The following is a 41,526-nucleotide window of genomic DNA, read 5'->3' as shown; positions in this document are numbered from 1 at the left end:
TGCTCTTTGATGGCTTCTATGGCTACCTTAGCCTTAAAGCTTGCACTGAATTTCCTGCGTTCTTTTTTCATTCTCAACTGCTAATTTAAACATTTATGCAGTTGTCCAGTAGTTGGGTAGTATGATACTGCTTCTAAAAACTTTTTCATTAAAGGAGCAAAAGCTCCGTTCTTGCCATAAAGTGATTCACCACTACGTAACTGTTCTAGGGCCAGGTCCTTCATGGACTCAAAATCAAAATCGCTTTCCTTAATACTCATAATTACTATGTCAAAAATAATACTTCTGTTTATTATCCTTGACGACAGTTTATTTTACAGTCTCGTAATCACCTTTTATTTTTTTGTTCATATTTTAACAAAATCTACACCAACTCTTACAGGATGAGAAAACGCGTGATTTGCGATTCTTTGAGCATAATCAGACCTTAAAGTAGTTAAGTAAGTAATATTATTAAACAAAATAGTACTATTTTCACTTTGATTTACACCATTAATTTTACCATCCTCTAATTTTACTGATTCCACCCTTCTGATTTCGAGTTTATCATCGATAATTCTAGGATTTTTTACGTTATAAATGTGTGGTTTTATATAGACTGGTAAATGTTTAAATTTGGCAAAATACTTAGTCTTAAATCTTAATGTTTCTAATTCAATTTGCTCTTCAGTTTTACCCTCGTTTTCAATTTCTATATTTTGATCAGGTTCTAACGCTACCCAAGTTATTGCTTCGTCTTCTCCAACATAACTGATAAAGGCAGAATCACCTAGAGTATTTGCAATTTTTACATCTAATTTTTTCCCTTTTACAAAATAATAATTTTGTTGAATTTTTTCAGGTCTTAAACAATCACACAATGCCGTAATGCAAAGATAATAGTCATTTTGTTCATCTTTAAAAACATCTCCAAAATTTAACATTGGTGAACTATCTGTATGAAGGCTTTTTATACTAACAGAGTTATAGAATGTATTTATTAAGGCTACCTGCTCATCAGTTAAGCTTAAAGTTTCACTAACTTGATTTTGCAAAAAGTCATCATTTAATAATGATAGTCTTGCTGTTCTTAATTTTAAATATGCATGTTCAAGTAAAACTTTTTTAATAAGAGTTTTAAATGGTATGTCGTTATTATTATTTTCTAAAACAAATTTTCTATGAGCAAACAATGCTTCTTTTGATATTTTTAATAAATTACTGTCTATAAATGACCCATCTCTATTAAAAACATTTTGCATTTCTAAGCCTAATAATTGACTAAAACTATTTTGAGAATTTTCAATTTTTTCAGATAATTTCGATATGATCTCAATCGGCTCTTCTTTTAATGCATTCTCCTTGTTTAAAATACATAAAATAGTATTATTAATAACTAAAGACTTATTTTCAATAGAAATTAATGTTGGTTTATGATTCGATTTAGTACTTTTATGATAATCCTCAAAAGCTAACATCAACAAAAAAAGAGCTTCTTTCCAATCTATCCCCCCCCCACATAAATTAATTAAATCATTAAAATTAAAATCATTCTCTACTAATTTGGCAATAAGTCTACCATTACTTTTGTGATTATAATCTAAAAAATTATATTCTCTTTTTACTTCTTCTATTCTTTCTCCATGATTATCAATAAATTTATCTTTTATACTTAGAAACATTTGAGAATCAATTCCAGAAAAATAGGAAAGTATATTTAAAAAGATGTTATCTATACTTGGTTCTGTAGTATAAATGCAACAAAAGTTAATGTGATTTAAATCAACAACTTTTGATAGTAATTCTAAAGAGTATTCTTCACCTCCCTCTCCTTCAAGTTTCCAATCTAACAATACTAAATCTCTACCATTAAAAAGGTAATTTAACAGAGGAACATTATCTAAGTCATCCTTCTGAAATTTATGAACTGCTAATGATATACCATTTTTTTTAAAATTTTCATAAACAGATACAGATAATTTTTGCTCAAGAGAAGTATCATCAATACCTTCGTAATCATAAACATTTCTAGCCTTTTCATCAATAAAAACAGCTGACTTTATTGATTCTTTTACTATTTCTAAAGTCTTTTCACTAAAAGTCATAATTAAAACTCTTTATTACGAAGCAAGCTCCATTTAATGAATTATATTTTTTGTCGTTAGTTGCGTAAATATCAAGCCCTGCTTCATTTAAACTTTGCTTAGATAAATAAAGACCTATACCTCTACCATTAGGTCGTTGTGTATAGAATAAATCAAAGATCTTCTCTAATTTATAATCTGGTATTTTCTCTCCAGAGTTTGCTATGATAATTTCATCTGAATCACTCAAATAATCTAATTTAATGATACGACGCTCTTTATTACGCATCCAATAAATAGCATTATTGATTATATTAATAAATATTGTGTGAATTGCAGGTTCCTTTATTGATATCGTATGTTTTTTAAATGATTCAGAAACTTCAAATTGAATATTGTAATCTTTAATTTGATTTTCAAAAAACTCTACTAAATATTTGAAAACAATATTACAAGAGATATCTTTCACTACAGCACCTGAAATTCTATACAATGGAGATAATAAAGCATATTTATCTTCTAATTGTTTAAAGTTTTTTTCTAAAAAATTAAACTCTTTTATTGAACTTACTATTTCATTATTATTTAAGACAATAAGCTGATTATTTATCTTAGCATATAATTGGTTAAACTCATGGTCTATAATTTCAACAGCTATACCTAATTGAGCGGTATCCCGGGTTTGTTCCCATTGATATTTCATTTGATCGTATTGAGCCTTATAGGCACCTTGTACTTGTTCTTCATCAATATCAAAGGATAAACGATTAATATGCTCAACTAAAGGGAACAAGGTTCCTTGTGCTTGATTCAATAATGATGTATATATATCTTGTACCTTCTCTGAGTATAAGGAAACTTGTTCTTTTGAAACAATATTATTAATAGTTTCCTCTTTATTTTCTGTTAACGCTTTTATAAGATTACGTGAACGTTCCTTATACTCCTTATGTAAACTATCTGTTTTTGATTCTAAAACTTGTCTATTTGAGTTTAATTCTTTTTCTAAAGATGATATGTAAGAATTATATTTTTTGGTAAAATTAATTTTTAAATCCTTGATTTCTAATTTATCTTGAGCTTTTTTATCAAGTACCTCTCTTCTAGGAGTGACCAGCTCAAAATAATTATTTAAACGATCTTCAAATTTATATAATCTCTCTTTTTGAGTTTCTGTAGGCTTATACCTTTTGGGCACTTTAGGTAATAAAGATTTAAATTCAATATCTAATCGTTGAAGTTCATCTAAAATTGATTCAACTTCTGAATACGTAACATTAATATTATCTAATTTTACTTCGAGCTCATTTAGTAAACCTTCATATTTCGATTGATGCTCTTCTAATTTTTTTGGATATTCATTCAATGATTTCGAGAAGGCTATTTTATCAGCTTTTTCTCTTGCTTTGTCAGCTTTCATAGAATCATTTTGATCTCTCAGATCTTTTTTCTTATCTAAAAAGATAGACTGTTTTGCATTTGTCCCAAAAAACTCATTTGCTAATGAAATGAAGAAAAATTCCAAATCTTTTCTAAATGCATTATATTGTGAATTTGAAGTAAGTCCTTCTCTACTTGATTTGTCAATTAAATAAGGATTTAATTCTTTCGATATTTCAATATATCCAAACATACGTCTGTGAGAGAAATAAGAAGTACCTGCATGCTTAGCTCTTCTTTTTTCAAATCCTAAAAAATCAAAATCAGTTCGTCCATATGGTAAAACTCTGAAGTTATCTCTATATAGATACAAACCTCCGTGTTTAATAACTTTATCATTTATTTTTTTCCAAGAAAACTCATCTAACTTAGATTCTGATTGAAAGCCTTGAGAATAACCTAATTCTATTTTACAAGGACCATAATTATTCTTTTTACTTTTATTACGAATATTAGAAAATGAATAATCAATAGTTTTATCATAAATAGTTAATTCACCGTCGAAGTTACCATTACCATCAAATTCACCTTTAATTATAACATCAGCTAAACTATAATCATTAAAATCAAAGAAATTACCTGCACTATCTAATAATTCATACGCTTCATCATCATCGTCAAAAATTTTAAATGAAACATTGAAAATTTTCTTTTGATCTTTAAAATCGTTTGTAAAACCAAACAAACTTGATAAAATAAATTCTTTATCATCTAACCTTTCCTCATCTTTCTCTGCTAAATCAAGTACCTGGTCAATAGGATTAAATGTTAAGAAAATTGTTCCATGAGAATTATCAGCACTGAAAAAGCTATTTATAGATTCATAAATAACGTTTTCTAACCTAGCATCATTAGTATTATTGATAATATCTTCTTTTAATTCGATTTGTTTACCTTCCCAAATTGGTTTTCTATCTAAATCTAGCTCTTTTTCAAAGTTTTTTAGAAATAAATATTTTAATTCCTTAAAGATCTGTTCTAATGAATTATTTTGTTCTACTGGCTTTATAGGTATAATAATATCATCTAAAAAAAGGTTGTAATTCTCCAACAGCCTCCAATCAAAGTAAAGAGCTTGTAGAGGATGTCCTAATTTCTTTGTGAGCATTAGCATAGGATTACCTAAATATGCTATGGAAAGACGTCCGATCCCCTTTTCACCAGCTTTAATACGTGGTCTCTTCCAAAGCGTTTCTTCAGATTCTAGATCTAATGTTGCTCTAGACTTTGAATCAGTACCTAAAACCAACCATTTGTCTAAGATATCAGAATTGGACATACCTTTCCCATCATCAGAAATAATGAAGTAATCATTTTCTAATCCTTGATATCCTTTTTTGAATAACTCAGCTTTTAGATTATCAGCATAAGCATCATAACCGTTCTTCCATAACTCCGTTATGGCTGTAGGTAAATCTGCAATTTGCCCCTTACCCAATAAATCTACTGCTCGTGCTTTAGTTCTAAACTGCATTGTGGTTCTTAATAATTGATTCTCCTATTGCTTTAGCATACAATGGAGGTACAGCATTACCGATCATCCTTGCGGTGTTAGCAATGCTATTTGTCTTAAAGATATAATTTTTCGGGAAAGATTGCAATACTGCGCCTTCTCTTAGAGAAATAGCCCGGTCTTCTTCTGGATGAGCAAAACGCCCATTTGAGATACTAAAGAACTTTGTCGTGATTGTTGGTGAGGGTCTTCCCCACCACATACGACCATATATATCTTTAAAACCATCTATCTTGCCATAATGACAAGGTACTGCTAATTTTTTGTCAAATACATAAGCCATCCTAGTTCCTCCATCTTTAGGAGTAACAGCTAATCTATCTAAATTGATTGGTTTTAATCCTGCAACAGTGTGCATGAAGTCTGTAGTATCTCTATGCCCATGTGATATTTTAGCAAAGCCGTTATGTACTCCTAACACATCTCTTACTGTTATTTTTTCACCTTTTATTTTTTCAGGTATAATAACATCTTCTGTAATACGATTTGCGATCAACGTAAATCTCTTACGATGCTGCGGTACCCCATAGTCACTCACCTCATGAACTTCTGCATGAACAGTATACCCATGATCTCTAAGCCATACGACAAATTCATCTAATCCTGACTCTCCTTTTCTACGAAGTACACCTGGTACATTTTCAACAACAACATAACCTGGATTAAAATATTCTACAAAGCGTCGGAATTCTATGAGTAAGTCTTTTGATTTTAGTGACTTTGTTTTATCTGTAGGTATCATACTCCAAAATTGGCATGGACTACACCCAATTAGTAGTAAATTATCATCATTTCGCTTTAGGTTGAGCTTTATTTCAAGCTCTCCCTCCTTTAACTCAAAAACGTCAGCATGTATAAACTGGGCTCCTTTTATATTTTGTTCATAAGTTTCTTTACATGTAATATCAAAATCAATACCCGCTAAAATATCTATCCCTGCCTTTTGCATCCCACAACTCATGCCCCCACCAGAACAGAAGAAATCAACCGCTTTAATTTTCTTTTTATTTGTAATCACTATAGAAATCGAATTAAAAAAAATATTATGCTAATATCTGTATTTTTTTGGACATCATAAATTATATAAAATGACTAATGAATAAAGTTTAAAGAATAAGTTCGCATTAATCATTCTAAAATTAGTGTAATTAGATATAATTTTGAAAAAATCACGCTAAATATCCTAGTACCTACATTCAAAAGCAATTACCTAGGTTATAATTCACACTACGCTAATGAGCATATTTTCAGTATCATTAAGAACTAATAAAGTATGTCTGTAGTAAAGCCTCATTAACCTTCATATTTATCGCTCCAAATCCCAATACAAAAACATTTATCCAAGTTAATTCCACTCCCTAACAACTTCCTGTCCTACCAACCATTTCAAGCCGAACTTTACAAAATATCGACCTTGTACCTTTTTAGCACCAGCCAATCAAAGCCAGCTTCTGTCAAGTACTACAGCTATAATCTAACTCTTAAAGGCATCCTATATCTTCCCTTATTCTAATTAAAAAATTAAAATATATGGAAGATTTAAACAAAGAAAAAACAGCATCCTCAGAACAGCTATCTGATATTTTATTGGTATTGGATAAGGAAAAAATGAAGATCATGGCTGTTAAAGATATTGATGAAAAGGGCAATATGAAAACCATCAACCCGAGTAAGGAAAATCAAAACAAATTTTTAAGAGTTGACAAATACGGAGATCTATTTTCCAACTTCTTCAGTAATTTCTTCAGCCAGCTTAGAAACCCGACAAACTTTACCTTTTTCAAGGTACCATCACCTATATCTTTTGACGTCGCTAAGCACTTACAAGAACATGTAGACAAACCTAATGACGAAGGGAGAGAACTTTTTAAAAAACATGTACTTGCTGAAACACTGAAACAAAACACAGAAGTATTAACCCCACAAAACAATATGACTATGGAAAGTAAAAATGAAAACAAGGAATATCGTTATCAGACTGATCAAATCGATTGGGAGACGATGAACAATTTAGGAATAAGTAAAGAGAAGCTTGAAAAGATGAATTTACTGGAACCATTATTAAAGGGCTACAAGACCAATGAATTAGTTCCAATCAATCTAAACCTAGGTTCTGCTATTACCCGCTTACATGCTAAGCTGTCCTTACAAACTAACGAGCAAGGTCAAGTTATTGTCGCTATCCACGGTATCCGCAAGGAGCCCAACCTAAACTTTGAATTCTTCGGACACAAGTTTAGTAAAGAAGACAAGGAAAACCTATTGACTACAGGAAACATGGGTAGAAAGGTAGATTTAATAAACCCTAAGACTGGAGAGACTATTCCTTCCTTAGTCAGCATCGATAGGCAAACTAATGAACTCGTTGCTTTACGTACTGACGTGATCAGTATACCAGATGATATTAAAGGAGTTAAGCTAAATGAGCAGCATAAAGAACAACTTTCTAATGGCATGGCAGTACACCTGGAGGGCATGCAATCCAAAAGCGGAGCTAGCTTTGATGCACATGTTCAGTTTAATGCAGAAAAAAGATATATAGAGTTCCAATTTGACCGTGCGCCAAACCTTAGCCCTAAAGATCCTGATACAATAAAAGAAGTTCCTCGCTCCTTCCGTGGAAAAGAATTAGATCACGAGCAATATGAAAAATTCAAAGATGGCCATACGGTATACATTAGCGGGTTAGTTGACAAAAAGGGGAAAGTGTATAACGGATACATCAATTTTAATAAAGATACCCAAAAGATAGACTTTTCTTTTCATGATGCTAGTAAGTTGAAAAACTTACTCCAGCCTACGCAGCCTCATAAAACGCAAGTTGCTGTAAACTCAGAGGGAAAAACAAATGAATCCACTAAAAACAGTAAGGAAGCATTGAACTCAGGTCAGAGCGGTCCCGATGAAAGGAATATGCAAAAGGAAACCAGTAGGCAACAGAAAAAACCGAAGGGGCCTAAACTTTAAAGGTAATCCTATTATTAGATGAAAAATGATATCCTATGAAATTAATACTAGCAGAGAAACCGAGTGTAGGCAGAGAAATTGCCTACCTCGTTGGGGCCCAAGAAAAAAAAGATGGTTACTTTGAAGGTAATAATTATTGCGTCAGTTGGGCCTTTGGTCATTTAGTCAGTTTAGCCATGCCAGAAGATTACGGAATTGTGGGCTTCCAAAAATCCACACTTCCTATAATCCCCAATCCATTTACATTAACTGTAAAAAAAATAAAACAAGGTACAACATACATCTCCGATCCAGGTGCTACTAAGCAACTTCAAGTCATCAAGAAACTAATGCACGCATGTGAAAGCATCATTGTTGCTACAGATGCTGGTCGAGAGGGAGAATTAATATTTCGCTATATCTACGCATACTTAAACTGCCAAAAACCGTTCGAACGCTTATGGATTAGCTCACTTACGGAAAAGGCTATCCGTCATGGATTAGATAATTTACGTGCAGGGCAGGAATTTGACGGCCTATTTGAGGCTGCTCAAAGCCGAAGCCGTGCAGATTGGCTAATAGGAATAAATGCTTCGCAAGCCTTATCTATAGCGGCTGGTACAGGCAATTATTCGTTAGGCAGGGTCCAGACACCTACCCTAGCGTTAATATGTGAACGATATATTGCACATCAAGCTTTTATCACGCAAAAATATTATGAAATTGAACTATTACATAATAAGGAGTTTTTGCATTTTAAGAGTTTATCACAAAAAAGATGGGAAGATAAAATTACAGCTGAAGACTGTTTAAAAGCGATTCTGAGAAACGGTAGTGATGCGCTCATCACGGCTGTTGAAATCAAGGAACAAAACGAACATGCACCGTTACTTTTTGATCTTACAGGTCTACAAAAAGAAGCGAACAAAAAGCTAAGTTTCACTGCAGAAGAAACCCTTCAAATTGCACAAGATCTTTATGAAAAAAAGTTCATTAGTTATCCACGCACGGGTAGTAAATACATCCCAGAGGATATGTGGAGTGAGATCCCTAATCTTGTTCAGGCCCTTCAAGTTAAAACAAGTTGCAAGGAAGCTGCCTTAAAAATAAAATGGGAACGATTCAACAAACGTATAGTCAATGATCTACGCGTTACAGATCACCATGGTATTTTGATTACCGAAATAATACCTACGGCACTTAGCGTTAAAGAAAATGCTATTTACGACATGATTGCTTTTCGACTTTTAGAAGCACTCTCCTCTCCTTGTATAAAGGAAATCAGTGAAATTACATTACAAGCGTCACATTATGAATTTAAACTTAGGGGATCTAAGATACTATCGGGAGGCTGGCGAAGTATACAGGGTAATTTTGACAATAAGGAAGACGAAATAATTCAAGAAACACCCCTATTAAGCATAGGTTCCACTTTAAAAATAAAGGAAGCAAAAGTACTTGAAAAGAAGACAAAGGCCCCTATCCTATACAGTGAAGCTAGTCTATTGTCTGCTATGGAGAATGCAGGAAAGGTTATTAATAATGAAGAGGCTAGAAAAGCCTTACAACAAATTGGCATTGGTACAGCTGCTACACGTGCTGCCATCATTGAAACATTATTGCAGCGCGCCTACATACGCCGAGAAAAGAAATCCTTGATACCAACTGAAAAAGGATTAAAGGTATATGAGCTGGTGAAAACACATCAAATCGCTGATGTAGGAATGACCGCATCCTGGGAATTAGCGTTACAAAAAATTGAAAACAGAGAAATGAATGCTACAGAATTTCAACAAGAAATGGAATTATTTACAATTGCTATCACCAAGGAATTATTACAAAGTAACATACAAATTGAAAAGACGCCTATTTGGTTATGTCCAAAATGTCAAACTAGCACACTACTATTCCGTGATAAATTCATTAAATGTCCTACAGAATCTTGTGCTTGGATACAATTTAGAAATGTATGTGGTCAGCAGATTGGTATTCCGGATCTTGAAAAACTGATCACACAAGGAAGATCAGGTTTAATTAAGAGTATGAAGAGTAAGTCCGGAAAAAGCTTTTCTGCCTACATTGTATTAAATAATCGAGCTGAAAGCAGCTTTGAATTCGAAGAACGGAAAGCAAAAAAGAAAGGTTAATGCATTATTCTCATAAAATTTTAGCGTGAGGGATAGAAGCGACATCCGTTTGTATCCTTCATTCCTCTTACAGCACCTACAAACGATACAGTAAATAACCCGACACGGCTGTATTTCATGTAGAGCCAAATACAGCGTCGTGACACGCCCCAACTATCCATCAGGTACAATACAACGAAAGATTGACAAATATAAACAAGCCTTATATTAATTATAAAATCAGTTAATGTAAACAAATCCCAAGAGCATATAGTCAAGTATACTTACTTATCATCTTTATCTTGCGTCAAATGTTTCAGATTAGGATCATTCTTTATACGATCTATTTCCCTTTCTATAATTTGTATAATATCCCGTTTGATCTGTTTGTAATTGGCTTCAATTTGCTGTTTCATAGTATCTTCACCGTTATCATCTACAAAAGATAGAATTTGAGGTATCTTTTGGTAAGCTTTAGTTTCTTGAGCTACCCTTACATTATCTACCACGATTTCAGCATGAAATATTTTCTGTTCGATGCGTTCATCAAAATTATCAGAGATCGCCCCCACAAACATACCTTGCGTGAGTGTCGAAATTTTAGACGCTGGTATCAAGCTGTCTAATTGGGTAGAAATTGATGTAGATTTATCGTTTCGATTGATCGTCATGCTTTGTCTTTTTTGTAACACTTTTCCAAAGCGTTCAGAAAGATTTTTAGCGGTCTCCCCTACCACTTGACCAGCGAAAATATTACCGACAGTATTCTGAATTACTTTGGCTTCTTTATCTCCATAATCCCGAATAAGTTGAGAGTAATCCTGAAAGCCTAGACAGACAGCTACCTTATTACTTCGTGCTGTTGCAATCAAATTGTCTAATCCTCTGAAATAAATTGTGGGTAATTCATCGATTATCACCGAACTTTTTAATTGTCCTTTCTTATTGATAAGCTTAACAATTCGAGAATTATATAAACCCAATGCTGCCGAATAGATATTTTGACGATCTGGATTATTCCCTACACAAAGAATCTTTGGTTCTAGAGGATTATTGATATCCAGCGAAAAATCATCACCAGTCATTACCCAATACAAGCTTGGCGAAATCATTCTTGACAAAGGTATTTTTGCAGAGGCTATTTGTCCTTGTAATTGATCTTGTGCACCTCCTTGCCAGGCATCCATAAAGGGTGATAAATAGTTTTCAAGTTCATCGTAAGAGGTTAATATCGTAAACAAGTCTGCATAGCTTTTATTAAGTAATTCTATAGCATGTGGAAATGTACAATACATACCGTTTTCATATATTTTAAGATACCAGATGATTGCTGCAAGTAAGATGATTGGAGATTCGACAAAGAAATCCCCTTGCTTCTGTATCCAACTGCGATTCAGGTTAAGCATAATAGTATAAGCTGCCTCATAAGCATCCGATATATCCGTCATAAAATCAGGATTTAGCGGATTACAACGATGGCTTTTACGGGGATCATCAAAATTTATCACATAGAACTTAGGTGCAACCTTATACTTACCTACATGCTTCAGTAAATGATTGTAAGCGATAGTTGAAAGATCATCAAACTTAAAATCATAGATATACATTGAAAAACCTTTTTCTATGTGTTGCTTAATATAATTATTGACAATAGCATAGGACTTTCCAGAACCTGGGGTTCCTAATACAATAGTTGCTCTAAAGGGATTAACAACATTGATCCAGCCAGCGTTCCATTTATTCTTATAATAAAACTTGGTTGGTAGGTTAACTGAATATTCATTTTCCATCAAATAGTTTTCTTGTTGGAAGCTTTCATTCTCATAATTAAAAACATCGTCCATTAGATTAGTACGAAGCAATCGGCTCATCCATAGCCCTGCCATCATTAAGGCAACATAACCCAATGTAAGGCTAAGCATATACAGAATCATTCCAATATCAGGAGATAGTTTTAACAAAGGGCTATTTAGGAAGAACAACACAAATCCAATTCCTAAAGCTACATAAATCTTAGTCCAAGTTATCTTCTCGTTCTTTACCCCTTTAGTACCTAGGCAGCTTAAAGCCAATAGAACTATAGCAAATACTTTGCTGTAAAGCGTATGTGAAAACAGACCAGCTGTTTTATCAAAATTCCTTAATATTTTATTGATTATTTCTAATGTCCAGCCCCGTTCTAAAAAGAAACCGTAACAGAACCAATAAAGGTGCATCAGTACCAAAAGAATACTCACTGCACGCATAAAAGCCATTATCTTGGCTAAACCTCTTAAATTATCTTCACCCTGCATTATTATAAAATTTAATGTTCGGGCGTTAATTTAATACTTCAATGTACAGGCTTTAAAGATTGGGAAGTCATATGTATATTATGGAATCATTTGGCTTTACCTACTATTTCTTTGGATTGAGGCCTTCTTAAACAGCTAAGTACTCTACTCATTTTGTATATTTTACTTGGTTAAACGGTATTAATAATCCCTTAATTCCGATTAAAATAAACCAAAATGATTCAAGCATTACTCAACAGATCTAACATCTAGCAACTAACTCCTTTTTGGTCTTTTCTTCTTTTTCCTCATCCTATTAGCAAAATCCAATTCTTCGTAATCTTCGCCATGTGCTTCGGGTAATAGTCCTCCTAGAGCTTCAATCAAATCATCTTCGTGTTTAGATTCTGTATTAAGGAAATCGAATAAAGAATGAGGTTTTTCTAGCGAAAGATTCGCATCATCTGTTCCAGATACCTTCGATGGTAATTCAATAGAATCTTTGATATCTGGTTTAATATTATTGTTCCAATAATCATTAAAGGTATTGGCAGAAAGTTCCTTTGCCAATCGTGAGCCATTGCAAACCGATCTAGAATTATGGTCTATAAATGTGATCCCATAAATACGCCCTGTATCATTTCTTCGGACTACTACATTGATTCCTTGTTCACATAACTGCTTTTTAAAACTTAACTCATCATTTGTAGATTGCAGCGCCATGGTAACGGCAGCTTTTAAGGTCTGTTTGGTTGGGTGGCTTTTCAAAGTGTTTTTGCATTTTGAAAAGTGGACTTCTAAAGCAGTAAGTCCAGCATTTTTCCCAAAAAGTGAAGCTTTAAACGGATGTCCAGCTCTTTCACCTTTCTCATTTAAAGGGATGTACAATAATCCTCGTTGTGCCTTTCCGTGTAATTCCCCTTCTACCTTTTCGGTCGTAATATTGAATAATGAAAGTAAAGCATTGTATTCTCCTAAAGTCTGAAATTGGTAGTAGTTCGGTAGGTGTCGAATGACTGATGCGATTTGACTTTTCACATCACCAGCTTTGTATTTCACAGGACGAAAAATCTTATCTGCTTGTTTACGTTCTTTATCTGTGGCAGGGATTAATCTGTGTTTCCTTTCCAATTCACGACAAAGATTCAGCGATCTCATTTTCTCAAATTTATCCGAAATCTTTTGACCATTTTCATTCACACAAACTGACACAATATGGATATGACTGCGGTCAATATCCGTATGTTTGAATACCAGAAAAGGTTGTTCTCCATATCCCATTCCCTGCATATATTCCTGTGCTATTTCCCGAAATTTATCATCACTCACTTGGTCTTTTGGATCGGGATTCAGTGAAATATGCAAGGTATGTTTGTCTGTATTTCGGTTTGCAATCAAATAGGGCTCAAAAGATTGGGTTAATTGTGCGACCGTATATGCTCCATTTGTTGTTTCAATTATTTTATTTGCAAATAAAATTTGTCCCTTTTCTTTCTCTACTTTCAGATTGTTATATGCCAAAGCACCGTATAGATTTGAGCTTCTTCCAATTTTTGCTATCATTTTCAAGGTTCTTTTCTAAGATATTTCGCTTCAAATTCTTCCGTGATCTGAATGATTTTTTGACATAAAATCGCCATTTCAGCCGTCTGCTTTTCCAATTTATAAAGAAAGGAAGCTGCTTTCTTCTCCGAAAAATGGCGGTATAACAGCTTCACAATTTGATTATAATTCACTCCGATTGCTCGAAATTGACTGTGAAACGAGGTCAATCGCATATAAAAATCAACGGTTCCTTTGTCAATTTTAACGGACTTCATCTTCTTTCCAAACACTTGTGAAGTGATAAAATGTGCCTTAACCAGCATACCTGATTGTTCAAAGAGGGTTAGAAATCTGGCATGTTCTTCCTCTGTAAATGAAATCGAAAACCGAATTTTAGCTGGATCTGTTTTCGGAGGTCTCCCTCCTTGTTTTTTAAAACTCTTTTTTGTAGTCATAATCATCCATTTTAACTTTCACAAAAGCCGACTTCGGAGGATTTTTCAACCCCAGCTAGGGCAAGTTGTTTTGAGCATCGGAATACTTTTCGAGCTGCTCAAAACACAACTTGCCGTGTTCTGGTGAACACAAAAATCCGCCCTGCGGGACGGATTGAATGTAAAAGGGAAAAATGGCTCGATGCCATTCCTATTACCTCCAGATATGTCAAAGATTTTTGCATAAATCCGTTAATAAAAATCACAATACAAAGTAAAGATCTGTTCACGAAAGTGTTGCACTGTGTAACAGTGCCAAATGCTACCTCTAAATGCCAAACACTGCCATCCCTATACAATCGAATAAAATTGATTGGTTCTTTGTGCTTGAATGTCGGCAAGCAGACAGTCAGCCCGTATTTCAAGATCAGCAGAGTGCAGGTTATCCTGCCTACTGGATTGCAGGAATGCAAAAAAGCAAAATTGCAGGAATGCTGGAAAGCATGACAGCCTGCTATCAAAATTTCCTACCCGTCTGATGGATTGAATGGCAGACGGAACGAATGAAAGACCGCAATCCTGCCTAACAAGATACTGGAATGGATGCAGGGTTGCTGTACGGCAAGGAAGCAGGCAATCTATAATTCCTGCAAGCAAGTCTGATAGCTATCCTGCAAGAAAGATAGAACGAAATCGGAGTTGCCTGACTGATAGCCTGCAAGCCTGAAAACAAGAAGATGTAAACTTTAAATTTTAATAATATGGACACAAAAAAGAAACCACTGTTTATCGCCTTTTCTTCTCAAAAAGGTGGTGTTGGCAAAAGCACCTTTACAACGCTTGTCGCCAGTACAATGCACTATCGATTGGGCTACAACGTAGCTGTATTTGATGCGGATTTTCCGCAGCACAGCCTGATGAAAATGAAAACTCGTGATTTGGCAATGGTAATGGAAAATGAGGCTTTGAAAAAGCAGGCATACAAGCAATTCACCACCATCAACAAAAAAGCCTATCCCATTGTACAGCATAAAGCGGACAGCGTATTGGATGCAGCACACGAATTCGTAAACACTTCTCCAGTTCCAATTGACGTAGTATTCTTTGACCTGCCCGGAACCGTGAACACACCTGGCATCCTAAATGCATTGGCAGGAATGCATCACATTTTTACACCCATAACGGCAGATCGTTTGGTAATGGAAAGTACGCTCATCTTCACGCAACTTTTACAGGACGTGATTATGAAAAAAGGCGAAACGTCCATAGAAACTATTAATCTTTTCTGGAACCAGGTGGACGGCAGGGAAAGCACACCTCTGTATTGTGTGTACAATCAGCTTATTGAGCAATTGGGGATAAGCCTGATGCACAGCCAAGTCAAGAACAGCACCCGATTTCGTAAGGAAAGCGAAGTGGACAGCAAAACGGTTTTTCGTTCTACCGTAATGCCACCCGATGAACGTTTGATGAAAGCCTGCCAATTAAATCTGTTCATCAGCGAATTTTTAAACATCATTCAATTATAGCGCTATGGAAAAAGATAATAAAAGAAGAGTCACACCGGACATTAATGAAGAGCTGATGATGAACTTGATGGTAGACGGCGTTAAAAAGGAAGGCTTACAGGTTCCGCCCGAACCTGCTGAAGGGCAAGAAAAGGAAAAATTAAAACAGGAAGAATTACCACAAAACAAACATGTACAACGGGAAAGGAACCGCAGCAAGAAAAGCCTCGACGGAAGCTACGGCGAACACTTTTTAAAAACTCACTCGATGACTAAACGAGGGGATAAAAGTATTTACATCCGGCAGGAATACCACGAAAGGTTATCCCGAATTGTACAGGTCATTGGTAAAGATGAGATACCATTGTATGCCTATCTTGACAATATATTGGAACATCATTTTGAAATGTTTGAAAAAGCAATTACCGATGATTTCAACGAAAAGTTTAAACCCATTTTTTAAAGCATTTGATTATGGAAATAGTAATTGTGATTTGCCTGCTCATTGTCATTGTTCTGCTTTTGCAGGATAAGATTGTCATTGAGAAAAGATCCGAGCAAAAGAAACCAGTGCAGGAAAAAATCAATGCAAACCTACCTGATATTATGGGGCAACCTAAGCCAGTAAAAAGACTTTCGATGCCAAATACAGCCAATGAAAGCCAAGTAGCAGAACCAGAGATAAACCCTGATAATTTAGACATTGAATACGACGAAAATGAAAACGTAGGTATTCAAATTCCGCAGGAAGAACTGGACGAAGTTTTCAGTAATATATCTGATTTAGAAGAAGAGGAAGATGAATGGAATAGGTACGGAATATATGGTGTCGATAATGGTTTTGCCCAAGGGGTTACCTTTGACGAACTTAGCACTGTAGGGGCATTACTCCAAAAAGATAATTTGGAACAATCTCAAAAGGAAACAGCAGTTGCCCTAGTTCAAAAATTGCATGGAACCGAATTATTCAGCCTACTGGAAAATTCTATTGAGGGTGCTTCTCAAAAAATTGCCGAGCTTTTGGATAGTACACTTTTATCTGAAACGGAGGACAGTTCTTCCACCTTGCGGAAAAATGATTTGAGGGATTTTGACATTGGGGAGTTTGTGTGAGCAAACCCCTTTCTACTTTTATAAATAAGCTTAACCAATATCGATCACATTATTGTCACCAAACCACTCTTTTGCTTTAGCTATAACTTGAGCACTCGGATTATGGTAAAAGACAGCTAAATTTTCTTTAGCTCTTGTACAGCATACATAAAAAATCTTCTGTGTCCTTTCCAAAACACTTGGAGTACCGCTATTTAAAAACAAGTATTCAAAGTTGTAATCGTTCCATCGTCCATTATCAAGAATTACCAGTACATTATCGAATTCGGAGCCTTTCGTTTTGTGTTGGGTAGAAAATGGTGTTTGTCCTTCCAAATATTTATACAAATTTTGAAAATCCCTGAATTTTATCTCTTTCACACGATTATATAAATACTCATTTTTTATCTTGAATGAATTAAGGCTATCGTTATTACTTACACAAATTCCTTTGTCATTGGCATCATTAATAACATCTTCGATCGTTTTATCTCCAACATTATTGCTCAATTCTTCGATATTTTTCTTTAATATTCTTTTATCGGCTATTCTTAAAATTCTATATCGATAATCAGTAGCTCTTAAAAACTCATTGTATTTCTCGTTCTGATATAATGAAATGTTTGTCTGAATTTTAAACAAGTGCTTGATTAAATTATCTCGCTTTGATCCCTTTTTATTTTCATCATCTTCATCTTGTTTTTTGTCATCAAGCATTTGCTCTTTGTTGACATACATTTTTGAAAATTCAGCATAATTTATTGATTGAGCATAATTAAATAATTTAACATTACTATCAATAAAAGCTTGCATAGTATTTGTGGGTCTAACAGCATTTAATTCTCGCCCAGTTTTTCCCTGTTGTAGAAGATCAATAACTTCACCAAATGTATTATCTGAAAAATCATTGGTTATTCCTTGATCTTTTACATACTTTTTAATTCTATCCCGGAATTTTAGAATCTGATCAGCATCATAAACATCCATTAAAGCTCTAAAACCTGCTTTTCCTGCTATTAAGTTATGGGTCAGATTCAGTTCCTTGGTCTCTTTCGAATTGGTAAAATTCCAAGCTGAATTATCCTTAAGATATTGCTTTACCCTTTCAATATCTCCATTACTGGAATACAAAAACAGAACGCTTCCGCCTTTTACAACATGACCAACCATATTAGGTGCATTATCATCATTGGAAGGAACTTGTTCAATACCATCTGTTCGGAGTTGATTAGCTAAATCAATTATTTTTTGTGGGTTTCTTCTATTCTGTTCCTTTTTTATTTCTTTAACTAAGCCATCTTCTTCACCCTTGTAATCATCAAGGTTACTAATTCCGTCATCGTATATGGATTGCATTGCATCTCCAAAGAATCCTATGATGTTCTTCTTCTTACTTTTATTAAAATGAGTTAAGAAAATCTCCACCACATATTTACTGGTATCTTGATATTCATCAATAAAAATGAATTTATAATTATCCTTTACAATATCACTGAGCTTAGGATACTTCTCAAAAACATAATTGGCTACTATCAGTATTTCATCGTGAGAGATAATACCTTCCCGAATTCTAAGAAACTCTTTATACTGTATTCCATTCTCTAAACCATCAAAATAATCTTCCGGAACCGGATTGACTTCTTCAATGTTGATATCTGTTATACTTTCATCATTCGCTAAGGAAACTAAAACTCCTTTAAGTTCTTTCTGAAAATGCTTGATGTTATCCCATAAAAAATCGTGTATGGTCGAAACATTTAAGTTCTTATGATTTACTCTTTCTTCAATTTCCTTTACTGCTGCATTTGTATAAGTCATACAAGCAATTTTTGCAGTAGGATTTTCTGCGATTGCCTGTCGGATGACGTTGACTAAGGAATATGTTTTTCCACTACCAGCACCGCCACTTAGAAGAAAGTTTCGACCTTCATCAATACTTTTGAATATTTCCTGTACTTCCTGTTCTAATTTTTGTCTGCCTTCAACCATAATAGTCCTTTATTGATATATTCCGGAATTTGCCAATTACTGAATTTCTCATCGCTGTGGTAAAGAATGTCCAAAGCGAAATGAGTTTTCTTTTTTATGCAAGAAGCTGCTAATTCATACGGACTGGTGGTATCATCATCAAATTCATCAATATTTTTCAATCCGTGAAATGTAGCCTTATTTGTTTTAATGAAGTTTCTATTCAAATGAATAAAAGCATCCTCAAAACTTCTGGCGTGATAAGTAAGCTCTTCTTGTTGGTAGCAAATACAAACATCCGCATCACCCAATGAAATTATTCTTTGCTCTATAGTTAAGACTTTTAATTCATCCCAAGACGCTTTTGAGAAAAAATGAGTGAGTGCAACATTACTTGTTCCAATTCCTACATTAACTGCACAGGCTTCTATTACTGCTTCGCCCTTCTTATTTTTATTACCTATATCACCTTTAGAATCTATGTCCGTTATAATAAGGCTTTTTATACCTAAAAAATTGATGAATTTTTCGAATATTTTCGAATATGCTCCAACCTCAATAATAGATATGTTTTGAGATAATAATGGTTGAAATTTATCTTCAATACCTTCAACCTTTAAACGAGCCTCTTCTTCCATATCGACCTTTCTCATAAAAGTTGGTATGAGAATTCTTTCGGTATCTCCTTCAATTAGAATTGCTTTATCTGCAAAGAATACTTCAGCTCTGCTAATAGTCAGGTATTGTTTTAAAAAATCATACTGATCTGTATTAATATTGTAATCTTCTTTTAAATCTTTGAGGTTTTTTGCCTCTACATTATTCTTTCCCCGAATCTTTAGATATTTAATATCATCGAAATCGCTGTCAGCAACTATGTGTGAGGAATGTGTCGTGATAATATATTGTAATGTTCGATTTTCTCCATCTTCTCTCTTTACACCTTCACCAAGCAACTTTTTTATGTTTTTTATGAAAACGTATTGCATCTGTGGATGTGTATGTGCTTCGGGCTCTTCGATAAAAAGCAGATTGATATCTGCAGGCTTTTTGTCCTTTTCCCGCTTAAATTCCTGAACCAGAATTTCTATTTCAAAAATCATACTTATCAGGTTCATATAACCTAATCCGTTATAATGTTCAGGCAACTTATGTTCATCGTGTGTGTAAACAACAGTAGTATTACCCTCCAATAACTCCCGATGCTGTAAAGTTGAAATGATTGAGATTTCAGATTCATTTATTCTGATGCCTCCAAAATTTTTCACCTTTTCGATAACGCCATTAAACAAGCTTCCATAAATCTCTGTAAGTACTTTATCTGTTCCTGTGAGCTGATCTTTAAAATCTTCAGTAGCTTGATTTTTCTCACTACTATCTTCTTTTTTCTTATAGAGGTTTGAAGTTTGTCGGGACAAAGTTTTATCGACTTCTTTATTTGTTACATCACGCCTTGCACTTATATATTTAAAGCTTATGATATCTTTGATACCTATTAATTCTTTATCCAGATTAATAAAGACTTTCTCATTGACTGTCTTGGTGGTGATATTGTATGCAAATGATTTTTTTTGAATTTTAAAATAATTCCTAATATCCTTTTGTAAGAACTCTTTTAAGCCTCTTGCTTCATAATCTAAACCGTTCTTTTTAGCGTTTACTTTTTTAATGGACTCATTTGCTACGAATGCTTCGACATCTGATTTTAAATTTATAAAATCAGTATAGCTTAGTGTATATTCAAATCCTAATACTATTATGTTATTCTCTGGATCTAAATCCATTAATATCCTACTCACATTTGAAAGATTGTCGGTTTCCCCATATTGTATAAACAATTTCATTTTTATGCCAATAGGTTCAAATTCTTCAGGAAAAGGATCTACTTCAAACAATACTTTTAGCTCTTTTTTAAATTCTATATTTAAATCTTCAAAAGAGAATTTGCTTTTTTCATTAATAAACTTGTCTAGTACTGATAGTATAGAAGTTTTTCCTGTATTATTTTTCCCGATAACCAACGAAAGATCTTTCTCTATATCTATTGAGAAATCCCTTAGTAATCTAAAGTTCTGAATTTCAATCTTGAATATTTTCACGGTGAATTAGTATAATGTATTATATCATTTTCGGTTGTTTCTTCTGTTGGATAATTTTTTCCAGATACCTCTTAAAGTGTCCACATCTGCTCTGCTAAATTTTAATTGATTAATCAATAGTTCATTATCAATAATATCCAGCACTTCTTCAATATTTCTATTACGCATTAAAGCATCAATTTCTTCAAAATTAATCATATGATCTTCCCTTAAAATAGGTAAGGGAAGTTCTTCTATTTCAGATGGTTCAAAAGTTAAAACGCCTCCGCCATAACTTCTTCCCATAATTTCAGAAAAAGCAAATGTCAATGAGTTTAGATAAGATAAGGCAACTATCTCAGCATTTGCACCATTTTTAAAACGTACTCTATGGATCGTGTCGGTAGATGATGCACCTGTATTATTTACAATCAATTTAGGATATTCTCCGACTTGGCGTAATGCAAATGCATCTGGAGACCATAACGATGGTGTGATATACCAAAGCTTTCTGATCTTGCATTTATACCCCGTATGATGTTCCTTCTCCTCGCCATAAGAAATATATTCTTTAACAGCTTTTGGCTGCTTTGAATACTCTTTTGCCTCAGGCAAGAACAGATGAACAGGATACCTTGCTGCTACATTCGCTTCAAAATCGGTTTCATCATAAACAATGCCTTTCAAATGAGCAGATTTTCCAACAACTCTTGTAGTATATGGTTGTAGTTTCCATTGAGAAACAGTTTCCTCATTCATCATAAAAAACTCATTTCTTCCCGTTACTATCCCCACATCAACATCCATCACATCAAAAGAAGGATTTATCCTCTCATCAGCTTTAATACGTCGTAATAATTGTATTTCATTCTCATCCAGAAAATACTTTGTCCATTTTTCAGTAGAATGATCCAGTGATTTAACTTCTATGTTTTGTATCTGATCAAGGTTAAGAGCTCCAAGTTCTTTTAAATCATTTACTTCAATAACTCTTACACCCTTATTTTCTTCCACATTTTTTTCACAAAGCAGTAATACAACCTCTTGCTGAATATCACTAAATACAAGTTTTTTAAAAGTTACTATCGTAATGCGAGAAAAGAAATTTGAAAGAAATACTCTAGTTTCAGCGGCATATTTTACCTGAAATAATTCCGCTGGAATAACCATTCCTAATTTACCATTTGCTCGTAATTTACTTGCAGAAATCACTAGAAAAGGCACCCATATGTTAGTTAATTTGTTAGGGCGTAGTTCCATTTCTTGCATCATCTTGATAGCAAGATCACGATGCTCTTCTGGGAAGTTTTGGTAACGAATAAACGGAGGATTTCCAATGACTACATCATATCGAGCATTTCCGTTTGTCTCTAAAATAAAATTAAAGAAGTCATCATTCGTAATTGTATCTGAATTCAGTCCGTACTTTGCAGCTCTTTTTTTTGATTTTTCTGCCTCAACTTCTAATAATTCTACTCCTTGAATTAAACCATATAACTGATTATCCTGAACGCCAAGCTCTTTAAATCTTTTAATTGCCGACTCTATAAAATTACCGTCACCACAGCTTGGCTCTAACACTTTCTGCGTAGGATTAGTTATTGCCCATTTGCAAATAAAATCTGCAATAGGCTGTGGAGTATAGTATCCACCTCTTAATTTTTTAGAATCAATATTTTCTGTAACTTCTGTACTCATTTTAATCTTCGCTTATAATATTGTTTAACATTTCATCACTCATTATCACGTTTACATCTTCATCTGAAATGTTATATAAAGTATTTATTTGTTGTATCAAGTTGTTAGATAGAATACCCATCTTGCGTACTAATATATTCCGCTTGGTATATATAGTTTCTTGATTGATTGCTGATTTCGTGTTTATTAGCTGTTTTACCGTTTTTACAATGTCATCGTGTTGCCGTTTTTCATCCGGATTGTCAAAATCAATTTTCCTTATGGGAAGGTTTTCAATAAACTGTTTTCCGTGAGAATAATAAGCCCCTCTGAATTCACTTGCCCCAGACTTTACCATTGCTTCAATAACAGGATGTGCCAAAATCCCTAAAATATAAAACAGGGAATATTCAGAATTTGTAAATAACGAATAATAAGGTCCATTACCACCTCCAGTAAATTGAAGATTTTCCTGATCATATACATATCCAGGTTTAGTAGAAAGTACAGACCAAATTAGTTTTGGTGTATTATGGAATCGGCTTAAACTTTGTGATCTTCCAAATTGATACCATTTAGGTTCCTTGCTTCCGTTGATACTTCTTTTAGAAAGCGGTATTTTAAATGTATTTAAGTAAGTCCAGGCAAGGGGATAGTTTTGTTCAAAATACTTTTCTGTAAAAACTTCTGCTTTTCCACCTACAATAGTATAAGGAAATATCATTTTTGCATTGTGTTCAACCGTGTCAAACAAACCAAATGATAAATCGTAAAGACAAGGTTTACAAATATCCTTTTCTACTTCGTACTGTATTCCTTTAGATTCAAAAATATAGGTGCTTTCTGTTTCCGCTACAGGTTGAAATATATATGTTTTATCAGCACTGGTCTGTAACCCCACGGCAATTTCAGCAATAGACTGAAGAGCAATTACATTACCGCTTCCAATTCTTTCAAATACAGCTTCTGTTGGTTTTGAGACAAATACCCAAGGTAAAGATTGATATTTATTACTCAGATAATTGTCATAATGTATAGCATCAACAGATAAATCGGATGTTATTCTTCTGATTCGTTTAAAATAAAATTCTTCTCTTTCCTTTTTATCTAATATTAAAATGGCCGTATAAGTACTTCTATTCGGAAATACTTGTGTTACTCCGAAATGAAGAATCTTAAATAATGAAGCATTTGCGGTAATAAAGTTTCTTAAGGATTTTCCTCCTTTTACAATAAAGAATTTATGAGGAACAATATACCCCAATACACCATTATCATTTATCAAATTAATTGCTCGCTGAATAAATAAGTAATATTTATCAAAAGCTTCAGAAGTAGCTACAGTATATCCGGAGATGTCGCTCTGGAAATAATCAATTTCCTCTATTGAATATTTGACTATATTCTGAATTCTCACATAAGGAGGGTTTCCCACTAGAGCATCAAAACCATTGGTTTCTACTAAAAAAGGAAACTCTTCTAACCAATTAAAAGGCTTTAATTTAAAAAGAAGCTCATCATTCTCAATCGCATCAGGATTATATTCAAAATAGGTGTTATCAACTAATGAATTTCCGCATTTGATATTTTCTTCCAGATTCGGTAAAACCTTTTGTTTATACTTGACTAAAAAATTATCAATAGAGCCCGCATTTTCATTCTCTAATAACTTAAGCAATAAACTAAATTTGGTTACTTCAACAGCATACGGATTGATATCAACGCCAAAAATATTAGCCGTTATAATTTGATGTTTCGCCTGTAGCGTAAGGTGGTATGCCCCATCAAAAGATTGATAAATGATCTCATCATTGATTATCCCTTGAGAGACTAAACCAACAATGTTTCTTTCAATTAAATAGTCATAAACTGAAATCAAAAATGTGCCAGAGCCACAACAGATATCAGCTATTTTTAGTAATTTGATTTCATCTAGAGATTTACCATTTATTAATGAAGATAATGTTTCCTCAATAATATTTTTCACCACTAACTTAGGAGTAGGTACCACTCCGTTAGAAGCAGCAACTTCTGGTTCTTCAACTATAAAAACTTGGTTTTCTTCACCTATAAATATTTTACTTCCCAAATACCTTTCATAAATCTGGCTGAGAATTGTAGGATCCACGATTGAAAAATCATATGGACTTTGAGGGTAATAAAGTTCGTTGAATATCTGGATGAGGATTTCTGAGTTGAGATTTATTTTTAGAGAAAAAATATCTTCAATAAAATCGAATAATCCCGAATTATATTTTTTATCTGAAATTCTAAATAACTTCTTTAATTCTTCATAATTCTTGATTTTTCTTAAAGTCTCAAACTTCTCTATTTCTCTATCTTCACAAATTCTGAGAAAAACAATCCTATTAAGTAATCGTTGTATTAAAAAGTTGATTTCCTCATTATTAATTTCAGGGTTATTAACGACAACATCTTTTGCTAAACTTTCTCTCCAATGCTCAATTTGTCTTAAAAATTCATCATCAAAAGTTGTTGTTTCTTTTTCAGTAAGGGAGAAATACTCTTCAATATATCCGTTAGCAATGGACTCAAAAGATAAAAGGTCATAAAGTTCATCAAAGAATTTTTCAAACTCTGAATAATGGAATATCTTATATCTTGCAATACTTACAGCATCTTTTACATTTGGTTTATAACGACAATCATATACTACAAGTGTTTCAAAATTTGTTAGAATAGAAATACCTAAGTTAGCATTCCAGCCATATCTTCGAGTCTGAAAAGCGGCTTTATTATCTTTACTTAAATCTATTGAAGCTTTCTTTGCTTCAAGAAACAGCTTTCTTATTCCCTGAACCCTAAGGGTATAGTCAGGATTTTTCTTTGTGATTACATCTTCATCGTCAACATCAATACTCTCTTCTTGAATAATATCACGAAGAAACTGAGATTTTCCTTTCTCATTATCGACATCCCATCCAAAAGTTTTTAAGAATGGATTAAGAAAATCTATACGAAGTTGAGCTTCTTTATACTTCTCTGTTTTGTAAACAGCATATTCTTTACTGAAAGCCAATATTAATACTTTCAATTGTTCTAAACTTTCTTGCTTATTTCGAGTAATTACATATGCCATTCTTACTAACTTTTGTTTTTTGTTGCTTTTAAGTATTTAACTCTTTCTTCCGCCAATTTTAAAGCTTTTTCTCCCAGATCTTCATCTTTAATTTCATAGAGAATTTTGTCGCTAAGGAATGAAACCAAAAGTTCATCTGAGTCAGATTGATAAATATCAGCAAGCTTCGTAATTATTTCCTTAGTAATTTTCCTTTCCCCACGTTCCATTTTACTCAAAATCGCAACATCAATATCCAGTAAGGCTGCAACTTTCCGCAGTGGTAGTTCCCTTTCTTCTCGGATGTGTCTTAATTTTTCTCCTATTGTTTCTGTTGACATAACTTATGTTGACATATTGTGTCAAATTTATGCAAAAATTTCATAGCAATTCAAATTGTTGAAAAACTTTATTATGAAGTAATTCGCATTAAACCAATAAAGCCACTCACAGCCAAACACTTCCTTTGACTGTCACATTCTTATACTGCCTTGATTTCTGAAACACCTTTGTTCCGAAAGTCCGCAAGGTGCGGATAAACGATAACAAATTAATGTGTTTCAATTATGAAAAAACAAAGAAAAAAAGTTTTGCTGGCAACCGTGGCTATGCTGTCAGGAATTGGTGCGTTCGCACAGGGAAACGGTACAGCTGGTATCAACGAAGCTACCCAAATGGTAACATCGTATTTCGACCCCGCAACCCAATTAATCTACGCCATCGGTGCAGTGGTAGGACTAATCGGAGGTGTTAAGGTGTACAACAAATTCAGTTCGGGCGATCCCGACACTTCCAAAACAGCAGCTTCATGGTTTGGTGCATGTATCTTCTTGATTGTTGCCGCTACTATTCTGCGTTCGTTCTTCCTTTAATCCGTTGCCTTATGAATTATAATATCAACAAAGGCATTGGCAGAACGGTGGAGTTTAAAGGACTGAAAGCACAGTACCTGTTCATTTTCGCAGGTGGGTTGCTTGGTACGCTCATTCTCGTGATGATAATGTATATGGTTGGCGTAAACTCTTACATCTGCCTGTTTCTCGGAGCAGGTGGTGCTTCGCTCATCATTTGGCAAACCTTTTCGCTGAACCAAAAATATGGAGAACATGGACTAATGAAAGTTGGTGCAAGAAAAAGACATCCCCGATACATTATCTGTCGCAAGCCTGTACACCGTTATTTAAAATTCACGCCTAAACAGAATGCCGTATGAGAAATGTAGCAAAATCCACCACATTGGAGAACAAATTTCCATTGTTGGCAGTAGAAAACAACTGCATTCTTTCCAAAGATGCAGACATTACCGCCTGTTTTGAAGTGCGATTACCGGAACTGTTCACGGTAGCATCGGCAGAATACGAAGCTATTCATTCGGCTTGGCATAAGGCTATCAAGACTTTACCTGATTTTACGGTTATCCATAAACAGGACTGGTACATCAAAGAAAGTTATACGCCTGATTTAGCAACCGAAAATCAAAGCTTCTTATCGAAATCCTACCAGCGTCATTTTAATGAGCGACCATTTCTGAACCATTATTGCTATCTGTTTCTGACCAAGACAACCAAAAACAGAATGCGGATGCAAAGCAACTTTAGTTCGCTATGCAAAGGTGTTTTGATCCCAAAGGAAATTAACAAGGAAACGATACATCGCTTTTTGGAGGCGGTTGCCCAGTTTGAGCGTATCGTAAATGATAGCGGTTTTGTAAGCCTAAAACGCCTGACCGAAGATGAAATCATCGGAACAGAAACGACACAGGGACTACTGGAACAGTATCTCACATTATCGCGGGAAGTTGGAACACCGATGCAGGACATCGCACTCGGAACAGAAGAGGTACGCATCGGCAACAAAAGGTTGTCTTTGCATACTTTGTCCGATACGGACGATTTGCCCGGAACGGTATCGGCAGATACCCGTTTTGAAAAGCTATCTACCGACCGTAGCGACTGCCGTCTGTCATTCGCTGCACCTGCGGGTTTGTTGTTAAGCTGCAACCACATCTACAACCAGTATTTGTTTTTGGATAACAGCGAAGACAACCTGCAAAAGTTTGAGAAGTCCGCAAGAAATATGCACTCACTGGCAAGGTACAGTCGTGCCAACCAAATCAACAAAGAATGGATTGAAAAGTACCTGAATGAAGCTCACAGCTTTGGTTTGTCTTCAATCAGAGCTCACTTCAACATTATGGCGTGGTCGGAAGATCCTGCCGAACTGAAACAGCTAAAGAACGATTGCGGAAGTGCATTGGCACTAATGGAATGTAAGCCTCGTCACAACACAACGGATGTTGCCACTTTGTATTGGGCAGGAATGCCAGGCAATGCAGGCGACTTCCCGAGTGAGGAAAGTTTTTACACGTTTATTGAACCCTCCTTGTGTTTCTTTGCGGAAGAAACGAACTACCACAATTCACCCTCGCCGTTCGGTATCAAAATGGCTGACAGGCTTACGGGAAAACCTATCCATTTGGATATTTCCGACCTGCCTATGAAACGAGGTATTATCACGAATAGGAACAAGTTTATACTTGGCCCATCGGGTTCTGGTAAATCGTTCTTCACCAACCATATGGTACGACAGTATTACGAACAAGGTGCACACGTATTGTTGGTTGATACCGGTAACTCTTATCAAGGCTTATGCGAACTCATCAAGGGAAAGACCAAAGGTGAAGACGGTGTGTATTTTACTTATACCGAAGACAACCCGATTGCCTTTAACCCTTTCTATACAGATGATGGTGTGTTCGATATTGAGAAACGTGAAAGTGTCAAAACCCTGATACTTACCCTATGGAAAAGAGAAGATGAACCACCAACCCGTTCGGAAGAAGTGGCTTTATCGAATGCTGTTTCGGGATACATCGAACGCATCAAAACGGATGATATTTACCCGTCGTTCAACGGTTTCTACGAATACGTCAAAGGCGATTACCGCAAGGTTTTAGAAGAAAAACAGGTTCGAGAAAAAGATTTTGACATTGCCAATTTTCTCAACGTATTAGAGCCTTATTACAAAGGAGGCGAATACGATTACCTATTGAACTCAGACAAGCAATTAGACCTGCTTTCCAAACGATTTATTGTGTTTGAGATAGATGCAATTAAAGACCACAAAATACTTTTTCCCATAGTTACCATCATCATTATGGAAGTCTTCATCAATAAGATGCGAAGGCTCAAAGGTATTCGTAAACTCATTTTAATTGAAGAGGCTTGGAAAGCGATTGCCAAAGAAGGAATGGCGGAATACATTAAGTATTTATTTAAGACCGTCCGCAAATTCTTCGGAGAAGCTATTGTCGTTACGCAAGAAGTCGATGACATCATCCAGTCGCCCATTGTTAAAGAAAGTATCATCAACAACTCCGATTGTAAAATCCTACTTGACCAGCGCAAGTATATGAACAAGTTCGACGATATACAGGCAATGCTTGGACTTACGGATAAAGAGAAAGGACAGGTACTTTCCATCAATATGAACAACGACGCCAGCCGACTTTACAAAGAGGTTTGGATTGGCTTAGGTGGTACGCACTCGGCAGTCTATGCCACCGAAGTGAGTTTGGAGGAATACCTCGCATACACCACCGAAGAAACCGAAAAGTTGGAAGTGATGCAGCTCGCATCGGAACTGGACGGAAATGTTGAACTCGCCATTAAGCACATCGCCATGCAAAAGCGTGATAACGTAAATCACTAATTATTAATCATTTAAAAATTTTAAAACAATGAAAAAGATCCTTTTTATGGTGTGTACGGCACTTATGCTTGTCGTAGCACCGTCTGCAAAAGCACAATTTGTAGTTACCGATCCAGCAAATCTTGCATCGGGTATTCTCAATTCTGCTAATGAAATCGTCCAAACTTCTTCGACTGTGAGCAATGTGGTCAAGAATTTTAAAGAGGTTGAAAAAGTCTATAAGCAAGGGAAAGAGTATTACGACAAGTTGAAAGCCATCAACAATTTGGTAAAAGATGCTCGTAAAGTACAGCAGACTGTTTTGTTAGTGGGCGATGTTTCCGAAATGTATGTGCAGAATTTCAGTAAAATGATGAATGACCCCAATTTCACTCCACAAGAATTGGTCGCTATCGGCAATGGCTATTCTGCCTTACTGAATGAAAGTACCGAGCTGCTGAAGGAATTAAAGCAAATCGTAACCTCATCAAGCCTCTCGCTGAATGACAAAGAGCGTATGGACATCATCGACCGTGTGTATAAAGAAGTAAAAGACTACCACAGTCTGGTTCGCTATTACACCAACAAGAATATTTCGGTAAGCTACCTGAGAGCAAAAAAGAAAAACGATGCCAAAAGAGTGATTGATCTCTCCAGAACTTCTAACCAAAAATACTGGTAACAATGGAATGGAATAATCTTCATGAAGTTTTGCGCTCACTGTACGATGATATGATGCCGCTTGCAGGCGATATGGCTGCAGTAGCAAAAGGTCTGGCAGGATTGGGAGCTTTGTTCTATGTAGCATTAAAGGTTTGGCAGGCGTTAAGCCGTGCCGAACCTATTGATGTGTTTCCGCTCTTACGTCCCTTCGCTTTAGGGCTTTGTATTATGTTCTTCCCGACCATTGTGTTAGGAACCATTAATGGCGTACTAAGCCCTGTGGTTACCGGAACACATAACATCCTCGAAGACCAAGTGCTTGACCTGAATAAATTACAAGAACAAAAAGATAAGTTGGAATACGAAGCAATGGTCAGAAATCCTGAAACAGCCTATATGGTATCCGTTGAGGAGTTTGATAAAAAATTGGAAGAGTTAGGCTGGTCGCCATCTGACATCGGAACAATGGCAGGAATGTATATGGACAGACAAGCTTATAAGATTGAAAAGGCGATAAAAGATTGGTTTCGAAATCTATTAGAAATATTGTTTCAAGCAGCGGCTTTGGTCATTGATACCATACGGACGTTTTTTCTGATTGTCTTGTCCATACTCGGACCGATAGCTTTTGCTATTTCCGTCTGGGACGGTTTTCAATCCACACTCACACAATGGCTCACACGATACGTCAGTGTTTATCTCTGGCTTCCCGTTTCGGATTTATTCAGTTCGATGTTGGCACGAATACAAACACTGATACTCGAAAGAGACATTGAAATGCTTGTCGACCCAAATTATATCCCAGATACCTCAAATACGGTTTACATCATCTTTATGATTATCGGTACTGTAGGCTACTTCACAATACCAACCGTAACAGGCTGGATTATTCAAGCAGGTGGTGCAGGAAACTTTACCCGAAACGTAAACTCTACAGCCATGAAAGCAGGAAACATTGCCGGAGCTGGGGCAGGTTTAACCGTTGGAAATATCGGAGGAAAATTAATGGGAAAATAAACAATAAATCAATTTAAATAATGGAATTTAAAACGCTAAGAAATATCGAAAACAGCTTTAGGCAGATAAGATTATATGCCATTGCATTTGCGATTCTCTGCAGCAGCGTGGTGGGATATGCCGTGTGGCAGTCTTACCGCTTTGCAGGAGAACAACGGCAAAAAATATATGTACTAGATGACGGCAAATCATTAATGCTGGCTTTATCACAAGATGCCAGTATCAACCGACCGGTTGAGGCACGGGAACACGTCAGACGTTTTCACGAACTGTTCTTTACACTTGCTCCCGACAAAAATGCTATTGAAAGCAATATGAAACGGGCGTTTCACCTAGCCGACAAAAGTGCTTTTTATTACTACAAAGACCTTTCGGAAAAAGGATATTATAACCGTATTATATCGGGTAATGTGCAGCAGCGCATTGAGGTGGATAGTGTAATCTGCAATTTTGATAGCCATCCGTATGCAGTACGAACCTACGCAAAACAGTTTATCATCCGATCGAGCAATGTAACCCGACGTAACCTGATTACATCTTGTTTTCTTGTCAATTCTGTTCGGTCAGACAACAATCCACAGGGCTTCAATATTGAAAAATTTGCCGTGGTAGAAAACAAAGATATCGAAGTTATAGAACGCTAAAATCTAGTTATGAAAAAATTAAGAGCAAATATAGACCGGTACTTCGATAAGCTGGACGATCGTTGGCGAGCATTGCCTCTACGCAAACAACACCAATATACACTGTACTTCTTTATTGGCTACTTTCTACTTACGGTAGCTGTTGTCGGCAAAGTCATGTACTATACAGGAAAGTCCGGAAACGATATGCACATCAAGCATATCGAAAACCCTGTCCTTAAAAGTAAAATGCCTGCGAACTTGCAGGACAGTCTATCAACAATTCTAAAAAATAAGATCTATGAACGAAAATGAAAACAAAAAATCGGTTGTTCGGGTAACTGAGGGGAATCCGAAAGAAACTGCTCATGTGTTGCAAAACGACACACAGACTAATAAAGAAAAGCTTAAAAAGCCTTTAATATTCGGTTTAATGACGATTGTTTTTGCAGGTTGTATGTACCTCATCTTCAAACCATCTGAAGATAAAAAGTCGACAGGAAACATTGGGTTGAACGATGCTGTTCCCCAAGCTACCGAAGCTGGAATGCCCGATGATAAAGGTAAAGCTTACGAACTGGATATGTTGGAACAAAAAGATCAGGAAAAACGCAATGCGCTGACAACACTATCCGATTATTGGAATGAAGATAGTTCTTCTGCCAACAATGAAGCCAATATTACGGAAGAAAATGCGAACAACGGTTTTAGCGGTAACAGTAATTCTGGTCGCTTTGGCAACTCTAATTTAGACAGCTATCGAAATTCACAAAATGCTTTGGGTTCATTTTATCAGGACAGTTCCGAAACCATGGAGCTTCGCAGACAACTGGACGAACTGAAAGAACAATTAGCAGACAGAGATGTTCCGAAACCTACCACAGTGGACGACCAGCTCTCCTTAATGGAAAAATCTTACCAAATGGCAGCGAAATATCTTCCGCAAAATATAAGTTCTGGAACTAATGTCCTAGCCAATGGTAATGCTTCCGTAGCTACAACAGCCAACCCAACCAACCAAAAGGAGCAATTTGTATCGTTCACGGCAACAAGAAGGAACATTGTATCAGCCTTGTATCGTGAACCGTCGGATAGTGCGTTTACGGCCGATTGGAGCCAAGCAAAGAACCGTGGTTTTTATACCGAAGGCTCTAATGAACAGACAATACAGCCTAAAAATAGTATCAAAGCCTGTGTACGCGAAACCCAAACGGTAGTTGGCGAAACAGGTGTTCGCTTACGACTGCTAGAGCCTGCTAAAACACCTCAACGTATCATTCCAAAAGGAACGATTGTAACAGCAAATGCCAAATTTCAGAACGGCAGGTTACAGTTAAAAATAAGCTCGGTAGAACTGGAGGGCAATATCATTCCAGTAGATATTACCATTTATGATTTGGACGGACAGCAAGGTTTGTTTGTTCCATACTCGCCTGAAAGAAATGCGGTTACGGACATTGTAGCCAATATGGGCAATGCCACAGGATCGAGCTTCAGTATGAGTTCTACTCCTGGACAGCAGATTACTTCTGACCTCAGTAAAAGTGCGGTGCAAGGTATTTCAGGTTATTTCGCCAAAAAGGTAAGAACGCCCAAGGTTACACTGAAAGTAGGACATCAAGTTTTCCTGGTATCTAAAAAATAATGTTGAACTCAAATAAATAAAACAATGAAAAATCATTTAAAAACCTTTTGGGCTATTGCCTTGATACTCGGCTTTGCCGCACAATCTTATGCACAAGACAGCATCAAAACACCACTTGCATTGGGCAAGATTGAACCCTATAAAATGGAAGTTACTTACGATAAAACTTCTCATTTGATTTTCCCAACCGCCATTCGTTACGTGGACTTAGGTAGTGAGTTCCTGATTGCGGGGAAAGCCGAAGATGCGGAAAACGTTTTACGTGTAAAAGCATCGGTAAGGGACTTTGAGCCGGAAACTAATTTTTCTGTTATCACGAACGACGGACTTTTTTATAGCTTCAACGTGTATTACAGTTCCTATCCCGAAGCATTGAGCTACAATTTACAAACGATGCAAAAAGCGGTGGATAAAGCCAGTGGAAACGAGGTGCTTTTTGAGGAACTAGGGAATAATTCTCCATCGCTAGCAGGTTTATTATTGGAAACCATTTACAAAAAGGACAAACGCATCGTAAAACATATTGGTGCCAAAAGTTTCGGCATTCAGTTTATTCTGAAAGGCATTTACATCCACAACGGAAAATACTATTTCCATACCGAATTACGCAACAGTACCAATGTACCTTTTGGGATTGATTTTATCAATTTCAAAGTGGTGGATAAAAAAGTCGCCAAGCGAACCGTGGTACAGGAACATGCTTTAACGCCTTTAAGAACGTACAAGCCATTAGATGAAATCAACGGAAAAGCGACCGAACAAAACGTGTTTCTGTTAGACCAATTTACCATTGCCGATGACAAGGTTTTACTGATTGAAATCTACGAGAAAAACGGTGGCAGACATCAAATATTGCAGGTCGAAAATTCCGACTTAATCCAAGCTCGTTTGATTAACGATATGCACCTAAAATTTTAATAACTTTTTAAAGTAATCAGAATGAAAAAGTATATCTATACAGTGATACTCCTTGTAATAGGGATCACAGTTACACAGGCACAAAGGATGTTGCCGAAGCAAAAAGGACTGGAACTAAGTACAGGTGCATTATCCAACGATAAGATTGGTAATGATTATTACATCAGTGCTGCAATGACCATAAACGGCAAAAATGGTAATTATCAGCTTTGGGCATTGGAATACACCCACCAATACCACAATTACAAAGAGCTGTATATACCACAGGAAACTTATACCGCCGAAGGCGGTATAAGTTTCTTTTTGTTGGGCGATGCTCGAAAAAATATCACGCTGAATTTAGGTATAACAGGGGTAGTAGGTTACGAAGCCATCAATCGTAGCGAAGCAACCCTATATGACGGAGCGGAGATACTGAGCGAGGATAATTTTATCTATGGTGGTGGCGGTCGATTAACTTTTGAAACGTATCTGTCAGACCGTTTTGTATTGATTCTGCAAGGACGTACAAAGATATTATGGGGTACAGATCTGCAACAATTCCGACCATCGGCAGGTGTAGGATTAAGGTTTAATTTTTAAAACGTAGAAATAATGATAGCAATATACAATAAATTCAGAACAGGTTTACTACCATTATATGTATTTCTGATGATCCTCACAGCTTCTGCTTCTTTGGTATCTTGTAGTATAGACGATGAATTGGAAATAAAGAATAATTTTCCTTTTGAGGTTAATGTAATGCCAGTACCCAAAGATGTTACCAAAGGGCAAAAAGTAGAAATACGAATTACTATAAAAAACGCAGGTAATTACACCAATAGACAGTATTTTCTTCGATACTTCTAGTTTGATGGTACAGGAACGTTGCAGTATTACGATGAACCTCCATATCAACCGAACGATTTGTACCAATTACCAACGGAGCAATTCCGATTGTATTATACTTCAACGTCTGCGGTATCACAATCCTTTGATGTTTGGATTTCGGACAGCTTCGGGAACGAAAAACAGATGAATTTCCAATTTAATAGTAGTGATTAAAGAAATAGAAGTCCTGTCCAATGTGGTGGGACTTCTTATTTTACCCCGTCTGCATTTTGATTTTTTGTAATGTAGTGAAACGGTATTTTTCGTAAATTCAAACAGTAGAAGTAAAGTGTTTTTATTATGGTTTCATCATTAGTTATTGGGATACTATTTTTGGTTTTAGGCTTGGGACTTCGTTACTGGATTAACCGGAGAAAGTTCTACAGAAGAAGCTCTATGGGAGCAGAGGGCTTTTCCTCCTATGAAAAGTTGGTTGGTATTAAGTTTATTGAACGGGTTGGTAAATGGATAGCTTACGCTTTGATTATCTTTGGACTATTATCATTATGGGTTTATTCTCGTGAAAAAAACGATAAGTCACAGAATTTAGAAATTAGCAACCCCAAGACTTTTTAGAGAAATGATAAATTAAACTTTTTAAAATCTCTCTGTAGAGGTAAAAATAAGATAATTTAGACAACTGTAATAATTACTATTAAGACACCGAATGAGTAACAACGAAAACTTCAAAATTATAGCTATTAAAGTTGGTGAAATGTTACCAACTAAAAACACTCATAAAAATTCTTCATTGACTTTAGATGCTTTGAAGAATTTAAAAAGCAATCAAATTTACCAATTTCGAAATGAATATCTATTTCGGGAAAATGATTTTTCTGAAATAGATTACTTACCTAAAACGGATGTCAATTTATACGAACTAAAAACCTCAATAAATAATATTCCAATTAACATTAATGCTGTTGTAGGTGGAAATGGTTCAGGAAAAAGCACTCTAATAGAATTATTATACTGGGCAAATTACAATATAGGAAGTATTCTAAATTTATTAGAAGATGAGAATCATAAAAAACGGAAACCTTTTAAATTTTTAGACTTTGAACTTTTGTATTCTGTGGATTTGAATACACTAATAAATATTGTTTTTAAAGAAGGTAATGTTTACAAACAAAGCTATAAACAAAACAACAATAAGTTTGTAGCTGATGTTTCAAAACAAGAGATTAAAGGTATTGATGACTTACAACAGTTCTTTTATACGATAGTTGTTAATTACTCTCATTACGCATTGAACTCTCTAGAAATTGGAGATTGGATTAATCCTTTATTTCACAAAAACGATGGCTATCAAACACCAATTGTATTAAATCCTATGCGGACTAATGGTGATATTGATATCAACAAAGAAAAGTATTTGCTGACGAGACGATTATTAGCCAATCTTCTTGAACCTGTAGCTGCGGGACAAGAAGAAAAAAGTTTACGCAATATTGCAAACGATAAAATTGCATCTGCTTTGGAACTGTCATACAATCCTAATCCTAATGCAACCTTAGAAGAGCCCATAGATTCAACAGTAAGAGAAAAATTAATTGAAGCATTTCAGCAATATTTTGAATTTCAAGTGACAGAAGAACAACTTAATGATGATTTATTTGTGAACGTTACACTTTCGTACATTCATAAAAAACTTATTAAAATGGCTTTTTCTGACTATAAAACATTTAAAAGATACAGAGAAGGTACAAAAGTAAGAGGTATAAAATACATAAATGCATATATCAAAAGGATCAAAGAAAGTGACAGCCACGCAGTATTCAAGGTAAAAGGAGCTATTCTTTATTTAAAATATTACCAGACTTTGTTACCTAATCTAGATTTTAAAAAATCATTCAGAATAGAAATTGATGGGTTATCACAAAAAATACAGGAAATACAGAAAAAAGAATCATTTATGGTGAATACCTTTATGATGTCGCCTCCTTCTTATTTCTATATTAACATAGTACCAAAAGATGGTTCTTCATTTGGTTCTTTAAGTTCTGGAGAAAAACAAAAAATACATAGTGTTAGTTCTATTGTATATCATCTTATTAATCTCAATTCGGTTGAACAACTGAAGGAAGAAAAAGCAGAAGAATCTGAAAAAATAATTCACTACAATTATATCAACATCATATTAGATGAAATAGAACTTTATTATCATCCGGAATGGCAAAGGACATATATTGCTGATCTATTAGATTATATTGGGAAAATTAATCCTGAAAATTTAAAACACATTAGAGGGTTAAACATAACCTTTCTAACACATTCACCATATATTTTATCAGACATTCCAAACGCTTTTGTGTTAAAACTACATAAAGGGAAACCTTACGAAGAAGGAAATGAAACCTTTGGTGCAAATGTTCACGACCTTTTAGCAAATGATTTTTTTATGCAAAAAGGATTTATGGGAGAATGGGCGAAAAGTAGAATAAAATCTGTTATTGAAAGCCTTACATTAAAGATTAATAATAAAAGGATCGAATTACTTAACAGTTTATTGAAAACTGAGACTGACAAAAGTAAGATTGCTTCAATAAATAGAGATATAAAATTTTTAGAAAATGAAAATTCTAGGTACACAGAAATAGAACAAACTCAATGTTCCGCTATTATATCAATAGTTGGTGAACCTGTCCTGTACAATAGTTTAATGGAATTGTATAGTCAAGCATTTCCAAATGATGAAACCGATTTTATTCAATCACAAATTGACAAATTAACTAAATTATTAAGCAAAAAATAGTGATTTCATTACATATAAATAAAGTAAAAAGTGTTCAGGACTTTTTCAAATCAGAAATTAATAAACAAAGAAGTTCTGCACTACAAGAACTTCAGGCGATTAACGCAAATATATTTAGTCAAGCTGAACAAACTTACCTTAACAACGTTATTATTCAATTTCAAGATATTTCATTTTTGGCAAAAACACCAATTGAAATAGAAATAATCAAACAACAAATTGGACAATTACCAGCGAATTCACTCTTTCAAGCAAACGGCAAACCTGCGAAAATGCAGTTAACTCATTATATACAAAATGCTCTCGATTATACGGGATTACGTTCAAGTTTTTATCCAGAATATTTTAGAAAAATAGGCATAAAATCCTGTGTTTATTGTAATTCTCAATTGACAGTTACCATTCATAAACAAGGTAATACGATTGGAGCAAGATTTGAAGTTGACCACCATTATCCTAAAAGAGATTTTCCGTTTTTAAGCATATCGTTATTTAACTTGTATCCTTGTTGTGCTTCTTGCAACAAAAGAAAGAGTGTTACACCAGTCAATTTTTTGCTATATACCGATAATCCTTCAAAAGTAGTAAAATCGGAATACAACTTGGAAATCACTAAGGCTTCCGAATGCGATTATTTGGTAACAAAAGATGCTGAAAGCATTGAAATTCTATTTAATGATGTATCTATACCAGTAACTGGTCATAAATCGCTTCAAGATGCTTTTAGCATAAAGGAAATTCACGACACTCAAAAAGACATTATTGCGGAATTGATTATCAAGAATCAGATTTATAATGAAAGTTTTAAAAATATTCTTCAAAAAAGTTTTTCCAAATTATCATTATGTCAAAATGATTTTGACAGAGTAATTATAGGTAATTATACCAAAGAAAAAGATATTCATAAAAGACCATTTAGCAAGCTAACAATGGACATAGCAAAACAATTAGGATTAATCAAATAAAAAATAGAATCTCTTTAGATAAAAATCGGATAGCCCAAAAGGATATCCGACTTTTATTTACACAGTATGGTGGAGATGCTACCTTTAAAGCGAGACAGATTTAGATAGTAATTTTAAATTTGTAGAAATGCATAGAAAATTTGATGATTCGTTTAAGATCATGGCGGTCGAATTGAGCGTTGTTAAGGGGTCTGTAGCCGATGTGTAGCTAAGGAATTAGACATAGACCCCAGTTTGCTCAGTAAGTGGCGTAGAAACCCACGTTATAATGGTAATAAAGTTTTACCTGACAATCCCAAAATTAGCCCAGAGGAACAGGAGTTGAGAATTTTGCGTAAAAAAAAATTAAGAGAAACAGAATTAGAGCGTGATATATTAAAAAAGGCCATAGCCATCTTCTCCAGGGGAGACGGTCCATATACCGGTTCATAAAGGCGAACCGAGAGATATATTCCGTAGAGAAGATGTGCGAAGTATTGAACGTTAGCAGCAGTTGTTTTTATCGTTGGCTGGTTTCTCCGGAGTCCCCCAGTGAACAGCGAAGCAAAGCACTTCTGGATAAAATACAGCAGGTACACAGTAAGTATATCTATGGTAGTCCAAGGATAACCGCAGAGCTACATAAAAAAGGTGAAATGGTATCAAGAAGCTATGTTGCAAGGTTGATGAAGAAACATGGGATACGAAGTAAGGTCAAGAAAAAATATAGGGTGACCACCGATTCGAGCCATAGCTATGGGATAGCTGAAAATCTCCTCCAAAGAGATTTTTCAGCGGATGCCCTGTCACAGAAATGGGTTGGCGACATTACCTATATCCAAACTGACAAAGGGTGGCTTTATCTAACAACAGTCATTGATCTGGCGGACAGAAAAGTCATCGGATGGTCTTTGAGTACTGATATGACCGCTAAAAACACTTCTGTAGAAGCCATAAGGATGGCTATTAAAAACCGGGGTGTCAAAGAAGGACTTATCTTCCATTCAGATAGAGGGATCCAATATGCCTGCGATGAATTCAGGGAGGTAATTGTAGAAAACAGGATACTTCAAAGCATGAGCAGAAAAGCGAATTGCTGGGACAATTCGGTTGCTGAGAGCTTTTTCAAGACATTAAAGGCTGAAATGGTCTATCATAGAAAATTCATGGATCAGCAGTCAGCTAAATTGGAGATCTTTGGATACATTGAAGGATTTTATAACACTAAAAGAACCCATTCTGCTCTGGGTTATAAGACACCCAGACAGATCGAAGAAATGCTATTGGAAAAAGAAAAAATGGCAGCATAAAAAAAGTCTCCTATTTTAAGTTGCAATTCCAGCCCAATCTTTATCGGATTGGGCTATAATTAATACTAGAATCGTATCTTCAAAGGATCACAAGTCAAAGCTTATTATATAATATATTGAAAATACTATCTTCCGGAGATTTTATGGCCTTGCATTCATAATATATTTTTTCTCGATTCCCCAAAACGGTTATACTAAAGGGTATAGTATCATTATTAATATCATTTACATTATAACTATATTCATAGTCCTCTACTTTACCGATCGCCTGAATAACTCCATCATCTTTTTTAAGTTCTTCGTATGCCTGTAAAATAAATGATGGTGTATCACTATAAATTAAGTAATTTGTAACTTTTGAAAACACAAAAGCCAAAGCAGCAAAACAACCTATATATATAAAGATATTTCTATTTAGTTTTCTTTTCATTCTCAATATTCACTTTCACCTCAATACCTAATAAAAATTTAGCCCCAAATTCAAATCCTGTATTTCTTTTAACACTAACATTTCCCTTTGAATCAGTTTCTCTAGAAATAGAAACTACTCCTCCTCTATTTACATAAGAAGTACCGACTTTAGTCTTGTAATCTGAAGAAACAGGCACACCTCCTCCATTTTCAATTTTTTGGCTTTGGCTAATTTCACCGCCAAACCCAGCTAGAGATATTCCTAGTTTATTCTCAACTTCAATCCCACCAGAAGATTTTGATGGAGCTCTATCAACCATCTCTACTGTACCTAGTTTTTCCGTCAGACTAGCTTTACCATTCTTTATTTCTAACTTTTGCTCTGAAGTCTTTACACTTAACGGGGATACATCCGCTTCAAGTATATCTCCAACCTTTACACCTGCTTGAATACCAACTGATGTATTCAGTTCAATATTAATTTTTGGAAGGTTATTAACGTAATTAGATATATTATTTTTGATTTTCTCAAAGAAACCAGGAGGAGGGTCTTGCCAAAACATCCCATCCGGATCGATAAATCTTATCGGATTATTACGAGTATAGTTATATGGAGACCACGCTCTATCCTTCTCCGCCAACGGATCCACCACGTTCCACCGTCCGATCTCGCTGTCATAGAACCTTGCCCCGTAATCCTGCTGATCGCCTAGCTCCGATTGTACTTCCTTACCATTGTAAAGATACTTATTTATTCCTGCTTTTAGGGTTCTCTGTTTTCCAAATGGATAGTAATCCGTTTGTTGTACTGTTTCTATTACAGTGGTTGTAGGATTCTTGAACAACACAGCTCGTACATTACCTAGATGATCCGTTAAGTTATAGTGATAGGTGTAAGTATTGTTTGACGCGTTGCGTTGTAGATAACCCTCGCTCGT

At 35.1% G+C, this 41,526-nt stretch carries 32 protein-coding genes and 3 pseudogenes; 21 read left to right on the top strand and 14 right to left on the bottom strand.

Going from position 1 to position 41,526, the window contains the following annotated elements; all coding sequences use genetic code 11:
* Positions 1–128: 128 nt before the first annotated feature.
* From FLS47_RS08950 to FLS47_RS08935, 4 genes and pseudogenes are all read right to left on the bottom strand, one after another.
* Positions 129–260, bottom strand: a pseudogene (locus FLS47_RS08950) (IS256 family transposase); the annotation flags it as partial.
* Positions 261–347: 87 nt separating this feature from the next.
* On the bottom strand, positions 348–2,084 hold the full coding sequence (locus tag FLS47_RS08945; protein WP_149914035.1) for a response regulator receiver domain: 1,737 nt from the start codon (positions 2,082–2,084) through the stop codon (positions 348–350).
* A complete protein-coding gene (locus FLS47_RS08940) occupies positions 2,074–4,977 on the bottom strand; it encodes an ATP-binding protein (protein WP_149914034.1) in 2,904 nt (967 codons plus the stop codon). Before FLS47_RS08940 ends, FLS47_RS08945 begins: the two co-directional genes overlap by 11 nt.
* Positions 4,967–6,034: a DNA cytosine methyltransferase gene (locus FLS47_RS08935; protein ID WP_223225196.1), complete on the bottom strand. Its 1,068-nt coding sequence runs from the start codon at positions 6,032–6,034 to the stop codon at positions 4,967–4,969. The genes FLS47_RS08940 and FLS47_RS08935 overlap by 11 nt, the downstream gene beginning before the upstream one ends.
* Before the next feature lie 512 nt (positions 6,035–6,546).
* Between FLS47_RS08935 and FLS47_RS08930 the strand changes: the two genes are divergently transcribed.
* Both FLS47_RS08930 and FLS47_RS08925 read left to right on the top strand, forming a co-directional pair.
* Positions 6,547–7,983, top strand: a complete 1,437-nt coding sequence (locus tag FLS47_RS08930; RefSeq protein ID WP_149914033.1) for a DUF4099 domain-containing protein — start codon at positions 6,547–6,549, stop codon at positions 7,981–7,983.
* A 35-nt stretch (positions 7,984–8,018) separates the two neighbouring features.
* Positions 8,019–10,109 (top strand): type IA DNA topoisomerase, encoded by a 2,091-nt coding sequence (locus FLS47_RS08925; RefSeq protein WP_149914032.1) that lies wholly within the window; start codon positions 8,019–8,021, stop codon positions 10,107–10,109.
* Positions 10,110–10,372: 263 nt separating this feature from the next.
* Here FLS47_RS08925 and mobC read toward each other — a convergent pair whose 3' ends face one another.
* The 3 genes from mobC to mobA form a co-directional block, all read right to left on the bottom strand.
* Positions 10,373–12,382 (bottom strand): conjugal transfer protein MobC, encoded by a 2,010-nt coding sequence (gene mobC, locus FLS47_RS08920; RefSeq protein ID WP_149914031.1) that lies wholly within the window; start codon positions 12,380–12,382, stop codon positions 10,373–10,375.
* A gap of 255 nt (positions 12,383–12,637) precedes the next feature.
* The gene (mobB, locus tag FLS47_RS08915; protein WP_149914030.1) at positions 12,638–13,924 is read right to left on the bottom strand and encodes a conjugal transfer protein MobB; all 1,287 of its coding nucleotides are present in this window, start codon (positions 13,922–13,924) and stop codon (positions 12,638–12,640) included.
* Between the two features lie 2 nt (positions 13,925–13,926).
* Positions 13,927–14,361 carry a conjugal transfer protein MobA gene (mobA, locus tag FLS47_RS08910; protein WP_223225195.1) on the bottom strand — a complete coding sequence of 145 codons (435 nt, stop codon included), beginning with the start codon at positions 14,359–14,361 and terminating at the stop codon, positions 13,927–13,929.
* Positions 14,362–15,101: 740 nt separating this feature from the next.
* Here mobA and FLS47_RS08905 point away from each other — a divergent pair.
* The 3 genes from FLS47_RS08905 to FLS47_RS08895 are packed head-to-tail and all read left to right on the top strand — an operon-like array spanning position 15,102 to position 16,961.
* Entirely contained in the window at positions 15,102–15,869 is a 768-nt protein-coding gene (locus FLS47_RS08905) for a ParA family protein (RefSeq protein ID WP_149914028.1), read from the top strand.
* 4 nt (positions 15,870–15,873) lie between these two features.
* The gene (locus FLS47_RS08900) at positions 15,874–16,311 is read left to right on the top strand and encodes a DUF3408 domain-containing protein (protein WP_149914027.1); all 438 of its coding nucleotides are present in this window, start codon (positions 15,874–15,876) and stop codon (positions 16,309–16,311) included.
* A gap of 11 nt (positions 16,312–16,322) precedes the next feature.
* A complete protein-coding gene (locus FLS47_RS08895) occupies positions 16,323–16,961 on the top strand; it encodes a conjugal transfer protein TraD (protein WP_149914026.1) in 639 nt (212 codons plus the stop codon).
* A 30-nt stretch (positions 16,962–16,991) separates the two neighbouring features.
* On the opposite strand, the gene FLS47_RS08890 is transcribed toward FLS47_RS08895, so the two are convergent.
* Genes FLS47_RS08890 through FLS47_RS08870 form a run of 5 tightly spaced genes read right to left on the bottom strand, consistent with a single transcriptional unit; the run spans position 16,992 to position 26,083 of the window.
* Positions 16,992–18,929, bottom strand: coding sequence for an ATP-dependent helicase (locus FLS47_RS08890; RefSeq protein WP_149914025.1), 1,938 nt, complete (start codon positions 18,927–18,929; stop codon positions 16,992–16,994).
* Positions 18,905–21,007, bottom strand: a complete 2,103-nt coding sequence (locus FLS47_RS08885; protein ID WP_149914024.1) for an ATP-dependent nuclease — start codon at positions 21,005–21,007, stop codon at positions 18,905–18,907. The genes FLS47_RS08890 and FLS47_RS08885 overlap by 25 nt, the downstream gene beginning before the upstream one ends.
* Positions 21,008–21,031: 24 nt before the next feature.
* Entirely contained in the window at positions 21,032–22,684 is a 1,653-nt protein-coding gene (locus FLS47_RS08880; protein WP_149914023.1) for an N-6 DNA methylase, read from the bottom strand.
* A 1-nt stretch (position 22,685) separates the two neighbouring features.
* Positions 22,686–25,763: an Eco57I restriction-modification methylase domain-containing protein gene (locus FLS47_RS08875; protein WP_149914022.1), complete on the bottom strand. Its 3,078-nt coding sequence runs from the start codon at positions 25,761–25,763 to the stop codon at positions 22,686–22,688.
* Between the two features lie 5 nt (positions 25,764–25,768).
* Positions 25,769–26,083: a helix-turn-helix domain-containing protein gene (locus tag FLS47_RS08870; protein ID WP_149914021.1), complete on the bottom strand. Its 315-nt coding sequence runs from the start codon at positions 26,081–26,083 to the stop codon at positions 25,769–25,771.
* Between the two features lie 225 nt (positions 26,084–26,308).
* On the opposite strand from FLS47_RS08870, the gene FLS47_RS08865 reads away from it, so the two are divergent.
* From FLS47_RS08865 to FLS47_RS08790, 16 genes and pseudogenes are all read left to right on the top strand, one after another.
* Positions 26,309–26,614, top strand: coding sequence for a DUF4134 domain-containing protein (locus FLS47_RS08865; RefSeq protein ID WP_149914020.1), 306 nt, complete (start codon positions 26,309–26,311; stop codon positions 26,612–26,614).
* A gap of 11 nt (positions 26,615–26,625) precedes the next feature.
* Positions 26,626–26,955, top strand: coding sequence for a DUF4133 domain-containing protein (locus tag FLS47_RS08860; RefSeq protein ID WP_149914019.1), 330 nt, complete (start codon positions 26,626–26,628; stop codon positions 26,953–26,955).
* Positions 26,952–29,453 carry a TraG family conjugative transposon ATPase gene (locus FLS47_RS08855; RefSeq protein ID WP_149914018.1) on the top strand — a complete coding sequence of 834 codons (2,502 nt, stop codon included), beginning with the start codon at positions 26,952–26,954 and terminating at the stop codon, positions 29,451–29,453. The genes FLS47_RS08860 and FLS47_RS08855 overlap by 4 nt, the downstream gene beginning before the upstream one ends.
* Before the next feature lie 28 nt (positions 29,454–29,481).
* A complete protein-coding gene (locus FLS47_RS08850) occupies positions 29,482–30,114 on the top strand; it encodes a DUF4141 domain-containing protein (protein WP_149914017.1) in 633 nt (210 codons plus the stop codon).
* Between the two features lie 2 nt (positions 30,115–30,116).
* Positions 30,117–31,112, top strand: coding sequence for a conjugative transposon protein TraJ (gene traJ / locus FLS47_RS08845; protein ID WP_149914016.1), 996 nt, complete (start codon positions 30,117–30,119; stop codon positions 31,110–31,112).
* A 20-nt stretch (positions 31,113–31,132) separates the two neighbouring features.
* A complete protein-coding gene (gene traK / locus FLS47_RS08840) occupies positions 31,133–31,756 on the top strand; it encodes a conjugative transposon protein TraK (RefSeq protein WP_149914015.1) in 624 nt (207 codons plus the stop codon).
* Between the two features lie 9 nt (positions 31,757–31,765).
* Entirely contained in the window at positions 31,766–32,050 is a 285-nt protein-coding gene (locus FLS47_RS08835) for a nitrogen regulatory IIA protein (RefSeq protein WP_149914014.1), read from the top strand.
* Entirely contained in the window at positions 32,037–33,380 is a 1,344-nt protein-coding gene (traM, locus tag FLS47_RS08830) for a conjugative transposon protein TraM (RefSeq protein WP_149914013.1), read from the top strand. Before FLS47_RS08835 ends, traM begins: the two co-directional genes overlap by 14 nt.
* 24 nt (positions 33,381–33,404) lie before the next feature.
* The gene (gene traN / locus FLS47_RS08825; RefSeq protein ID WP_149914012.1) at positions 33,405–34,298 is read left to right on the top strand and encodes a conjugative transposon protein TraN; all 894 of its coding nucleotides are present in this window, start codon (positions 33,405–33,407) and stop codon (positions 34,296–34,298) included.
* Positions 34,299–34,319: 21 nt separating this feature from the next.
* Entirely contained in the window at positions 34,320–34,880 is a 561-nt protein-coding gene (locus FLS47_RS08820; RefSeq protein WP_149914011.1) for a conjugal transfer protein TraO, read from the top strand.
* 12 nt (positions 34,881–34,892) lie between these two features.
* Positions 34,893–35,342: pseudogene (locus FLS47_RS08815) on the top strand (DUF3872 domain-containing protein).
* 126 nt (positions 35,343–35,468) lie between these two features.
* Positions 35,469–35,744, top strand: coding sequence for a molybdenum ABC transporter permease (locus tag FLS47_RS08810; RefSeq protein ID WP_149914010.1), 276 nt, complete (start codon positions 35,469–35,471; stop codon positions 35,742–35,744).
* 91 nt (positions 35,745–35,835) lie between these two features.
* A complete protein-coding gene (locus tag FLS47_RS08805; RefSeq protein WP_149914009.1) occupies positions 35,836–37,923 on the top strand; it encodes an AAA family ATPase in 2,088 nt (695 codons plus the stop codon).
* Positions 37,923–38,888 (top strand): hypothetical protein, encoded by a 966-nt coding sequence (locus tag FLS47_RS08800; RefSeq protein WP_149914008.1) that lies wholly within the window; start codon positions 37,923–37,925, stop codon positions 38,886–38,888. The genes FLS47_RS08805 and FLS47_RS08800 overlap by 1 nt, the downstream gene beginning before the upstream one ends.
* A gap of 216 nt (positions 38,889–39,104) precedes the next feature.
* Positions 39,105–39,320, top strand: a pseudogene (locus FLS47_RS18995) (transposase); the annotation flags it as partial.
* Positions 39,263–40,177 (top strand): IS3 family transposase, encoded by a 915-nt coding sequence (locus tag FLS47_RS08790; RefSeq protein ID WP_149914007.1) that lies wholly within the window; start codon positions 39,263–39,265, stop codon positions 40,175–40,177. The pseudogene FLS47_RS18995 and the gene FLS47_RS08790, both read left to right, overlap by 58 nt.
* Positions 40,178–40,271: 94 nt before the next feature.
* On the opposite strand, the gene FLS47_RS08785 is transcribed toward FLS47_RS08790, so the two are convergent.
* Both FLS47_RS08785 and FLS47_RS08780 read right to left on the bottom strand, forming a co-directional pair.
* Positions 40,272–40,607: a hypothetical protein gene (locus FLS47_RS08785; protein WP_149914006.1), complete on the bottom strand. Its 336-nt coding sequence runs from the start codon at positions 40,605–40,607 to the stop codon at positions 40,272–40,274.
* Positions 40,588–41,526: RHS repeat domain-containing protein (locus tag FLS47_RS08780; protein ID WP_149914005.1), on the bottom strand; the 939-nt coding region annotated here is incomplete at its 5' end. The genes FLS47_RS08780 and FLS47_RS08785, both read right to left, overlap by 20 nt.

It is taken from the genome of Sphingobacterium cavernae (genome assembly GCF_008520265.1).
In the GTDB taxonomy this organism is placed as follows: domain Bacteria; phylum Bacteroidota; class Bacteroidia; order Sphingobacteriales; family Sphingobacteriaceae; genus Sphingobacterium; species Sphingobacterium cavernae.
This window is presented reverse-complemented; position numbering and strand designations above follow the sequence as displayed.

Coding starts and splice junctions, on each gene's coding strand:
- FLS47_RS08895 (WP_149914026.1), top strand. CDS start 16,323: ATGGAAATAGTAATTGTGATTTGCCTGCTCATTGTCATTGTTCTGCTT.
- FLS47_RS08855 (WP_149914018.1), top strand. CDS start 26,952: ATGAGAAATGTAGCAAAATCCACCACATTGGAGAACAAATTTCCATTG.
- FLS47_RS08860 (WP_149914019.1), top strand. CDS start 26,626: ATGAATTATAATATCAACAAAGGCATTGGCAGAACGGTGGAGTTTAAA.
- mobA (WP_223225195.1), bottom strand. CDS start 14,361: ATGACTACAAAAAAGAGTTTTAAAAAACAAGGAGGGAGACCTCCGAAA.
- FLS47_RS08900 (WP_149914027.1), top strand. CDS start 15,874: ATGGAAAAAGATAATAAAAGAAGAGTCACACCGGACATTAATGAAGAG.
- FLS47_RS08905 (WP_149914028.1), top strand. CDS start 15,102: ATGGACACAAAAAAGAAACCACTGTTTATCGCCTTTTCTTCTCAAAAA.
- FLS47_RS08810 (WP_149914010.1), top strand. CDS start 35,469: ATGGTTTCATCATTAGTTATTGGGATACTATTTTTGGTTTTAGGCTTG.
- FLS47_RS08925 (WP_149914032.1), top strand. CDS start 8,019: ATGAAATTAATACTAGCAGAGAAACCGAGTGTAGGCAGAGAAATTGCC.
- FLS47_RS08785 (WP_149914006.1), bottom strand. CDS start 40,607: ATGAAAAGAAAACTAAATAGAAATATCTTTATATATATAGGTTGTTTT.
- FLS47_RS08870 (WP_149914021.1), bottom strand. CDS start 26,083: ATGTCAACAGAAACAATAGGAGAAAAATTAAGACACATCCGAGAAGAA.
- FLS47_RS08945 (WP_149914035.1), bottom strand. CDS start 2,084: ATGACTTTTAGTGAAAAGACTTTAGAAATAGTAAAAGAATCAATAAAG.
- mobC (WP_149914031.1), bottom strand. CDS start 12,382: ATGCAGGGTGAAGATAATTTAAGAGGTTTAGCCAAGATAATGGCTTTT.
- traJ (WP_149914016.1), top strand. CDS start 30,117: ATGGAATGGAATAATCTTCATGAAGTTTTGCGCTCACTGTACGATGAT.
- traM (WP_149914013.1), top strand. CDS start 32,037: ATGAACGAAAATGAAAACAAAAAATCGGTTGTTCGGGTAACTGAGGGG.
- FLS47_RS08930 (WP_149914033.1), top strand. CDS start 6,547: ATGGAAGATTTAAACAAAGAAAAAACAGCATCCTCAGAACAGCTATCT.
- traK (WP_149914015.1), top strand. CDS start 31,133: ATGGAATTTAAAACGCTAAGAAATATCGAAAACAGCTTTAGGCAGATA.
- traN (WP_149914012.1), top strand. CDS start 33,405: ATGAAAAATCATTTAAAAACCTTTTGGGCTATTGCCTTGATACTCGGC.
- FLS47_RS08835 (WP_149914014.1), top strand. CDS start 31,766: ATGAAAAAATTAAGAGCAAATATAGACCGGTACTTCGATAAGCTGGAC.
- FLS47_RS08850 (WP_149914017.1), top strand. CDS start 29,482: ATGAAAAAGATCCTTTTTATGGTGTGTACGGCACTTATGCTTGTCGTA.
- FLS47_RS08865 (WP_149914020.1), top strand. CDS start 26,309: ATGAAAAAACAAAGAAAAAAAGTTTTGCTGGCAACCGTGGCTATGCTG.
- FLS47_RS08805 (WP_149914009.1), top strand. CDS start 35,836: ATGAGTAACAACGAAAACTTCAAAATTATAGCTATTAAAGTTGGTGAA.
- FLS47_RS08820 (WP_149914011.1), top strand. CDS start 34,320: ATGAAAAAGTATATCTATACAGTGATACTCCTTGTAATAGGGATCACA.
- FLS47_RS08890 (WP_149914025.1), bottom strand. CDS start 18,929: ATGGTTGAAGGCAGACAAAAATTAGAACAGGAAGTACAGGAAATATTC.
- FLS47_RS08940 (WP_149914034.1), bottom strand. CDS start 4,977: ATGCAGTTTAGAACTAAAGCACGAGCAGTAGATTTATTGGGTAAGGGG.
- mobB (WP_149914030.1), bottom strand. CDS start 13,924: ATGATAGCAAAAATTGGAAGAAGCTCAAATCTATACGGTGCTTTGGCA.
- FLS47_RS08875 (WP_149914022.1), bottom strand. CDS start 25,763: ATGGCATATGTAATTACTCGAAATAAGCAAGAAAGTTTAGAACAATTG.
- FLS47_RS08880 (WP_149914023.1), bottom strand. CDS start 22,684: ATGAGTACAGAAGTTACAGAAAATATTGATTCTAAAAAATTAAGAGGT.